At 60.8% G+C, this 47,795-nt stretch carries 49 protein-coding genes (1 of these 49 only partly in view); 22 read left to right on the forward strand and 27 right to left on the reverse strand.

Going from position 1 to position 47,795, the window contains the following annotated elements; translation table 11 throughout:
* From NMA58_RS32480 to NMA58_RS32525, 10 genes are all read right to left on the reverse strand, one after another.
* A protein-coding gene (locus NMA58_RS32480; RefSeq protein WP_434715106.1) for a pyridoxal phosphate-dependent aminotransferase crosses the window boundary here: on the reverse strand, nt 1–484 show its 5' end (the start). 719 nt of this gene lie to the left of the window's left edge; the window shows 484 of its 1,203 coding nt (coding positions 1–484); its start codon is at nt 482–484; the stop codon falls past the left edge of the window.
* 61 nt (nt 485–545) lie between these two features.
* The gene (locus NMA58_RS32485) at nt 546–1,313 is read right to left on the reverse strand and encodes a 5-oxoprolinase subunit PxpA (RefSeq protein WP_434715107.1); all 768 of its coding nucleotides are present in this window, start codon (nt 1,311–1,313) and stop codon (nt 546–548) included.
* Between the two features lie 25 nt (nt 1,314–1,338).
* Nucleotides 1,339–2,334: a biotin-dependent carboxyltransferase family protein gene (locus NMA58_RS32490; RefSeq protein WP_434715108.1), complete on the reverse strand. Its 996-nt coding sequence runs from the start codon at nt 2,332–2,334 to the stop codon at nt 1,339–1,341.
* Nucleotides 2,331–3,038 carry a 5-oxoprolinase subunit PxpB gene (gene pxpB / locus NMA58_RS32495; protein WP_430960925.1) on the reverse strand — a complete coding sequence of 236 codons (708 nt, stop codon included), beginning with the start codon at nt 3,036–3,038 and terminating at the stop codon, nt 2,331–2,333. Before pxpB ends, NMA58_RS32490 begins: the two co-directional genes overlap by 4 nt.
* Complete coding sequence (locus NMA58_RS32500; protein ID WP_434715109.1) at nt 3,035–3,457, reverse strand: acetyl-CoA carboxylase; 423 nt, start codon at nt 3,455–3,457, stop codon at nt 3,035–3,037. Before NMA58_RS32500 ends, pxpB begins: the two co-directional genes overlap by 4 nt.
* On the reverse strand, nt 3,454–4,848 hold the full coding sequence (gene accC, locus NMA58_RS32505) for an acetyl-CoA carboxylase biotin carboxylase subunit (RefSeq protein ID WP_434715110.1): 1,395 nt from the start codon (nt 4,846–4,848) through the stop codon (nt 3,454–3,456). Before accC ends, NMA58_RS32500 begins: the two co-directional genes overlap by 4 nt.
* Nucleotides 4,848–5,267: an acetyl-CoA carboxylase biotin carboxyl carrier protein gene (locus NMA58_RS32510; RefSeq protein WP_430960922.1), complete on the reverse strand. Its 420-nt coding sequence runs from the start codon at nt 5,265–5,267 to the stop codon at nt 4,848–4,850. Before NMA58_RS32510 ends, accC begins: the two co-directional genes overlap by 1 nt.
* 198 nt (nt 5,268–5,465) lie before the next feature.
* A complete protein-coding gene (locus NMA58_RS32515; protein WP_430960921.1) occupies nt 5,466–5,756 on the reverse strand; it encodes a type II toxin-antitoxin system RelE/ParE family toxin in 291 nt (96 codons plus the stop codon).
* The gene (locus NMA58_RS32520) at nt 5,744–6,022 is read right to left on the reverse strand and encodes a CopG family ribbon-helix-helix protein (RefSeq protein ID WP_064695094.1); all 279 of its coding nucleotides are present in this window, start codon (nt 6,020–6,022) and stop codon (nt 5,744–5,746) included. Before NMA58_RS32520 ends, NMA58_RS32515 begins: the two co-directional genes overlap by 13 nt.
* A 137-nt stretch (nt 6,023–6,159) precedes the next feature.
* Nucleotides 6,160–7,230, reverse strand: a complete 1,071-nt coding sequence (locus NMA58_RS32525) for a LacI family DNA-binding transcriptional regulator (RefSeq protein WP_434715111.1) — start codon at nt 7,228–7,230, stop codon at nt 6,160–6,162.
* A gap of 221 nt (nt 7,231–7,451) precedes the next feature.
* Here NMA58_RS32525 and NMA58_RS32530 point away from each other — a divergent pair, with 221 nt between their 5' ends.
* The 8 genes from NMA58_RS32530 (at nt 7,452) to NMA58_RS32565 (ending at nt 15,818) form a co-directional block, all read left to right on the forward strand.
* Nucleotides 7,452–8,405, forward strand: a complete 954-nt coding sequence (locus NMA58_RS32530) for a sugar phosphate isomerase/epimerase family protein (protein WP_434715112.1) — start codon at nt 7,452–7,454, stop codon at nt 8,403–8,405.
* 57 nt (nt 8,406–8,462) lie between these two features.
* Nucleotides 8,463–9,695 (forward strand): ABC transporter substrate-binding protein, encoded by a 1,233-nt coding sequence (locus tag NMA58_RS32535; protein WP_434715113.1) that lies wholly within the window; start codon nt 8,463–8,465, stop codon nt 9,693–9,695.
* 105 nt (nt 9,696–9,800) lie between these two features.
* Nucleotides 9,801–10,688, forward strand: coding sequence for a carbohydrate ABC transporter permease (locus NMA58_RS32540; RefSeq protein ID WP_434715114.1), 888 nt, complete (start codon nt 9,801–9,803; stop codon nt 10,686–10,688).
* On the forward strand, nt 10,688–11,572 hold the full coding sequence (locus tag NMA58_RS32545) for a carbohydrate ABC transporter permease (RefSeq protein WP_085780761.1): 885 nt from the start codon (nt 10,688–10,690) through the stop codon (nt 11,570–11,572). Before NMA58_RS32540 ends, NMA58_RS32545 begins: the two co-directional genes overlap by 1 nt.
* An 8-nt stretch (nt 11,573–11,580) precedes the next feature.
* Complete coding sequence (locus NMA58_RS32550) at nt 11,581–12,663, forward strand: ABC transporter ATP-binding protein (RefSeq protein WP_434715115.1); 1,083 nt, start codon at nt 11,581–11,583, stop codon at nt 12,661–12,663.
* Nucleotides 12,664–12,747: 84 nt separating this feature from the next.
* On the forward strand, nt 12,748–14,400 hold the full coding sequence (locus NMA58_RS32555; RefSeq protein ID WP_434715116.1) for a GMC oxidoreductase: 1,653 nt from the start codon (nt 12,748–12,750) through the stop codon (nt 14,398–14,400).
* Between the two features lie 154 nt (nt 14,401–14,554).
* On the forward strand, nt 14,555–15,469 hold the full coding sequence (ppk2, locus tag NMA58_RS32560) for a polyphosphate kinase 2 (protein WP_434715117.1): 915 nt from the start codon (nt 14,555–14,557) through the stop codon (nt 15,467–15,469).
* A 157-nt stretch (nt 15,470–15,626) separates the two neighbouring features.
* Nucleotides 15,627–15,818, forward strand: a complete 192-nt coding sequence (locus tag NMA58_RS32565; RefSeq protein WP_434715118.1) for a hypothetical protein — start codon at nt 15,627–15,629, stop codon at nt 15,816–15,818.
* 127 nt (nt 15,819–15,945) lie between these two features.
* On the opposite strand, the gene NMA58_RS32570 is transcribed toward NMA58_RS32565, so the two are convergent.
* A complete protein-coding gene (locus NMA58_RS32570; protein WP_434715119.1) occupies nt 15,946–16,821 on the reverse strand; it encodes an aldo/keto reductase family oxidoreductase in 876 nt (291 codons plus the stop codon).
* A 97-nt stretch (nt 16,822–16,918) separates the two neighbouring features.
* Between NMA58_RS32570 and NMA58_RS32575 the strand changes: the two genes are divergently transcribed.
* Entirely contained in the window at nt 16,919–17,830 is a 912-nt protein-coding gene (locus tag NMA58_RS32575) for a LysR substrate-binding domain-containing protein (RefSeq protein WP_434715120.1), read from the forward strand.
* Between the two features lie 45 nt (nt 17,831–17,875).
* Here NMA58_RS32575 and NMA58_RS32580 read toward each other — a convergent pair whose 3' ends face one another.
* From NMA58_RS32580 to rpsU, 4 genes are all read right to left on the reverse strand, one after another.
* On the reverse strand, nt 17,876–18,355 hold the full coding sequence (locus NMA58_RS32580) for a pyridoxamine 5'-phosphate oxidase family protein (RefSeq protein ID WP_285193953.1): 480 nt from the start codon (nt 18,353–18,355) through the stop codon (nt 17,876–17,878).
* A gap of 62 nt (nt 18,356–18,417) precedes the next feature.
* On the reverse strand, nt 18,418–18,987 hold the full coding sequence (locus NMA58_RS32585; protein WP_434715243.1) for an alpha-ketoglutarate-dependent dioxygenase AlkB: 570 nt from the start codon (nt 18,985–18,987) through the stop codon (nt 18,418–18,420).
* Nucleotides 18,988–19,006: 19 nt separating this feature from the next.
* Nucleotides 19,007–19,201, reverse strand: coding sequence for a hypothetical protein (locus NMA58_RS32590; protein ID WP_434715121.1), 195 nt, complete (start codon nt 19,199–19,201; stop codon nt 19,007–19,009).
* Nucleotides 19,202–19,247: 46 nt separating this feature from the next.
* Nucleotides 19,248–19,481 (reverse strand): 30S ribosomal protein S21, encoded by a 234-nt coding sequence (rpsU, locus tag NMA58_RS32595; protein WP_011427834.1) that lies wholly within the window; start codon nt 19,479–19,481, stop codon nt 19,248–19,250.
* 641 nt (nt 19,482–20,122) lie between these two features.
* Between rpsU and NMA58_RS32600 the strand changes: the two genes are divergently transcribed.
* From NMA58_RS32600 to NMA58_RS32620, 5 genes are all read left to right on the forward strand, one after another.
* Nucleotides 20,123–20,842, forward strand: a complete 720-nt coding sequence (locus NMA58_RS32600) for an Ig-like domain-containing protein (RefSeq protein ID WP_434715122.1) — start codon at nt 20,123–20,125, stop codon at nt 20,840–20,842.
* Nucleotides 20,843–20,997: 155 nt separating this feature from the next.
* On the forward strand, nt 20,998–21,186 hold the full coding sequence (locus tag NMA58_RS32605; RefSeq protein ID WP_434715123.1) for a hypothetical protein: 189 nt from the start codon (nt 20,998–21,000) through the stop codon (nt 21,184–21,186).
* 410 nt (nt 21,187–21,596) lie between these two features.
* Nucleotides 21,597–23,093, forward strand: coding sequence for a DUF4153 domain-containing protein (locus NMA58_RS32610; RefSeq protein WP_434715124.1), 1,497 nt, complete (start codon nt 21,597–21,599; stop codon nt 23,091–23,093).
* A 46-nt stretch (nt 23,094–23,139) separates the two neighbouring features.
* Nucleotides 23,140–23,844: a response regulator gene (locus tag NMA58_RS32615; RefSeq protein WP_430960909.1), complete on the forward strand. Its 705-nt coding sequence runs from the start codon at nt 23,140–23,142 to the stop codon at nt 23,842–23,844.
* Nucleotides 23,844–24,866, forward strand: coding sequence for a sensor histidine kinase (locus NMA58_RS32620; protein ID WP_434715125.1), 1,023 nt, complete (start codon nt 23,844–23,846; stop codon nt 24,864–24,866). The genes NMA58_RS32615 and NMA58_RS32620 overlap by 1 nt, the downstream gene beginning before the upstream one ends.
* 13 nt (nt 24,867–24,879) lie before the next feature.
* Here the strand turns inward: NMA58_RS32620 and NMA58_RS32625 are convergent, their stop codons facing one another.
* Nucleotides 24,880–25,518 (reverse strand): TetR/AcrR family transcriptional regulator, encoded by a 639-nt coding sequence (locus NMA58_RS32625; RefSeq protein ID WP_430960907.1) that lies wholly within the window; start codon nt 25,516–25,518, stop codon nt 24,880–24,882.
* A 278-nt stretch (nt 25,519–25,796) separates the two neighbouring features.
* On the opposite strand from NMA58_RS32625, the gene NMA58_RS32630 reads away from it, so the two are divergent.
* The 5 genes from NMA58_RS32630 (at nt 25,797) to NMA58_RS32650 (ending at nt 31,576) form a co-directional block, all read left to right on the forward strand.
* Entirely contained in the window at nt 25,797–26,360 is a 564-nt protein-coding gene (locus NMA58_RS32630; RefSeq protein WP_430960906.1) for a TRAP transporter small permease, read from the forward strand.
* Nucleotides 26,361–26,370: 10 nt separating this feature from the next.
* On the forward strand, nt 26,371–27,651 hold the full coding sequence (locus NMA58_RS32635; protein ID WP_430960905.1) for a TRAP transporter large permease subunit: 1,281 nt from the start codon (nt 26,371–26,373) through the stop codon (nt 27,649–27,651).
* Between the two features lie 71 nt (nt 27,652–27,722).
* Nucleotides 27,723–28,739, forward strand: coding sequence for a TRAP transporter substrate-binding protein (locus NMA58_RS32640; protein ID WP_434715126.1), 1,017 nt, complete (start codon nt 27,723–27,725; stop codon nt 28,737–28,739).
* Between the two features lie 63 nt (nt 28,740–28,802).
* Nucleotides 28,803–29,663 (forward strand): shikimate dehydrogenase, encoded by an 861-nt coding sequence (locus NMA58_RS32645; protein ID WP_434715127.1) that lies wholly within the window; start codon nt 28,803–28,805, stop codon nt 29,661–29,663.
* Between the two features lie 23 nt (nt 29,664–29,686).
* Nucleotides 29,687–31,576 carry a bifunctional sugar phosphate isomerase/epimerase/4-hydroxyphenylpyruvate dioxygenase family protein gene (locus NMA58_RS32650; protein WP_434715128.1) on the forward strand — a complete coding sequence of 630 codons (1,890 nt, stop codon included), beginning with the start codon at nt 29,687–29,689 and terminating at the stop codon, nt 31,574–31,576.
* Nucleotides 31,577–31,585: 9 nt separating this feature from the next.
* Here the strand turns inward: NMA58_RS32650 and NMA58_RS32655 are convergent, their stop codons facing one another.
* The 4 genes from NMA58_RS32655 to NMA58_RS32670 form a co-directional block, all read right to left on the reverse strand.
* Nucleotides 31,586–32,596 carry a LacI family DNA-binding transcriptional regulator gene (locus tag NMA58_RS32655; protein ID WP_430960935.1) on the reverse strand — a complete coding sequence of 337 codons (1,011 nt, stop codon included), beginning with the start codon at nt 32,594–32,596 and terminating at the stop codon, nt 31,586–31,588.
* A 124-nt stretch (nt 32,597–32,720) separates the two neighbouring features.
* Nucleotides 32,721–33,731 carry a zinc-dependent alcohol dehydrogenase family protein gene (locus NMA58_RS32660; protein WP_434715129.1) on the reverse strand — a complete coding sequence of 337 codons (1,011 nt, stop codon included), beginning with the start codon at nt 33,729–33,731 and terminating at the stop codon, nt 32,721–32,723.
* A gap of 38 nt (nt 33,732–33,769) precedes the next feature.
* On the reverse strand, nt 33,770–34,540 hold the full coding sequence (locus NMA58_RS32665) for an L-iditol 2-dehydrogenase (protein ID WP_434715130.1): 771 nt from the start codon (nt 34,538–34,540) through the stop codon (nt 33,770–33,772).
* Between the two features lie 148 nt (nt 34,541–34,688).
* Nucleotides 34,689–36,002, reverse strand: a complete 1,314-nt coding sequence (locus NMA58_RS32670; RefSeq protein ID WP_434715131.1) for an ABC transporter substrate-binding protein — start codon at nt 36,000–36,002, stop codon at nt 34,689–34,691.
* A gap of 299 nt (nt 36,003–36,301) precedes the next feature.
* Between NMA58_RS32670 and NMA58_RS32675 the strand changes: the two genes are divergently transcribed.
* Together NMA58_RS32675 and NMA58_RS32680 are read left to right on the forward strand one after the other, a co-directional pair.
* Nucleotides 36,302–37,285 carry a tagatose kinase gene (locus tag NMA58_RS32675; RefSeq protein WP_434715132.1) on the forward strand — a complete coding sequence of 328 codons (984 nt, stop codon included), beginning with the start codon at nt 36,302–36,304 and terminating at the stop codon, nt 37,283–37,285.
* A 3-nt stretch (nt 37,286–37,288) separates the two neighbouring features.
* Nucleotides 37,289–38,557 (forward strand): D-tagatose-bisphosphate aldolase, class II, non-catalytic subunit, encoded by a 1,269-nt coding sequence (locus NMA58_RS32680; protein ID WP_434715133.1) that lies wholly within the window; start codon nt 37,289–37,291, stop codon nt 38,555–38,557.
* A gap of 66 nt (nt 38,558–38,623) precedes the next feature.
* On the opposite strand, the gene NMA58_RS32685 is transcribed toward NMA58_RS32680, so the two are convergent.
* From NMA58_RS32685 to otsB, 7 genes are all read right to left on the reverse strand, one after another.
* Nucleotides 38,624–39,388 (reverse strand): SDR family NAD(P)-dependent oxidoreductase, encoded by a 765-nt coding sequence (locus tag NMA58_RS32685; RefSeq protein ID WP_434715134.1) that lies wholly within the window; start codon nt 39,386–39,388, stop codon nt 38,624–38,626.
* A 42-nt stretch (nt 39,389–39,430) separates the two neighbouring features.
* Nucleotides 39,431–40,159: an SDR family oxidoreductase gene (locus tag NMA58_RS32690; protein WP_097599066.1), complete on the reverse strand. Its 729-nt coding sequence runs from the start codon at nt 40,157–40,159 to the stop codon at nt 39,431–39,433.
* Between the two features lie 24 nt (nt 40,160–40,183).
* Nucleotides 40,184–41,443 (reverse strand): sugar ABC transporter permease, encoded by a 1,260-nt coding sequence (locus NMA58_RS32695; RefSeq protein WP_430960074.1) that lies wholly within the window; start codon nt 41,441–41,443, stop codon nt 40,184–40,186.
* A complete protein-coding gene (locus NMA58_RS32700; protein ID WP_434715135.1) occupies nt 41,440–42,258 on the reverse strand; it encodes an ATP-binding cassette domain-containing protein in 819 nt (272 codons plus the stop codon). The genes NMA58_RS32695 and NMA58_RS32700 overlap by 4 nt, the downstream gene beginning before the upstream one ends.
* 64 nt (nt 42,259–42,322) lie before the next feature.
* Nucleotides 42,323–43,396: an ABC transporter substrate-binding protein gene (locus NMA58_RS32705; protein WP_434715136.1), complete on the reverse strand. Its 1,074-nt coding sequence runs from the start codon at nt 43,394–43,396 to the stop codon at nt 42,323–42,325.
* Nucleotides 43,397–43,603: 207 nt separating this feature from the next.
* Complete coding sequence (locus tag NMA58_RS32710; RefSeq protein WP_434715137.1) at nt 43,604–44,488, reverse strand: helix-turn-helix domain-containing protein; 885 nt, start codon at nt 44,486–44,488, stop codon at nt 43,604–43,606.
* Nucleotides 44,489–44,685: 197 nt separating this feature from the next.
* The gene (gene otsB, locus NMA58_RS32715; protein WP_176536285.1) at nt 44,686–45,465 is read right to left on the reverse strand and encodes a trehalose-phosphatase; all 780 of its coding nucleotides are present in this window, start codon (nt 45,463–45,465) and stop codon (nt 44,686–44,688) included.
* A gap of 122 nt (nt 45,466–45,587) precedes the next feature.
* Here otsB and NMA58_RS32720 point away from each other — a divergent pair, with 122 nt between their 5' ends.
* Nucleotides 45,588–46,673 (forward strand): ROK family protein, encoded by a 1,086-nt coding sequence (locus NMA58_RS32720; RefSeq protein ID WP_434715138.1) that lies wholly within the window; start codon nt 45,588–45,590, stop codon nt 46,671–46,673.
* The last annotated feature ends 1,122 nt before the right edge of the window (nt 46,674–47,795 follow it).

The raw sequence follows: 47,795 nt of genomic DNA on the forward strand, positions 1-47,795 counted from the left end.
TAATCGCCGCCTCCAGATCCTCCGGGCGCAGCTTGAAGCCGGTCTGCTCATGGCATGGAACGGCGACCGGGACGCCGCCGGCGAATTTGACGATGTCGGCATAGCTCACCCAGGAGGGTGTCGGAATGACGACCTCGTCGCCCGGATTGCAGGTTGCTAGCATCGCATTGAAGATCACCTGCTTGCCGCCGCCCGAGACGACGATCTGACTGGCGTCGTAGTCGAGATTGTTGTCGCGCTTGAACTTTCTAATGATCGCGGCCTTGAGCGCCGGCGTGCCGTCCATCGGCGGATATTTCGTATCCCCCGCCAGCGCTGCGGCATGCGCCGCTTCGATTGCGTGCGCCGGAGTGGGGAAATCTGGTTCGCCGGAGGAGAGGCTGACGACTTGGATGCCTTTGGCGGCGAGCTCTCTCGCGCGCTGAGTCATGGCGGCGGATGCTGAAATAGAGACGTTTTTCAGGCGGTCGGCTTTGATGGACATCGGAATGGTCCTTCGATGAGGGATTGGCCTTATGGATCGCCGGCAGGCGATCGGGATTATGTCATTCGGCGAGTTCGGCGGCGGGAGCGAGCGTGGCGCCGGTGGCTTCGATCTCGCCGCGCACGATGCCGGCAAGTTCGAGGGCGCCGGGCGTATCGCTGTGAACGAGAATGGAGCGCGCCGGCATGGCGATCACGGCTCCGTCGATCGTTCGGACAGTTCCGTCGAGCAGGAATTGCCGCACGCGCGCGCGCACTGCGGCTTCGTCCTTGATGACGGCGCCCGGCAGCGCGCGCGGGACGAGTTTGCCGTCGGCATCATAGGCACGGTCCGCGAGGAAAAGTGCCAGTGTCTTCAGGCGCGCACGTCTGGCCGCCAATTCGATCTCGCTGCCCGAAGTGACGAAGACCACGAGACTGGGATCGACGGTGGCGATCGCATCCATCATCAGGTCGGCGATAACAGGATCGCGGTTCACCATATTGCCCATCGCCGCATGGAAGCTGAGATGGGACACAGTGACCTGTTCGCTTCTGGCGATCGCCATCAGGGCGCCGAGCTGGTAGAGCATCTGCTGGCGGAGTTCGTCCGCCGAAAACGGTATTTCGCGCCGGCCGAAGCCGAACCGGTCGGGCAGACCGGGATGGGCGCCGATGCCGACGCCGTTCTGTTTGGCGAGCCGGACCATGCGCCCCATTGTGTCGGGATCGCCGCCGTGGAAGCCGCAGGCGATGTTGGCCGAGGAGACGATTTTCATCATCGCTTCGTCGTCGCACAGCCGGTAGGGGCCAAATCCTTCGCCCATGTCGGAATTCAGATCGATCTTCATGAGTTCCTCCTTTTGACGGTGTCTTCTAGGCCATCACCTGCAAAGCGCGCTTGACCATCCGGGACGTCTGTTTGACGTCATCGACATAGCGGGTGACGGCCTGTTCGACAGCGCGCGCTTCGGCGTGTGTCGAGCGAACAAAGCACAGGCGGGCACCAATGCGGGCCTGTCCCAGCCGCCAGAGATCGCATTCGATCACGCCGGCGATTTTCGGATATCCGCCGGCGGTGTTCGCATCGCTCATCTGCACGATCGGTTCGCCGCCGGGCGGCACCTGAATCACACCGGGAACGACACCGTGGGAGCGCATCTCGATCGATGCCACCGGCTTGATGGGTTCGCCTGACAAGCGGTAGCCGGTCCGGTCGCTTCGGGAGGAAATCCTCCATGTCTGGCTCCAGAAGGCTTCGCCGTCTTTGGTGAAAAGCTCATGCTCGCCTGCCGGCAGGGCGCGGATCGGCAATACGCCATCGACTAGGGCCGGAAAGACATCGCTGAGCGCTGTCGCCGGTTCGACGACGGCGAGCCCCGTGGCCGGCAGCATGGCAATCTCCGGGTCCTCGCCGACCACGATCCGATCGCCTTTCGCCAGTGGCCGGCCTGCATTGCCTCCAAAGCCGCCGCGGAGCGACGTGCTGCGCGAGCCCATGATAATAGGAACATCCAGCCCGCCGCCGAGTGCAACGTAAGAGCGTGCCAGACGCGGCGGCTGCCTCAACTCGAGAACCTGTCCGGGTTCGGCGATCTGGGCGCACCAGGCAAGCCGTTCCGATCCCTCGAGCTGAGGTTTGCCGTCGGCGCCGGTTACGGCAAAGACGGTGCGCCTCTGGAAACGCAGGCTGAACGGGAAGGTCTGCACCTCGATCACAGCCGCATTCTCGTCGTTGCCGACGAGAATATTGCCGATTCGGACCGCAAGCGGATCCATCGCGCCGCTCGCCGATACGCCGATATCGCGATAGCCGAAACGGCCGAGATCCTGCACCGTGTTGAAAGGGCCGCTTTCCAAGATCTCGATCATAGCTCGATCCTCGCCGGCAGGAACCGCACCGTATCTCCCGGCGCCATCATGGCCGGAGACGGCGAGGCAGGATCGAACATCTCAAGTGTCGCGAAGCCTATGGAATTCCAGCCGTTGGGGCCTGTCAGCATTGCGACGCCGGTCTGCATGCCGCCGATGGTCACGCAGCCCTTCGCCATCTTCAGCGAGGGCACGGTCTTCCGTGGCATGTAGATGCGTGGGTCGAGGCCATGCAGATAGCCGAAGCCGGGAGCGCTTCCCAAAGCGAAAACGCGGTAGGTCGCTTGATGATGGATGCGCACCACCTCGCGATCGGTCAGGCCCGAGAGATCGCAAAGGGCCGGAAGATCCGTCGCATATTCGCCGCCGTAATGGACGGGGATCTCGATGGTCTTGCCATCGAGATCGATGCTCTCAGCATTCGCCCAGGCCTCCAGCAGCCGCGCGACCACCGCATCGGGGTCCTCGGGCGTCTCCTTGAAAATCACCAGCAGGTTGGTCATCCCCGGAATGTCTTCCGCAAGGTCGGTCCAGCCTTTCACGGTCCGGGAGAGAGCCCAGATCCGCCGCTGCGCGGCAAGGTCGAATTCACCGGGCGCCTCGAGCAGAAAGGCCCTGGCGCCGATCGAGGAAACCCGTGCCCGGCTCTTGGTGGCCGGAACGATCTCGCGTTGCGATGCGTGCCTGGTCGTCGTGACGATCATGATGAGAACCTGATTTCGAACAGAGGGTCGCCGTAACCAACCAGCGCGCCCGGTGCGGCGAGCAGTCTGGTCAGAACACCAGAACGGCCGGCGCGAAGGGGAAGCAGCACGTCCCCTACCCTGATGAAGCCGAGGATATCGGCGACGGACAGGGATCGCGGCAGATCTTGCGGCAAGGCGGCGGCGGGATGGTCGACGCAGAAGCGGCCTGCCATCGGCGCCTTGACGACCGCCTGCGCGGAGCCCGGCGCGCGCGGCGTCGCTTCCGTCGCGCTGATCCGCGCCTCCCCCTCCCCTGAAATGACGATGCGAAGCTGTGCGCCCGGACGGGAGATTTCCAGCCCGCCCACTCCGGCGGCCGTCAGCGCTTCGGTAAGCAGCGCGATGGTCGCCGGATCGCTGAAATCGATCGCGCTCATGCCGCCGCCCTCCGCAGCTTCAGCCATTGTTCGAGATAGTGAATGTCAGTCTCGCCACGCGCGAAAGCATGGTCTTCGAACAAAGCGCGCAGGAAGGGAATATTGGTGGCGATCCCCTCGATCTCGGTGCCGGCAAGCGCGTCGCACATTCTTGCCATGGCTTGCGCCCGCGTCGGCGCATGCACGATCAGTTTCGCGATCAGCGAGTCGTAATAGGGCGAGACCTTGTAGCCGGCGTGGATATGCGTATCGACGCGGATACCTGAACCCTCAGGCAAGGCCAGATGGGTGATGACACCTGCCGACGGCAGGAAGGTGTCGGGATCTTCGGCGTTAATACGGCATTCGAAAGAATGGCCTTCGCAGATCACCTCACTTTGGATGAGATTCAGAACCTCACCCTGGGCCGCCTTTATCTGCGCCTGGACGATATCGACCCGGCTCGTCAGCTCGGTGACGGGATGCTCGACCTGAAGCCGCGTGTTCATTTCGATGAAATAGAAGGCGCCGTCCTCATAGAGGAATTCGAAGGTTCCGACGCCCCGGTAGCCGATCTGCCGGCAGGCCTCGACGCAGGCCATGCCGACCGGCTGGATGATATCCGACGCGATACCGGGCGCCGGCGCCTCCTCCACCACCTTCTGATGGCGGCGCTGCATTGAGCAATCTCGATGCCCCAGCCACACGGCATTCCCGTGGTCGTCGCAAAGAACCTGTATCTCGATATGGCGCGGCTGCTGGAGGAACTTCTCCATATAGAGCGAGGGTGAGCCGAAAGCCTTTCGGGCTTCTTCCCGCGTCAGCGCGATCGCTTCCTGCAACTGGCCGGCCTCCGGCACCACACGCATGCCGCGGCCGCCGCCGCCGCCTGACGCCTTGATGATGACGGGATATCCGATCTCCAGCGCTATTCGCTCGACCGATGTGGGATCGTCGGGCAGCGCGGTATCCGGGCCGGGAACGCAGGGCACGCCGGCTGCCATCATCGCCCGCTTCGCCGCGATCTTGTCGCCCATGGTCGCGATCGACGAAGCGGTCGGCCCGATGAAGACCAGCCCGGCCTTTTCGACGGCGTCCGCGAATGCCGCATTTTCCGACAGAAACCCGTAACCGGGATGGATGGCGCCCGCACCGGTCAGGCGCGCCGCGAGGAGAATGGCATCCTGATTGAGGTAGCTTTTCGCCGCACTCGACGGGCCGATGCAGAGAAAGCTGTCAGCGGTGCTGCCGTAGGGTGCCTCCCTGTCAGCCTCCGAGCAGATGGCGACCGTCGTAACGCCGAGCTCGCGACAGGCACGCTGGATCCGTGCTGCGATCTCGCCGCGATTGGCGATGAGGACGGAATCGAAGCGGCGCCCTGAGGCAGCTGATTGTTCAGGTGTTTCCGACATCAGGCAATCTCCGCCAGCAGGTCGCCGGTCTCGACCTCGCCGCCGTCTATTTCGGTCAGGCGCATGATGCGCCCGGCCCGCGGTGCGGTGATCGTGTTGAAGACCTTCATCGCCTCGATGATGAAGAGTGTCTGCCCCTCCTCCACCGCGTCTCCGATCGCGACAAATGGCGGTTCCCCGGGCGCCGGGGCCTTGTGCAGAACGCCGAAAACAGGCGCCGTCACCGCATAGGACGGTTGCTCGACGCCCAAGGGCGCACCGGCGATTGGTCTCGGCTTTTGCTCGGGTTCGGCGACAGCCTCCTGCCCCGCCGCCGTTCGGAAAATCCGAACCGTCACGTCCTTTTCCGTCACGGTCAGCTCGGTAATATTAGATCGTCCGACAAAGTCGATCAGCGTCTTGATCTTCGAGAGGTCCATGTGCGTGCTCGGAACTTCAAAATCCCACCGCGCATAGCCGAAGTTTCAGATCGCCCGGTGTTGTGATTTCGTAGCACGACGGGCGGAGCGATGGGGTCAGACGAAGTTTTGATGGAGCGCAGTCTGTACCCTATGGGACATCCCGCCCGTTGGTTGTGAATTCCCCCAACGACAGGTGCGGGACCCTCGAAATCCTGGTCAGAACCCTGCTTCCTTCTGATGCCGCACGGCGAGGATCGTCAAAATGTCGCCATCCATACGATAACGAGCGACGTACCCGCTATCTCCGAAATCGATGAGCCATTCCCGGTATTGCTCGGGCATATCCTCGATGAGGCGTCCTATATGGGGATGCGCACCGAGGACGCTCACGCCTTTGAGAATAGTTTCGCCTGCCCGCTTGGCGACTGATGGCTTTTTCGGTCGCAAGAATTCCCGAAGCCGCTCAAGATCGCGGATTGCGGCCGGGGAGAAGATCACTTGTGGCATTCGGGTGCGGGCAACTCGTCGTCAGTTCCCCAAGTCGAAAGCCATTTTTCGACCTCGGCGCCGGTGACATGCAGTCCCGTCGCTTCAAATTCATTCCAGGCACCAAGCGTCTCCTGTCGCAGCGCCTCGCGCTTCTCCTCGCGCTCGACGTATTGCGCAATCGCTTCACGCATGATCCAGTGGGACGAACGGCGGCGAGCCTCGGCCAGTTGTTGGACGCGGCCCTTCAACTCATCATCGAGCTTGAGCGAGGTTGGCGATGCCATAAGGTGTCCTTAGCTACAGGTAATACCTGACGCTAACTTAGGCTTCCCTGCGGTATTTGTCTACGAATGAATTTACCCATCGCGCAGCACCTATTCTTACGGTCATGTGCTTCTGTGCGCGGTTGGTTCCGGCATCGTCAATCCTTCGCAGGGGCAATGCTCTCCCGCAGGATAAGCTCGCTGCGGATGACGGTGCGCATCGTTGCCGCATCCTGCCTCTGGCCGATGGCGCCGAGCAGGAGTTCCACGGCCGCGCGTCCCATTTCTTCCACGGGCTGTTTGATCGTCGAGAGCGGCGGCGAACAGAATTCGCAGACCGGGGAGCCGTCGAAGGAAACGACGGATACGTGCTCTGGAATAACAAGGCCTTTGCGCTGAATAGTGCTCATGAACGAGATTGCCATGTCATCGCTCGTTGCGATGACAGCCGTCGGCCTGACGGCGAGCTTCATGAAATCATCGGCTGCGCGAATGCCGATCTCGAAGCCATGCTGGTATTCGAGGTCGCCGCCAGATCTCGACACGGCTTCCTCGGAAAGTCCCTCTGTGCGTAGAGCCTCAATGACCCCGGCGTAGCGCTCGACGTCGTGGTCGTTTCCCTCGGGGCCGGCTATATAGAGGAAGCGCCGATGACCCGAACGGATCAATTCCATCGTCGCGTCACGGATTGCCTCCCGGTCGTTGGTGACGACGCTCGGCAAACCGGCATCACTCATGTCGAACAACATCGAGACGATCGGCAGGCCTGCCCCCGCAGGCGAACGTCCTTCGATCTCCGGAAGTTTCGACGAGAAGATAATGGCTCCCCGAACCGTGCCGCTGAAGGCAAGATCAAGTATGTGCCGTTCGGAAGCTTCCTCGCGATCGAGATTGGCGATCATCAAGTTATACCCCCTTTGGATCAGGGATTTATTGATGCTTTGCAGGACCTGCGGGATGATCTGCGAGGCGCCGTAATAAGGCGAACCCGGCAAAATGATCATGATGGTATTGGATTTTCCGACCCTGAGGCCGCGCGCCATCGCGTTCGGCGTGTAGCCGAGTTGCCTGGCGGCCGCATTGATCTTGGCGCGGGTCTTCTCGTTGACCCGTCCGGGATTGGCAAGCGCCCGGCTGACCGTCGATATCGCGACACCGGCGAGCCGCGCAACGTCGGCCATCAACGCGCCAGACGGCTCTTCTCCCGCCACATCCTTGTTTTTATTCACTTTTAATTCCGTCTCCCGGATGCTTCGATTTGCAATTCTAAGGCAGGTGACGGTTTATAGCAAACGTTTGCCAAAAATCGCTTGCTTAAAAAACCAGCTTGGCTATCATCTGAGCGTGGCAAACGATTGCCATTTCTTAATGCTTTGAAAACGCATGATTAATTGAATGCGGAGCCACTGTTTCGCATGCAGATGGGTCGTGCCTTGAGAATGGATAGCTTATGGCCACTGGCGATAGACTACGCTTCGGCGTCGATCTCGTGACGTTCTTCCATCCCGGCTTCTGGGGCGTCGGCAGCCATGATGCGATCGTCCACCATGCACGCGCCGCGCCGCGCGCCTTTTGGGACAAGATCCTCGACAGTGTCCAGGCCTCCGGCGTCACCGGCGTCGAGTTGACCTTCTCTCCCTTCAACTGGCAGGACGCGATCAAGACCTATGGTTCGATCGATGGCTTTGTTGCCGAACTGGCAAGGCGTGGCCTGACGCTTTGCAGCGGCTTCTTTGCCGAGCTCGAGGCAGCGGGAGACTTTACCGATCCTGAAGCCCAGCGCGCGCTGATCGACAAGGCGGAACGATATGCCGATTTCCTGAAAGCCTGCGGCAGCGACATCATGGTGATCGGCGCGCCCCTGCGCCAGACGCTCGGCGCCCAACCGGTGCAGCTCCATGATTTCGACCGCGCCAAGACGATCGCCGATTTCTTGAACCGACTCGGCGCGACCCTTTATGCCAAGGGCGTGCGGCTTGCGCTGCACACGGAGGCGCATTCGGTCTTTGCCGCGGCGCGAGACGTCGACCTGATGATGCTGCTGACCGATCCGGCCTATGTGCATATGTGCCCCGACACGGCCCATATCATCGTTGCCGGCTCCGACCCCGTCCAGCTCGTCGATCGCCATCACGAGCGGATGATCATCGCTCACTGGAAGGATGCGGTCGGTCCGATGCCTGCCGACACCCCAATCGACAAGCACATCCACGAACGCCACCAGCCCTATTTCTGCGGCTTCGGCCTCGGACGGGTCGACTGGCCGGCCTGGATCCGGCTGCTGCGCGACCGCGCCTATGAAGGCTGGGCGATCCTCGAACTCGATGCCGCGCCGGATCCCGTCCGCGACATCGTCAACGGGCTCACGCTCGTCCGGCAGGCACTCCTGCCGATCTATCGCTGATATTATTCCGAAGACGATAAACGCCCCGCCAAGAGGGCATTTTCAAGAGGTGGAACAATGAAGACCATGATGAAGCTTTTCCTTGCCGGCGTTGCTTTCGCCGGTCTCGTCGCCGCGGCGCATGCCGAGGACAAGCCGACGATCGAGATCATGTCGTCCTGGACGTCGGGCGGCGAAGCCGCGGCCCTTAACGTCATCAGAAGCGAATTCGAAAAGCGCGGGGGCGTCTGGAAGGATTCCTCGATCGCCGGTTTCGGCGCGGCCGATGCCGCCTTCCAGAACCGCATCGTTGCCGGTGACGCGCCGGGCGCCAAGCAGGGCGTCATCGGTCTTGCCGCCGCCGATTTCGTCAGCCAGGGGCTGTTCAATCCGATCGACGACGTGGCCGCCGCCGGCAAATGGGCTGATTCCCTGCCGAAATCGATCCATGATCTCATTTCCTATGACGGCAAGGTCTATCTCGCTCCAACAGGTGCTCATGGCGAAAGCTGGGTCTTCTATTCCAAGGAAGCCTTCGGCAAGGCTGGTATTGGGCAGGAACCGAAGAGCTGGGACGAGTTTTTCGCCGATCTCGACAAGCTCAAGGCCGCCGGCATCATCCCGGTCGCCTGGGGCGGCCAGCCCTGGCAGCAGACCAAGGTCTTCAACATGATCCTGCTCTCGCAGGTCGGGACCGACGGCTTCCTGAAGATCTATGCCGACAAGGACAAGAGCGAGGCATCCGTCGAGGGCGTGAAGAAGACGCTCGCAATCCTCGGCAAGCTGCGCGGCTATGTCGATGCGGGTGCGGCCGGCCGCAACTGGAACGACGCAACCGCCATGCTGATCACCGACAAGGCCGGCGTGCAGTTCATGGGCGATTGGGCCAAGGGCGAATTCACCGTCGCCGGCCAGGAGCCGGGCAAGGATTATGGCTGCATGATCGCTCCTGAATCCAAAGGTATGGTCTACATCGCCGATGCCCTCTGGTTCCCGAAGACCGGCAACGCCCAGACCGACAAGGCGCAGAAGCTTCTCGCCGAGGTCGTCATGGACCCGACCGTCCAGGTCGAATTCGCCCTCAAGAAGGGCTCGGTTCCGATGCGCTCCGATGTCGACAAGTCGAAACTCGATGCCTGCGCCCAAAAGGGTCTCGAACTGATGAGCGCCGGCGCCATCGTGCCGGATCAGGCGATCGTGCTCACGCCCCAGCAGGTCGGCGCGCTCGACGACTTCGTCGACGAATATTGGAGCGGCGGTTCGAACGACGCGGGGACCGCTGCCGAAAACTTCTTCGCCATCTTCGAGTAGGATCGTGCCCGTGGTGTCGGGCCGACCCCGATGGCCACGGCTGCCGGCCGCTGCGTGCTACGCGGCGGCGGGTGTTCCGCTTTCCATCCGTCAAAGAGCTGGCCGATGTCCGTCAAACGCAAGCGTAATCTTTCCGCGACCATCGCCCTCTTGCCGACATGGTTCGCCGCGGTCGTGGTCTTCATCGGCACCATGGCCTGGTCGATCCGGCTGTCCTTCACCAACTCCACACTCTTTCCGTCCTCGACCTATGTCGGCTTTGCACAGTATGCGAAGCTCTTCGCTTCCGCCAAATGGCTCGCCTCGCTGCAAAACGTCTTGATCTTCGGCGTCCTCTATGTGGCCGGCTGTCTGGTGCTCGGCTTCTTGCTGGCCGCAGCACTGGACCGCAAGATCCGCTTTGAAAGCGCCTTCAGGACGATCTTCCTCTATCCCTACGCCATGTCCTTCGTGGTGACGGGGCTGATCTGGCAATGGATGCTCAATCCGACACTCGGCATTCAGGCGAGTGTGCGTTCGCTTGGCTGGGAAAGCTTCGTCCTCGACTGGGTGGTCAATCGCGACACGGCGCTCTATGCGCTGGTGCTCGCCGGCGTCTGGCAGGGCGCGGGGCTCGTCATGGTGATCGCCCTTGCCGGCATACGTGGCATCGAGGCCGAGCAATGGAAGGCGGCGCGCATCGACGGCATTCCCGTCTGGCGCATCTATGTCTCCATCATTCTGCCCCAGCTCGGGCCGGCGCTCGCCGCTGCCGGCATGCTGCTCGCCATGGGCGTGATCAAGACCTACGACATCGTCGTCGCCATGACCAATGGCGGCCCCGGCAATGCCACCGAGGTGCCGGCAAAATTCATCATGGACAATCTGTTCGGGCGCCAGAATCTCGGCCTCGCCACAGCAGGCGCGACGGTGCTCGTCCTCGGCGTCGTCATCGCAGTCGCGCCGTTCCGTTACGCGATGCACATGCGCAACCAGGCAAAGGGAGGGGCGTGATGAACCAGCCTCACCCGAACGGGCCGAAGCCGGCACGGATCACGGCGGGACGCATCGGCCTTTATACCTTCTTGGTCGGCGCTGCGCTTTTCTTCCTTCTGCCGCTCTATACGATGGTCGTCACTTCGCTGAAGTCCATGGACGAAATCCGACTCGGGCAGATCTTTGCCCTGCCCGCCACGCTCGATTTCTCTGCCTGGGTGACCGCCTGGTCGGGGGCCTGCATGGGAACCGTCTGCGTCGGCATTCGTAGCGGCTTCTGGAATTCGGTGGCGATCACCGTTCCATCCGTCGCGCTCTCGGTCTTCATCGGCGCAGTCAACGGCTATGCGCTGTCGCTCTGGCGGCCGCGTGGGGCAAATGCGCTCTTCGGCCTGCTCATGGCCGGTGGTCTGATCCCCTATCAGATCTTCCTCTATCCGATGGTTCGCGCCATGGCGAATATCGGTCTCTATAATTCGCTCGCCGGCATCATTCTCGTCCATGTCATCTTCGGACTGCCGCTGGTGACGCTGCTTTTCCGCAACTATTTCGTCAGCGTGCCGGAGGAGCTCTGCAAGGCCGCGCGCGTCGACGGCGCCGGATTCTGGCGCATCTTCTTCGAGATCATGCTGCCGATCGCCGTGCCGATGGTGGTCGTGGTTTCGATGCTGCAATTCACCGGCATCTGGAACGACTTCCTGCTTGGCCTCGTCTTCGCCGGCCGGGACAACCTGCCGATGACCGTGCAGCTCAACAACATCGTCAACACCACGATGGGCGAGCGCACCTATAACGTGAACATGGCGGCGACGATCCTCACCGCCATCGTTCCGCTCGCCATCTATTTCCTGTCCGGCCGCTGGTTCGTGCGCGGCATCGCCGCCGGCGCAGTCAAGGGGTAACGTATTCCATGCAATCTGCCGTCTCCGTCAAGGATCTGAAGATCGCCTATGGCGACCATACAGTGATCGAGAAGATGTCGATCAATATCGCGCCGCGCGAATTCCTGGTGCTGCTCGGCCCTTCCGGCTGCGGCAAGTCCACGCTTCTGAACGCCATCGCCGGGTTGCAGGACATTACTGCAGGCGAAATCTGGATCTCGGGCAAGAATGTCAGCTGGGAGGAGCCGAAGGACCGTGGCATCGGCATGGTCTTCCAGTCCTACGCACTCTACCCGCGCATGTCGGTCCGCAAGAACCTCTCCTTCGGGCTTCGCGTCGCAGGCCTGCCAAAGGCCGAGATCGAGGCACGCGTCGCCCGCACGGCCGCGCTCCTCCATCTCGACACATTGCTCGACCGGCGTCCTGCCGAGCTGTCCGGCGGCCAGCGCCAGCGCGTCGCCATCGGCCGGGCACTGGTGCGAGAAGTGGATGTGTTCCTCTTCGACGAGCCGCTGTCGAATCTCGACGCCAAGCTGCGCAACGAATTGCGCGTCGAGATCAAGAAGCTGCATCAAAGCCTCGGCAATACCATGATTTACGTGACCCACGATCAGGTCGAGGCCCTGACGCTCGCCGACCGCATCGCCATCATGCGCGACGGCGTGATCCAGCAGCTCGCTTCGCCGGCCGAGATCTACCGCCGTCCGGCCAATCTCTTCGTCGCCGGCTTCATCGGTGCTCCGGCGATGAATTTCGTCGAGGGCCGGATCGAGCGCGGCGGCGGAGCACCCGTCTTCAGAAGCAACGGCCTAGCCGTCGACCTCACCGACTATGCCTTCCGCACGGCTGCCGTGGAAGGACCTGTTACGTTGGGCTTTCGCCCTGAGCACCTTGTGCTCGACGGGGCGGCAAGCGGGCTTCCCACCATTGCTGGCCGTGTTTCCGTCGTCGAGCCGATGGGTTCGGATGCCGTCGTCTGGTTCGACTGGGCGGAGCACAGTCTCTCCCTTCGTTTCATGGGCGACGTCGACTTCAAGCCCGGCGATGCCATGGCTCCGGGCCTTGATATCACCAAGGCGTCACTCTTCGCTGCCGATGGATCGCGGCTTTGACGCGCCATTCCTTTGCTTTCCCGCAATTTCGGATGTGCTTTGCGCTGCATTGAGGAATTGCTCCAGGACAGGATTTGAAAAGACATGTCTGAGATCGTTTATGATGCGCTGGTGATCGGCTCCGGCGCGGCGGGTTCCTTCGCGATCAAAGAGCTGACGGCCAAGGGCCTGTCGGTGCTGCTGCTCGAGGCTGGGCCGGCCGTCGGCCCCAGGGATTTCGACCCGGCACGCAAGAAGGCGCCGGCAAGCAGCATCAATATATGGGAGCGTGCGCGCGCCACCCTGAAGGGCCAGCCGATCCAGGCGCGGGCGGCCTTCTTTACCGAGCGCTTCAGCCACTTCTTCGTCAACGATCGCAAGAACCCCTATACGACGCCGAAGAACCAGCCCTTTCTCTGGATCCGCGGCCGCCAGGGCGGCGGGCGCCTGCACAGTTTCGGCCGCGTGCTGCTGCGCTGGACCGACGATGATTTCAAGATCCGATCGCGCACCGGAAAGGGCGTGGACTGGCCGATCTCCTATGACGAGCTTGCGCCCTTCTATGACGAAGTCGAAGCCTATCTCGAGCTCTACGGCAACAAGGACGATGTGCCGACCTTGCCAGACGGCGTCTATGCGAAGCCGGCAAGCCTCACGCCCGCCGAGCAGATATTCAAGCAGGCTGTAGAAAGCCGCTGGCCGGACCGGCGCGTCATCTCCTGGCGCTATATAGCGCCGGACGCCGAACGCATGCCGCGACCGCTGCGGGACGCAAAGGCGACCGGCCGGCTGACCGTCCGTTATGACGCCGTCGTGCGTCGCATCACCACCGACGAAAAAACCGGCCGCGCCACCGGTGCGGAATTCATCGATCGCAACACGGGCAAGGTTTCGACGGCTCGCGCCGCGACAATCGTGCTTGCGGCCTCGCCGATCGAGAGCGTGCGGCTGCTGCTGAACTCGGTATCGGCAAGACATCCTGACGGGCTCGGAAACAGCTCGGGCGCGCTCGGGCGCTATTTCATGGATCAGCTTCCATGCCTTGCCTTTGGCTCCTTTCCCAAGGCGAAGGGTTGGGCCGTTGACGATTCCGCTCCTGTCGATCCCTTCTACAATCCGTCGGGTGGCATCTTCATCCCGCGTTTCGACGAGGGTGACGCCGCCCGCGGCGATTTCGACTATCAGGGCAGCATCGGCAGGGCGCCGGTTTCAGAGGAGGCCGATGCGCGTCTCGCCTTCTTCGGCTTCGGCCGCATGCTGCCCTATGCCGACAATCGCATCACGCTCGATGGCAAGCGCAAGGACGCCTGGAATATTCCGGTGCCACACATTCGCTGCGTCATGCAGGAGGAGGAGCGGCGGCTGCTCCGCCGGCAGGAGGAGACGTTGATCGCCATGGTCAAAGAGGTCGGCGGCGATCTTGAATTCATCGGATCGCCCACCGGCCTCAAGGAGATGGGCAGAGGCGCCTTTCCCGACGCCGATGCCTTCAGCCGCTTCATGTTCCGCACATGGTTCCGCAAGACCATGTGCATGGGCGCAGCAATTCATGAAACCGGCGGTGCGCGCATGGGCGAAAGCCCGGAAGCTTCAGTGCTCAATCCCTACAATCAACTGTGGGATGCTCCGAACCTCATCGTCACCGACGCCAGCGCCTTTCCGGGCAGCGGCATCGCTGGCACGACGCTCACCGTCATGGCGCTGACGATCCGCGCTTGCCGCAACCTTGTCGACCATTACCGAACGGGGCTGCTCTAGGCACGCCTCCATCTCGTGTAGGCGGCGTCTAAAAAGTTCGCCGGCATGTGGAGTGGCGAAAGAGGCGAACAAGTGAACGAGCTGTGGGTTATCCAACCGTCACACTAACTTTGCAGTGACATGCTCCTGTCAACTGAGCAGGAAGGGAAAGCCCATGTCTAAAACACATCAGGACCAGCTCAGCCGGATAAAGGCCGAAATCGCCGACAGCTTCGATGAGGAGCTGGAAATGCAGCTGGAGGAAGACCGGCTGGACGATCTAGTCGTCGAAGGAATGACCGAACCGGCGGAGCAGACGCTCGATCGGAAGATCTATTTCCGCGAGCTGTTCCGGCTGCAGCATGAGCTGGTACGGCTGCAAGATTGGGTCCAGTACAAGCAATTGAAAGTGGTCGTGCTTTTCGAAGGCCGGGATTCGGCCGGCAAGGGTGGCGCGATCAAGCGCGTAACCCAAAGGCTCAACCCGCGCGTCTGCCGCACAGTGGCACTGCCTGCGCCGACCGAACGGGAGCGCCATCAATGGTATTTCCAGCGTTATGTCCCGCATCTTCCCACCGCCGGCGAGATCGTGCTCTTCGACCGCAGCTGGTACAATCGCGCCGGCGTCGAGCGCGTGATGGGCTTCTGCACTCCTGACGAACTCGAGGAGTTCTTCCGCTCGGTGCCCGAATTCGAACGGATGCTCGTCCGATCCGGCATCGTGCTGATCAAATACTGGTTCTCGATCACCGACGAGGAACAGGAATTCCGCTTCAAGATGCGCATCCACGATCCGCTGAAGCAGTGGAAGCTTTCGCCGATGGACATGGAAAGCCGCATCCACTGGGAGGAATATACCAAGGCCAAGGAAGAAATGCTGGCGCGCACACACACCAAGGAGGCGCCCTGGTGGGTGGTGCAGGCCGTCGACAAGAAGCGGGCGCGGCTGAACTGCATCGCCCATCTTCTTGATCAGATTCCCTATGAGGACGTGCCGAAGCCCGAGATCGAATTGCCGGATCGCATTCGTCATGCCGACTACATCAGGGCGCCGGTTCCGGCTGATATGTATGTGCCTGAGCGCTATTGAAAGCATAGCCGCAACAAGTCGGCTGCCGAAGCGTTGAAACCGAGACCGCATGGTCACTGGACCGTGCGGTCAACGCGTGTTTCCCAACGGCTGCATCGTGAAGTATAAAGACTGAGCGTCCTTCGGCCGATAATAAGGAGATGACGGGAGGTTGGTCATGACCGGCTTTTGGAGATTAATCGTTCAGGAGGTTGTGCTCTCGGCGATTCTGGCGGCCGGCAGTGTTATCGGCCTTCCCAAGCTTGCCGATCCGAACGCCAGTGCCAATTATCCTTTGGCAATCGTGGTTTTTCTGGCGATGTCAGCGGCCTTGGTGACTTATGAGCTTCTGACACGGAAGCCATCCTGATGCTCTCGTTTACCGGCCGGTTGGCGCAGCCAACAAGGTGCGGCCGACCGACAGATTGCGCCAGCACGTCCGGCAAGCTCGTTACGCAGCGCTAGAACACGGCCTAACGATTGCACCGCCGCGGCCGTCAGGCCGCGATGTCAGCCATATGGTTCAGCTCCTCGTCGGCATCATCCGGCAGCACCAATCCGGCAGCAGCGAGATTCTCCCTGAGATGTGCGAGCGACGACGTGCCGGGGATCAACAGGATATTGGCTGCGCGGCGCAACAGCCAGGCGAGCGCCACCTGCATCGGCGTGGCGCTCAGGCGTGCGCCGACATTGGAGAGTGTGGACGATTGCAGCGGCGTGAAGCCGCCAAGCGGGAAGAACGGCACATAGGCGGTGCCCTGACGGGCGAGTTCGTCGATGAGCGGGTCGTCGTTCCGATGCGCCAGATTGTACTGGTTTTGCACACAGACGATCTCGGTGATCCCGCGGCCTTCGGCGACCTGTTTCGATGTGGCGTTGCTTAAACCTATGTGACGGATCAGACCCTGCCGCTGGAGATCAGCCAGAACCGTCAGGGGTGCTTCTATCGAGCCTTCGGCCGGGCTATGCAGGTCAAATGCGATCCGGAGGTTGACGACATCAAGCACCTCGAGGCCGAGGTTGCGAAGATTGTCGTGAACCGCCTGCGTCAGTTCCTGGCGCGAGAAGGCCGGAATCCAGGACCCGTCCGCGCCGCGCCGCGCGCCGACCTTGGTGACGATGACGAGATCGTCGCCATAGGGATGGAGCGCTTCACGGATGATCTGGTTGGTTACGTGCGGGCCGTAGAAATCGCTGGTATCGATATGGTTCACACCGCTCGCGACCGCCTCGCGCAGCACCGCCAGGGCGGCGTCATGATCCCTGGGCGGACCGAACACGCCGGGGCCGGCGAGCTGCATGGCGCCATAACCCAGTCGGCTCACTTTGCGGTCGCCGATATTGAATGTGCCGGATTGATGAATGATGGACATGGTCGCGCTCCTTTCAACAGATGAGATCAAACTTACTCCTTGGCGGAGCGTCTGATAATTGAGTACAATCCGCACAGCCCGTGCGGAGTGGCGAACAGTGAGAGCAGATCTGAGTGACCTAAACGCCTTTGTTGCAGTGGCGCGGGCGGGTGGTTTTCGCGAGGCAGCGCGTGCCAGTGGCAGCAGCGCCTCCTTCTTGAGCGAAGCGGTGCGTCGCCTGGAGGCTGCTCTCGACGTCAGGCTCCTCAATCGCACGACGCGCAGCGTCGTTACGACCGAAGCGGGCAAGGGTCTGCTGGAGCGGCTCGGCCCTGCTTTGACGGAGGTGGAGGCCGCGCTCGACGTGGTCAACCGATTTCGCGACAGGCCGGCTGGCTCGCTGCGGCTCAATGTGCCGGTCAGCGCTGCGCGGCTGGTGCTGCCTGCCATCATCCCGCCATTCCTCGCCGCCTATCCCGACATTCGCCTGGAGATCGTCGCCGAGGAGAGCTTTGTCGACGTGCTCGCTGCCGGGTGCGACGCCGGCATCCGTTATGACGAGCGGCTGGAGCAGGATATGATCGCGATTCCGATTGGTCCGCGCCACCAGCGCTTTGCCACTGCAGCATCGCCTGCTTATCTCGACCACCACGGGCGGCCGCAACATCCGAGTGAACTCCTTGATCACGCCTGCTTGTTGGGCCGTTTTGCCAGCGGTGCGCTGACGACCCCATGGGAATATGAGCGGGACGGCGAGGTGGTGCGGGTCGAACCGACCGGCCCGTTAATCGTTAGGGTCGGTGGGGCGAGCGATCTTTCCGTCGACGCGGCGATAGCGGGCACAGGAATCGTCTGCATTTTCGAAGACTGGCTGCGCCCGCATCTTGACAGCGGCGTTCTCGAGCCCATCCTCGAGCCGTGGTGGCAGCGCTTTTCCGGGCCGTTTCTCTATTATCCCGGCCGGCGTCTGGTGCCTGCGCCGCTCAGGGCATTCATCGATTTTGTCAAGGCGTCGGCCAACCGGGCTTGACGTCGGTTGACGGAGCGGCATGCCTTCGGCCTCCGCGCCTATGTGTCAGAGTGTGACCTCGGCATTGTCGCCCATATCCGGTTTGCTGTTTGTGACCGCTGCGGCAGCCATTTTGATATAGCTGATGATGGTGCCGGGGCTGTCCCAATATTCAGCCGAAGACGGGGTAACCTTGAGGATGCGGATGGAGGGATCGTCGGGATTGTCCCACCATGCCTTTGCCGGCGTTGCCCACAATTCACGGATCTTCTCGCGATCGTTCTGCACCTCGGCCGTCCCCGACACGGAAAGATATTTCTGCGCCTTGGTGTCGGCAAAGGCCAGGCAGACGTTCGGCCAGCGGGCGACCTCGTCGTCCTTGTTACTGGCGAGATCAGTCAGAAAATAGACCGCGTTTTCAAGCTGCGCGCTATAGGCGGACATCGGCCGGGCGCGCAGATTGTCGCCGTTGCGGGTCGTCAACATGCAGAAGCCTATTCGGTCGATCAATTCCCATACCCGCGTCGCGTCATCCTGCTCGGCCATCGTCATCTCCATTTGTGCGAAAGACGGAGTAACCATCTGCTGGAGCCGATGTTCCCGAGGTTTTAGGTGGCCAACTCCCGGAAGGTGATCGAATAACGCAGCCGATCGACAGGGGGGATGGAATGCTCCCAGAGCGTTCTTGAGGCGCCGGCCATGAGATAGGCGGAGCCGGGTTCAAGCAGGAGCGATCGCCGCTGCCACTTGTCGCCGTTCCGGCGCCTCAGCCTGAAGGTGCAGGACGAAAGCAGGGAGATGCCGACGACCCGGCCGAACACGGATTTATCCTTGTGCCAGCCGATCGGCGCGCCGGGTGCGTATTCCGTCACGAGAGTATGTTCGAGCGCCTCCGGCACAATTTCCGCGAAGCGTGCGGCGATCTCGCGAATGGGGAGCAACCATGACGGTATCGCCTCTGCTTTTCTCATGCGTTGACTCTCGAAGTCGTATCTCCAGCCGAAGGAGACGGTCCTGCGTTTGCCTTCGAACCCATGGAAGTCGAAGGCTTTGAACGGCAGGACAGGTATTTCTTCGAGAGCCGAGCGCTGCAGATCGGCAGGCACAATATCCCGCGAATATTGGAAACCCTCGGGGAAACCGTCGTCTGCCCCGCCAAAGAGATCCTTCTGTGCCATCATGGTCACCGCTCGTTCCTCAATGCACGCTCGGAGTTTCCATGACCATCGCGAAATCCTCTGCGACCAATTCGCTGACTGCTATGAGGATTTCCTCCCGTGAAAAGCCCGACGTCACTGCGCGCTGGATCAATTCCTGCAAATCCGGCTCCACGACATCGCGGCAATCTGCGAGGCGTTCCTCCGAAATGGTGAGGCTATTCAATTCGTCCATTGTCTATCCTTTCGGGAAATGTCACCGCTGAGACCGGGGCAGGATTCTAACGCGCGGCGGTCCGCTTGCGCCCGACCAGCAGTCCTTCGCGCTGCATCTTCTTGCGTGCAGCCTTTCGCTGCCGGCTGATCGCCTGCGCTTTTTCCCGGACGCGGCGTTCGGACGGTTTCTCATAGGCGCGCCGTTCCTTCATTTCGCGGAACAGCCCTTCGCGCTGCATTTTCTTCTTCAAGGCCCTGAGGGCCTGATCGACATTGTTGTCTCTGACGAGTACCTGCATGTCGAATTCTCCTTGTTGCATGTGTCGATCGTCTTTCAGCCGAACTGCGCGGCGATCGGCGCCTGTATTCGGGCGGCTAAAGATGCTGAAATGCCTTTGAGGCTCCGGCAAGTTGGCAACATGCCGTCCTTTTGCGCTTGCCGGCCTACGACCGCAATCGCAGTCGCTGTGTTTCGTCGTTCAAAAAGAAATCCTCTGCCGGCCGCGGCCGAATTGATCGTTTGTTGCTGGGATTTCCCATAGCGCGCCCGGATGACGCATACCGCCGATCCTTTGCGTTCGTTGACGAGGCGGCACTGCTCGAGTGACCGACGGGATCGGGTTCGGCGCTAAAAATAGGTGTCGGCGATGGGGATTGCAATGGTGTGCAGGCACCATAAAGCAGCACCAGAAAAACGCCGCCGTAACCTAGTCGCCGCGGAAGTTCCTTCAAGTTTACCGCGTGTAAATTGTTCCAAATTGCTTCAAATTTGATTGAAGCGGCGTACGTAATGGTCGTTTTATGAAGCGGAGACACACGTTATAGGTGAATTTTAACCTTCCGTTAAATAACCCATTGACTTGAAGTATTAATAAGTTGTTAAAGAAGCCGCTCTCAAAGGTCAAATTGGACCGTTGATATACAATTTTAGGAGAAACTAATGGCTTCGCCGATTCACGCAACTGATGATAGTGCAACATTTCAAGAAACCGACGTAATTTCCGGAAATCTGCTTTCCAACGATTCGTCCGACAACGGACACTTGTTCCTGCGCGCCTTTGACGGCGCCAGTGTTGGCGCCAAGAGCGGCATGAGCCAGATCACCGAAATCCAGGGTGATTACGGCACGTTCTTCGTCAAGCCGGACGGCAGCTATACCTATGTTCTGAGCGATGCTGCCAAGATAGGCTTCACCAACGGTGAAACGCTGACCGAGCGGGTCACCTACAAGATTTCCGACGGCAGCGGTCATACCGATGTTGGCGTGTTCTCCCTGAACATACAGGGCGTTACCCAGGTAAAGCCGATCGCTGTTGACGATACCTACAGCTTCACCGAAGGCAGCGTCATCGGCGGCAACGTTCTCGACAACGACATTGCCGGCGACAACGGCAAGCTGTTTCTCCGTCAGTTCCTGAGCACGAAGGTGGACTCCAAGGCAGATGCCGTAACCGACGTTCAGGGCACCTACGGCATGTTCCACGTCAAGGCCGACGGCTCGTTCACCTATGATCTGACGAGTGATCTGAACGATGGGCAGACCTACACGGAAGTTCTCCGCTATTACAAGATCTCCGACGGGGAAGGCCACACGGACACTGCCCTGGTGACGCTCAACATCCTCGGCACGGACGCTCATCCCGACGGCGTCGGTGTTTGATCTGCAGCAATAGATCAGTGAGACAAGATGCCCGCCGCGCAATCGGCGGGCTTTTTTCTATGCGCCGTTCCTCAAAGATTGGCAGACATAACCCTTTTTAGCTAGTTCTTATAAAAGATCGGCAGACGTAGTCTCGATGTTCGGAGGACACGCCCTTGACCGAACACATCGAACCCAAGCAAATCGAAACGGACGATCTGACGAAAGTCTGGTCCGTAACCGAGTTCTGCGCTCGTCATCGGATAGATGGCGAGGAGCAAGTCTTGTTGCTCAAACTCTTTGGACCATTCGCGACAGCCTGCGAGTTGCTCCATAATGCCAGGCGTGCGCCTCGATACCGATGAGGTCCGCGCTCGCGACCGGCGACATCCCCCGCTTCCTTAGTTGATTTCGACTGGGCATCCCCGTGAACCGGCAGAAGCATCACCCGATCGGGTGACGTTCGTTGTCGCACTTCCGAGGGATTGGTGAATTCTCATCCGCCGTCATGCCCGCTGTGAGCTGGAGCGACCCTCCATGACCTCCCGGATCGGACAATCTCCTGAATTGCTCCTCACTCTTTGCACAAAATCTGCAATCCGGCGCGGCATCTTCCCGTCATGAGCAAAAACGACATTCCACTGCGCCTCACATCATTCCCCTTGCCGGATCGCCTTCGCAAGGACGGGTGGTGGCTGACCGAGGTTTCTGTCGAGGCAAGGTTGGGAAGTACGCTCATCGTGATCGAAAATCGGCATCCGCGAGAGGAGCACCAATGGACACAGCCGACATCCTGACACAACCGATGCCCATCAGGCGCGGCAGCGGCCGGGTCGCCACGCTGCTTGCGCTTGTGGCGCTTGCCGACTTTTTGATCTTTGGCCACGCGCCCGGGATAAATCTTTTCCTCTTTGCCGTCGCCGTTTGCGCAGGCATTCTGTTCGCGTCTCGGAAAACGCCGTCGCCAGCGAAAGCGGCGCTGCTGGTAGGCTTTCTGGTCCTGGCTTCGGCGCCCCTGCTGGAATCGTCTTCACTCACGGGCCTTGCCTTTTGCATCGGTGGGCTCATGTCGGTCGCTCTCGTCAGCGCCGAGCTGATGCCTCGTCGGCTAGCAGCCCTGCCCCGAGTCTTTCTTCGGTTCGCTCTCGTCATTCCTTTGCGGCTTGTCGAGAGCATCAAGAAATATCTTGCGACGCCGGGCAGACGCCTCTCCCTTGTCAGCGTTCGTCGGGGCATCGGTCTCTGGATCATGCCTGTCGTTCTCGCAGCGGTCTTCGTGTCTCTCTTTGCTGCTGCCAACCCGCTTATCGAGATCGCGCTGCGGAGCATCGATTTCGGCCTTCTGCTGCAGTTCCTCGATCCCTGGCGGATCGGCTTCTGGTTGTTAACCGCCATCGTGATTTGGGCGATGCTGCGGCCGCGCCTGAAGCGTCGCGTTGCGCGGTCGCAGGCCGGCAGGGCCTTCATGATAGTGCCCGCCAGAAATGCACTGCTCGGCCACGCCTCGCTGCTGCGGTCGCTCGTCCTGTTCAATGCCGTCTTTGCGGTTCAGACGCTCCTCGATCTCGTGTATCTCTGGGGCGGCGCGGATCTGCCCGATCACATGAGCCATGCTGAATATGCACATCGCGGCGCCTATCCCCTGATTGCGACCGCGCTTCTGGCCGCCGGCTTTGTCCTCGTTGCTATGCGGCGCGGCGGACCCGGCGATTATAGTCCGCTCATCCGCGGCCTCGTTCATGCCTGGATCGCCCAGAACGTCCTTCTCTGCCTGTCATCGATGCTGCGGCTTGGCCTTTATGTCGAAGCCTATTCGCTGACCGAACTGCGTGTCGCTGCCGGCCTTTGGATGGGGCTCGTCGCCATCGGCCTCGTGCTCATCCTGCTGCGCATTCTGCTCAACCGATCCAACCAGTGGCTGATCGCCGCTAACCTCGCCTCTCTCGCGACGGTTCTCTACATCAGCGCCTTCATCGATTTCCCAGCGTTCATCGCCCGCTTCAATATAATCCATAGCCAGGAAATCAGCCAGCAAGGCCTGCCGCTCGACCTTGCCTATCTCTCCTCGCTTGGTCCTTCCGTCATTCCGGCGCTCGATCTTTACCTCGGCATGCTGCCGGACCACATGGTCGACAAGAGGAATCAGGCGCTATCGATCCGATACGACCTCGTCAGGGATTTCGAACAGCACCCGCGCGATTGGCGTAGCTGGACTTTCCGGGTGGCCCGACTGGAGGCCTATCTTTTGGCCCCTGCAGCCATTGCAAGATAGAGCAAGAACGATAACAACAGGCACGACAACCAGTACAGGACCGGTGATGACGCCCCGCATTCTCGTCGTCGATGACGAGCCTCATATCCGCGATGTGATTTGCTTTGCCCTTGAACGCGCCGACTTGGCATCGATGGCGGCCCGCAACGGCACCGAGGCGATGGCGGCCTTCCGCCGCGGCAACATCGATCTGATCATTCTCGACATCGGTATGCCCGGTATGGACGGTCTGGAAGTCTGCCGTCAGATCCGCACGACCTCAGGATTGCCGATCCTGTTTCTGTCGGCGCGCGACGAGGAGATTGACAGGATATTGGGGCTCGAAATCGGCGGGGACGACTATGTGACGAAGCCTTTCAGCCCGCGTGAACTGGTGGCGCGGGTGAAGGCGATCCTGAAGCGCAGTGGCAATGAAGCGGGGCCTGACAGACGCCACGCCACGCTCGTCGCCGGCGAGCTCAGCCTGGATCGCGCCGGCAGGACCGTTATGTTCGGCAAGAGCGCTGTTGCGATGACGGCTCTCGAATTCGCCATCTTGGACGCATTACTGTCACGGCCCAGTATGGTCTTCAGCCGCGAGCAATTGATGGAGGCGGCCTACGGCGCCGGCACCTATGTCGCCGATCGCACGATCGACAGCCATATCCGCAACATCAGGGCCAAATTCGCTGCCGCCGGCGGCTCCGGACTCATCGCAACCGTTCACGGCATCGGCTTCAAGCTCGGCGGTGACATTGGGAGGAAGGCCTGATGCCGGCGCCGAAAGTCAGGGTGAAATGGCGGCCGCCGCTGGCGCTGATCGTCTACGCGGTGCTTCTCACGGTGATGGCGCTGCTTGCTCTGATTGTCATCTGGTTTCGCGCCACGGAGGCGAGCGCGAACCGGATGGAGCCGGTGGAGATCATCGCGCTCGTTGTCGTCCTCGTGCTGACGCTCGCCGTCGCCTATGTGCTGACGCGCACCATCACCGGCCCCATCGACGCCCTGATCGCCCTGACGGATGAGATCGCCCGCGGCGGCAAGGCAGCAATCCGTCCGCTTGAAAGCTATGGGACGCGGGAGATCGCCGTGTTGTCGCAGAGTTTCCTCGATCTGGCGGGAAAACTGGTCGACCGCACCGAATATGTCCGCTCCTTTGCCGCCCATGTGTCCCACGAATTGAAATCGCCGCTGACGGCCATTCGGGGCGCGGCGGAGTTGTTGCGTGATGATGATGCCGAGAGGCCGATGACGAAGGCGCAACGCCTGCACTTTTTGGACAACATCGCCGCTGACGCTGTCCGTCTCGACGCGTTGCTGCAGCGGCTGAGGGAACTTGCACAGGCGGAAATGCCGATGACCGGGGGCGGAAGCAGCATTGCAAGCGTCATGGCCCTACTGCGCCAGCGATTTCCTGCCCTAGATATCTTAGGCGCAGGCGATACGGAGGCATTGATTGCCCTTCCAGAGGAGGCTGCAATCATCGTCTTCGCCAACCTTGCCGACAACGCCCTTCAGCACGGCGCAGCGCTACTTGAATTCACAGTGTCTGCCGACGCCCGAACAGCACTCATTCTCGTCCGTGACGATGGTAGCGGTATTTCCGAGGCAAACCGCGATCGCATCTTTCAGCCGTTCTTCTCGACCCGCCGCGAAGAGGGCGGCACCGGCATGGGCCTCGGCATCGTCCATACCATGCTGAGCTCCCACGGCGGCACGATCCGCGTTCGGCAGACGACCGGCGTCGGCGCTGAATTTGAAATTGCGATACCCTTGCTTTCCCAGCGCGGCTGAGGAGATCGCGCCGTCAGCTTTTCAGATAGCTGACGACGGCATCGGCGATCATTCCGCGATGGCGTTCGATGGTGTCACCGTCGGAGAGATTGCGCCGGAAGATCGTGCCGAAAGTATAGCGGTTCGAGACGCGGAAGAAACAGAAGGCGCTGATCATCATATGGATGTCGATCGGGTCGGCCTTCCTCTGGAAGACGCCCTGGTCGAAGCCGCGCTCCAATATGCCGGCAATGGTTTCGATGACGGAGACGTTGAGATCGCGGATAGCCTCGGAGCGAAGCATATGGGCGGCATGATGGATGTTCTCGATGCTGACGAGGCGGACGAAATCGGGATTGGCCTCGTCGTGATCGAAGGTCGTTGAAATCAGTGTCCGCAACGCCTCTTCCGGCTCGAGATTGGACAGATGCAGATCGGATTCCAGCGAGCGTATCTTGCGGTAGGACTGCTCGAGCACGGCAAGATAGAGCCCTTCCTTGCTGCCGAAATAATAATAGATCATCCGCTTCGAGGTGCGCGTCTTCTCGGCGATGGAGTCGACGCGGGCGCCGGCAAGCCCATGGGTAGAGAATTCCTCGGTTGCAACGAGGAGAATATCTTCCTTCGTCTGCTGTGGATCGTTCTTCCGCCCGTTTTCGCCCCGTTCCGTCATGAGCCTGATTACCGCACTTTCTAATCTATTGGTTTGTTTCTCGAATTCCGGCTTTCGGCTTCACTGAAGCAAGTGTCTTCTGGACCCGTCTCCGCCAGTCTTATTCACGTTGCAGGCATGTTTCAATAGATGCCGCTTGACATACGAACTAGTTAGTACATTTTGGAGAAGCGAACAGTGGAGGAATTGATCGCGACGCTAATATTTGGTCACGACGTGCATTCGCGGGTCTGACGACGGTCGGCCGGCAAGGGCAAGGCTACGCTTGGGAGGAGCGAATGACCCGTATCATCGAATATTATTTCTTCGCGCTGAAGGTGACGATCGCGCTGCTACTGGCAGGTATGGTCCTGCTGGTTTTCGGCAATGTCGTACTTCGTTACGCTTTCAACCAGGGCATCACCTCTTCGGAAGAACTGTCGCGCATTTTTTTCATATGGCTGACTTTCCTCGGCGCCGTCGTGGCGATGCGCGAGCATGCCCATCTCGGCGTCGACTCCCTCATCATCCGCCTCCCGAAACCGCTCGCGAAGCTTGCAGTGCTCCTCGGTTATGGAATGATGCTGGTCGCCACTTGGCTGATGATCAGCGGCAGCTGGGCCCAGACGCTGATCAACCTTCACGTCTCGGCCCCGGCGACCGGCATTTCGATGGGCGTTTTCTACGGCGCGGGGCTCGCCTTTGGCGTGCCGGCCTTTTTCATCCTTCTCTGGGACGCTTTTGCCATCGTGACCGACCGCATCGATGTGACGACCGCCGGGCTTGTGCGCGACAGCGAGGAAGAGGCGGCACTTGAAGATCCCGCGCAGACGGCCTTCCCCGTTCTCAAGCCGAAGCACTGAGGAGCGCGTCATGACTGTCACGATCTTCCTCGGCGCCCTTCTCGGTCCGATGGCGCTCGGCGTTCCGATCGCCTTTGCCCTCATCATCACAGGTGTGGCGCTGATGATGTATCTCGGCATGTTCGATGCGCAGATCGTCGCGCAGAACGTGCTGAACGGCGCCGACAGCTTTCCGCTGATGGCCGTGCCCTTTTTCCTTCTCGCCGGGGAGGTGATGAACACGGGCGGTCTTTCGCGCCGTATCGTCAATCTCGCCATGGCCATGGTCGGCCATATCAGGGGCGGCCTCGGCTTCGTCGCCATCTTCGCGGCCTGCGTGCTGTCGAGCCTCTCCGGCTCGGCTGTCGCCGATGCGGCCGCACTTGGCGCCCTGCTCTTCCCGATGATGCTGAAATCGGGCCATGATCCTGCTCGCGCCGGCGGCCTGCTTGCTTCGGCCTCGATCATCGGCCCGATCATCCCGCCCTCTATCGGCTTCATCCTTTATGGCGTCATCGGCGGCGTCTCGATCACCAAGCTGTTCCTGGCGGGCATTTTCCCCGGCCTGATGATCGGCGCGGCGCTTTGCGTCACCTGGCTGATCGTGGCGCGCAAGGAGCAGTTCGCTCTGCCGCCGAAGCAGAGCGGTGCGGTGCGGATGAGGGCATTCGCCGAAAGCATCTGGGCGCTGATGCTTCCCGTTATCATCATCGTTGGCCTGAAATTCGGCGTGTTCACGCCGACCGAAGCCGGCGTCGTCGCGGCGGTCTATTCGCTCTTCGTGTCGATGGTCGTCTATCGCGAGCTGCCGCCGTCGCGGCTGTTCGAAGTCTTCGTTGCCGCCGCGAAAATCACCTCGGTGGTGATGTTTCTGGTGGCCTGCGCCGCCGTCTCGGCCTGGCTGATCACCGTCGCCGACGTACCCGGCGAACTTGCGTCGCTCGTCGAACCGCTGATGGACAATCAGACACTGCTGCTGCTTGCCATCATGGTGCTTATCGTCGTCGTCGGTACCGCAATGGACATGACGCCGACGATCCTGGTCATGACGCCGGTGCTGATGCCCATCATCAAGCAGGCGGGGATCGATCCTGTCTATTTCGGCGTGCTGTTCATCATCAATAATTCGATCGGGCTGATAACGCCGCCAGTCGGCACGGTTCTCAACGTCATCTGCGGCGTGTCGAAGCTTTCGATGGAGGATCTGATGAAGGGCGTCATCCCCTTCATGTTCGCCGAACTGCTCGTTCTTTTTCTGCTCGTCCTTTTCCCCGCGCTGGTGACCGCCCCGGTTGCCTGGTTCGGGCACTGATTTCGCCGCTGACGGCGATGGAATTTCAACGCGGCCGGAGGGAGATGCCGGTCCTATCCTGGGAGGAAAACATGCTGAACAGATTGACGAAACTGGCGCTGGGACTGGCTCTGCCGATTGCGCTTCTGGCAAGCGGCCCTGCCGTGGCAGAAATCCGCGAGCACAGCCTCAAATTCGCCGCCGCCAATAATAAGGGCCATCCCCAGGTCATGGGCATGGAGAAGTTCGCCGAGCTGGTGAAGGAAAAGAGCGGCGGCAAGATCGAGGTCAAGCTGTTTCCGGGCGGCGTGCTCGGCGGCGACGTCCAGACGGTGTCGGCGCTGCAGGGCGGCGTCATCGAGATGACGGTGCTCAACGCCGGTATTCTCGCAAGCAACGTCAAGCAGTTCGGCGCGGTCGACCTGCCCTTCCTCTTCAACAGCGGCGAAGAGGCCGACAAGGTGATGGACGGCGCGTTCGGCACCGACCTGATGAAGCTCCTGCCCAATACCGGCCTCGTCGGTCTCGGCTATTGGGAACTCGGCTTCCGCAATCTCACCAACAACCGTCATCCCGTCACCAAGCTCGAGGATATTAAAGGCCTGAAGATCCGCACGATCCAGTCGCCGATCCCGATCGAGCTCTTTAACAGCCTCGGCGCCAATGCGGTGCCGCTGCCCTATACGGAACTCTATACAGCGCTTGAGACCGGCACCGTCGACGGTCAGGAGAACCCGGCCGCCAACATCATCAACGCCAAGTTCTTCGAAGTGCAGAAGTACATGACGGTCACCCGTCACCAGTACAATCCGCAGATCGTTCTCATCAGCAAGAAGTTCTGGGATGGCCTGAACGATGAGGAAAAGGCGGTCTTCCAGTCGGCGGCGACGGAAGCCCGCGACTATCAGCGCAAGGTGTCCAGGGAGAAGGATGCCAACGCGATCGCGGAAATCAAGAAGACCGGCATGGAAGTCGTCGAGCTCAGCCCGGAAGAAACGCAGAAGATGCGCGACGCCGTCAAGCCGCTGATCGACAAGTTCACCGCTCAGATCGGCGCGGAAACCGTCACGCAGCTCTTCAAGGAGCTCGACACGGTTCGCGGCAAGTAAGCGAATCAGGGCTCGCAGCGATCCTGCGGGCCTTTACCATCATGAGAGAAACGGAACTGACGTATGGCCGAGACACTGCTGAAACCGTTGAAGGCCGGGCTGATCGGCTCCGGTATCCAGGCTTCGCTGACGCCTGCCATGCATATGGAGGAAGGTGCGGCCCAGGGGCTGGACTACGATTATGAGCTGATTGATCTCGTCAAGCTGAATGCCTCGCCTGCCGATCTTTCGCGGCTGGTCGCGGATGCCGAAGAGCGTGGTCTGGCCGGCCTCAACATCACCCATCCCTGCAAGCAGCTCGTCATTGCCCTGCTCGACGAGCTGTCGCCGGAAGCCAGGGCGCTCGGCGCCGTCAACACCGTGGTCCTCAAGGACAGCAGGCGCTTTGGGCATAATACAGACTGGTGGGGCTTCGCCGAAAGCTTCCGGCGCGGGCTGCCGCAAGTCGATCTTTCCTCGGCCGTGCAGCTCGGAGCAGGCGGAGCGGGTGTCGCAACCGCCTATGCGATCCTGACGCTCGGCCTGAAGAGGCTGACGGTATTCGATCGCGAGCATGAGCGTGCCATCGATCTGGCGGAAACGATGTCCGCGCTCTTTCCCAGTGCGTCGATCGCCGCCGGCAGCGATCTTGCTGTCGCGATGAAGGCGGCTTCCGGCTTGATCCATGCGACGCCGACCGGCATGGCCAAATATCCCGGCACGCCGCTTCCGCCCGAACTTCTGGAAAGGCGGCATTGGGTTGCCGAAATCGTGTACTTCCCCCTGGAGACCGAGCTATTGTTGCAGGCGAGGCAGCGTGGCTGCCGGACGCTCGATGGCGGCGGCATGGCGGTCTTTCAGGCGGTTGGCGCCTTTCGTCTGATCACCGGCAAGGAGCCTGACGCCGGTCGCATGCTCGCGCATTTCAAGACCATGACGTCTTAACGCTACCCGCAAGGACCACTGCGATGAAGACATCGATTGCGACTGTTTCGCTGAGCGGCGACCTCCGTGACAAGCTGGAGGCGATCGCCAAGGCCGGCTTCGACGGGGTGGAGATATTCGAGAACGACTTCCTGATCTTCGACGAAAGCCCGAAGGAGGTCGGCCGGATCGTGCACGATCTCGGCATGGAGATCACGCTCTTTCAGCCGTTCCGCGATTTCGAAGGCATGCCCGAGCCGCTGCGCAGCCGCACCTTCGATCGGGCCGAGCGCAAGTTCGACCTCATGCAGGAAATGGGTACCGACCTCGTCCTCGTCTGTTCGAATGTTTCGCCGGCTTCGCTCGGTGGTCTGGACCGGGCGGCGGCCGATTTTCATGAACTCGGCGAGCGCGCCGCGAAACGCGGTCTGCGCGTCGGCTACGAAGCGCTTGCCTGGGGCCGCCACATTCATGATCACCGCGACGCCTGGGAAATCGTCCGGCGGGCCGATCATCCGAATGTCGGCTTGATCCTCGACAGCTTTCACACGCTGTCGAGGAAGATCGACGTCAACTCGATCCGGTCGATCCCGAAGGAAAAGATCTTCATCATTCAGCTTGCCGACGCGCCGTCGATCGACATGGACCTGCTCTATTGGAGCAGGCACTTCCGCAACATGCCTGGTGAAGGCGACCTGCCGGTACTTGATTTCATGAAGGCTGTGGCGGCGACCGGCTATGACGGCTATCTCTCGCTGGAGATCTTCAACGACCAGTTCCGCGGCGGTTCGCCGAACGCGATTGCTGTCGACGGTCGTCGTTCGCTGATCTATCTCGGAGACCAGGTGAAGCGGCAGCAGCCGGAAAGCGCCCTGCCGGTGCCCGCCATGCCGCCACGCGCTTTCGTCGAGGGCATCGCCTTCATCGAGTTCACTGCCGATGAAGACGAGGCGCCGGAACTGGAAGCGCTGTTTGCGAGCCTCGGTTTCCGCAAGGCGGCCAAACACAAGACCAAGCGGGTAACGGTCTTCCGCCAGGGTGCCATTAATCTCGTCGTCAATACCGAGCGGAAAGGTTTTGCCAGCGCCTCCTATGCCGTGCACGGCACTTCGGCCTACGCCGCCGGGCTTATGGTCGACGATGCCAAGGCGGCCTTGCAACGCGCGATGGCGCTCGGCGCCGAACGCTTCGAACAATCGCTCGATGCCGGCGAGATCGAGATGCCGGCGGTGCGTGGTGTCGGTGGCGGCGTCCTCTATTTCCTTGACCGCAAATCCGAGCTTGGCCGCATCTGGGAGATCGAATTCGATGCGATCGAGGATGATGTCGCTCCGCAGCCGGCGGGACTGCAATCGATCGATCATATGGCGCAGACGATGAAATACGAGGCGCTGCTGACCTGGCTGCTGTTCTACACCTCGCTCCTCGAGGCTGAGAAGACGCCGATGGTTGATATCGTTGATCCCTCCGGCATCGTCCGCAGCCAGGTGGTGGAAAATCGGGAAGGTTCTTTGCGCATCACCATGAACGGCGCGGAAAACCGCAACACTCTGGCCGGCCGCTTCATCGCCGAAACCTTCGGCTCCGGCATTCAACATCTCGCCTTCAGGACCGACGACATTTTTGCGACCGCCGCCGCGCTTGCCGCAAACGGTTTCGTCCCGCTGGCTATTTCGCCAAACTATTATGACGATCTCGAAGCCCGCTTCGGGCTCGACGCCGAATTCGCCGATCGCCTCAAGGCCAACAACATCCTCTACGACCGCGATGATTATGGCGAGTATTTCCAGCTCTACAGCCCGACCTATGGCGAGGGTCTGTTCTTCGAGATCGTCGAGCGGCGCAGTTATCGCGGCTATGGCGCTGCGAACGCCATCTTCAGGATTGCCGCGCTGAGGAAACATTTGAGGCCGCCGGGACTACCCCGCGCCTGAGAGACGATCTCAGGCTGAAGCTCGCAGCATCAGTTCGGCATTGAGAAGAATGCGGCCCGCCGGTGCGGCGGGCCCCTCCCCTTCGCCGAGCCGTTCGAGCAGCAGTTCGATCGCCAGCCTGCCGATCTCGTTATAGTTCTGCGCAACTGTCGTTATCGGCGGACAGGCGTATCGGGAAAGAGGATGGTCGTCATGTCCCGCCACGCGCAGGTCACAATTGGGGCCGTGGCCAACCTTGAGGCCCTGCTGGAAGGCGGCGGCGATGACGCCGAAAGCGACGCGGTCGTTGGCGCAGAGCACGGTTCGCGTCGGGAAGCCCCGGCCAGACGTCAGGATGCGGGTTGCCTCCTCGAAGCCGAAACGCTCGAAATCCCAGCTCTTGCTATCCGCAAGCTCGACAATGCTCGGTGCCATGCGGAATTGCTCCATCGCCTCCAGGTACGCCGTCTGGCGTGTCAGGGCGTTGGTGTTGACATGCGGCATGCCGAAGTAGCAGGGCGGCTCGCCCGAGCGGCAGAGATAGTCGACGATCAGGCTGAAACTCTGGCGATTGTTGGTGCCGACGAAAGAGGACGTCTCATCGAGCGGCGAGTCCACATAGATGAGGGGCACGCTGCGGCCGAGCTCGTCGAGCGTCGCATGATGCGACTCGACGCCGAGCGGAGCGATGATCGCGCCGGCGACATTCATCGATTTCAGCGTCTTGATCGCCCGGTCTTCCATCTCGGCCTTGCCGTCCGACGACAGGACGAAGGCGAGGAAGCCCGTCTCGTTGGCGATCAGTTCGATGCGGCGGGTGAGCGCCATATAGAAGGGGTCGGTGGAATTGGGAATGATGACGCCGAGGATGTTACTGCGCCGGCGGTTGAGATTGACGGCGAATATATTCGGCCGAAATCCCGATTTTTTCAGCGCCTGCTCGATCGTCTCCCGGGTCTTTTGACGCACGGACATCGGATCGCTGAAATATTTGGAGACGGTGGGACGCGACAGGCCGACGAACTCGGAAAAGTCCTCCATGGTTTTGATTGTCTTTCCCACCATCTGATCTCCTGACACGGCACCTCTGACCGTTTCTAGATGACTCATCGCTCAACGAAAAGCGCTCCCCCCGACGGAACGGGATAACGGCAATAGTTCGGACCTAGTCAGCTGAAAACTGCACTTTCATCGTTGCCGGATCAGCGGATTTCTTGGTGATGAAAGGCAGCACTTCGCCGAGCGGCAGACGATGGGAAACCAGTGCAGCCATCGCGCCTTTGTCCCTTCGGAGGATGTCGAGGGCCTCAGGGATGTTGCGGTTTAGCGAATGGGAGCCGGAGAAATGGATCTGGCGTCGAAAAAGCTCGAAGGGCGAAATGGAAATGCGCTGGTCCGGTGCGCAGACCCCGAAGACAAGAACCGTACCGCCATCAGTGACGAAGTCGATCATGCCTTCGACGACCCGAGCGATGCCGGTCGCATCGGCGACGAAATCGAAGGCCCGGCGGAGGCCTGGAAGTGCCGCGGATCCTGAGACGGCCGTCTCCAGCCCCAGCTTTTCCGCAAGGGCAAGCCGCCCCTCATTGCTATCGGCGACCGTTACCGATGGAACGCCCTTGGCTTTCAGGGACAGCGCCAGCAGCAGCCCGATCGGCCCGGCGCCGAAGACCAATGCGTTTTCCGATCCCGCGGGACCGGCTTGGAGGCCGGCGCTGCCAAGGCCGTTTAAAACGCAGGCGAGCGGTTCGGCGAGCGCGGCGAGGTAGAAGTCGAGGTCGCCGATCTCATACAGATGGTCGGTCCTGACCAGGCTGTATTCGGCAAAACCGCCATTCTCCGTAACGCCATAGGCTTTCAGGTCGCGGCAGAGATTGGTCAGTCCCTTGCGGCAGGCCCGGCACTCTCCGCAGGGAAGATTGGGATCGACGACGACACGCGCCCCAACGACAAGACCGGAGACATCGCCCGCGACCGCCTCGACTACGCCGGCATATTCATGGCAGGGAACCAGAGGGAAGCGACCCTCGCCGTAACGGCCATGGAGGACGTCGATATCGGTATGGCAGAGGCCGGCCGCGCGCACGCGCACCAGCGCATGGCCGGGCCTCAGTTCCGGCAGCGGCAGCGCCGCGGTGACCGCGACGCCCTTTTCGGTATAACAAATGGATTCCATCTCGCTGGCTCCTGGATTGCCTGGCTGCGGGAGAGCGATCAACTCATCCAGTTGCCGCCGTCGACATTGTAGGTCTGGGCGAGAATATAATCGCTATCGGCAGAGGCGAGGAAGACGGCCAGACCCTTGATGTCGTCGGGTGTGGCGAAACGGCCGATCGGAACGGATTTGGCAACCGCGGCCTTCTTCTCGCCCGGCTTCAAGCCCTCCCACTTGGCGAAATGGGCATCGACGACATCCCAATGTTCACCGTCGACAACGCCCGGTGCGATCGCATTGACGTTGATGCCGTGTTTCACCAGTGCGAGCGCCGCAGACTGCGTCGCCGAGATGATGGCGGCCTTTGAAGCGCAATAGAGAAGCACCAAGGCTTCGCCGCGACGGCCGGCCTGGCTTGCCATGTTGACGATCTTACCGCCCCTGCCCCGCTTGATCATGACGTTCGAGACTGCCTTCATCATGAACAGCGGTCCCTTTAGGTTGATCGAGAAGACCCGGTCATAACTTTCCTCGGTGATGTCGTTGACCGGTGCCATGTCGAAGATGGCGGCATTGTTGATCAGAATGTCGATGCCGCCGAACTCGGCATCGATCGTATTGACGACGGCATCGATCGCAGCAAGATCTGTAACGTCAAGCTGCATTGCCTTGGCTGCGGGGCCGATCGCAGCGGCGGATCTCGTCGCCCGTTCGATGTCAATATCGGCGATGACGACTTTGGCTCCCTCCTTGACGAAGGCTTCGGCGAAGCCCAGTCCGATGCCGCGTGCCCCGCCGGTAATCAAGGCGATCTTGTCTTTCAGTCTCATGTCTGTCTCCATTCAGCCGGCGTAGAGCCGGAAGATCCACGCGGCGGCCGTCCTGTCTGTTATCGGCTCCGGCAGCCAGAAGGTTCCGGCAGCAGCGCTGCCGGAAACTCTCCGGGAGGAACTCGCGGCAGCGCCTGCGAGCACGAACTCACTTCGGGTAGCCTGCCTTTTTCATGTCGCGCTCGACCTGCTTCTGGGCGTTGTCGAGAGCGGCATCGACGGATTGCTGGCCGGACATTGCCGCACCGATCTGTTGACCGACGATGGTGCCGATGCCCTGGAATTCCGGAATGGCGACGAATTGCACGCCGGTATAAGGAACAGGATCCTTGGTCGGCTTTGCCGGGTCGGCCGAAAGGATTGCCTTCAACACGGTATCGGCAAAGGGGGCCGCCTTCTGATATTCGGCCAGGGCGTAAGTGGATTTGCGTGTACCGGGCGGCACGGCGACCCAGCCTTCCTTCTCACCCACCATCTTTACGTAGTCCTTGGAGGTCGCCCATTTCAGGAAGGATTTAGCCGCATCAAGTTTGGTCGAGGTGGCTGGAATCGCCAGGTTCCAGGACCATGACCAGCTTGAACCGTTGGCGGTGATGGCGACAGGAGCGCGGGTGAAGGCGATCTTGTCGGCGACCTTGCTCTGCTTCGGGTCATAAACGCGGCCGGCAGCCGAGGTCGCATCGATCCACATTGCGCAATGGCCGGTCGAAAACAGCGCCTGGTTTTCGTTAAAACCATTACCGATCGCGCCAGGAGGACCGTATTTGGTCATCAACTCGGCATAGTCCGTAATTGCCTTCTTCCAGGGCTCGGAATTGATCTGCGGTTTCCAATCCATGTCGAACCAGCGCCCGCCATAGGAGTTGATCATTGTGCCGAGGAACGCCATGTTCTCGCCCCAGCCAGGCTTGCCGCGCAGGCAGATGCCGTATTGTTCCTCGGACTTGTCGGTCAGCTTGGCCGCATATTCCTTGATCTGATCGTAGGTTGGCTCATCCGGCATCTTGATGCCCGCGGCGTCAAAGAGATCCTTGCGATAGAGCGTGAACGAACTTTCCGTATAGAAGGGCACGGCATAGAGCTTGCCGTCGACGGTCAGGCCTGTCTTGATCGGGGCGAGCAGGTCGTCATAGTCGTAGTCGTCGCCGAGGTCGCCAACGGGTGCGAGCCAGCCCTGCTTGCCCCAGATCGGCGCTTCGTAACCGCCGATCGTGATGATGTCGTACTGGCCGCTCTTCGTCGCAATATCGGTGGTGACCTTCTGGCGCAGGACATTTTCCTCCAGAACCACCCAGTTCACCTTGTTGCCGGTCTGCTTTTCCCACTCAGGCGACAATTTCTGCATGATGATCATATCGCCATTATTCACGGTGGCGATCGTCAGTTCCTCGGCGTCCGCCATTCCGGCGGCCAGCGCGAGGCATGCTATGGATGCAGAAAGGATGCAAATGATATTGCTCATGGTTTCCTCCTCCACGGATGTCACGCATAATATTACATGCGTAAACTTTGTATCCGCTTCTCCAGATCTGTTGTCAAGCGCGTTCCGCTCGCTTAATCTTCTGCTGGATAGAAGCAACAGACGTGCAAGTTCAGCGGCGTTGCGTCATTTTGCAATGCACTGGAAACAAAAAATAAGTTTCTGCGGTGCAACACAAATATTACCGTACGTAAATTAATTCTTGACGAACATGGAACGGCGCGATACGGCCGGATGGCGCGGAAGCGCAGGCATTGATCGGCCCGCTGAAGGAGATGCAGATGCCGTCACGTCCCAAGGCACTTGCGCCAGAGGCGCTCGGACCGACGATCACAATTGGCGAAATTCTGGTGGAGATCATGGCGGCCACGGTCGGAGCCGGCTTCCTCGAGCCGCAATCGCTAACCGGGCCCTATCCGAGTGGCGCGCCGGCCATTTTCATCGATCAGGTCGCGCGCATGGGTGGTGCCGGCGGCATCATCGCCAGCGTCGGCAAGGATGATTTCGGTCGGCTGAACATCGAACGTCTGCGACGGGACGGCGTCGACGTCTCCGCCGTCGCCGTTAAAGAGGACTGGCCGACCGGCAGCGCATTTGTCCGCTATCGATCCGACGGGGCCCGCGATTTCGTCTTCAATATCGGCAGGTCCGCTGCCGGTCAGATCGCTTTGACGCCTGCGGCCGAGGCGCTCGTCGAGCGCGCCGGCCATGTGCACGTTATGGGAACGGCTCTTTCCATTCCCGGCGCCCGCGAGGTGATCCTCTACGCTATCGAGACGGTGCGCGCCCGCGGCGGGTCAGTTTCCCTGGATCCCAATCTCCGTAAGGAGTTGCTGACGGATCATGGCGTCCTGGAAAGTTTCGACAAGGTGCTGGCCGCGGCTGATCTGTTGCTGCCCTCAGGCGACGAGCTTTTCACAGCCGCTGGAGTGAGCGACGAGGCCGCGGCCGTCGCAAGGTTGCTGGAAAGCGGTATCGGTGAAATCGTCCTGAAGCGGGGCGAACAGGGCGCGTCCTTCTTCGGCCGCGATCTCGCGCGCGTCGATTGCGCCGCTTTTGCGGTCGACGAGATCGATCCGACCGGCGCCGGGGATTGCTTCGGCGCAGCCTACCTCACCTGTCGCCGTAAGGGCATGACCCCGGAGGCAGCCCTCCTCCATGCCAATGCAGCCGGCGCCCGCAATGTGACCCGTCTCGGCCCGATGGAAGGCGTTTCCACCCTTGCCGAACTGACGGCCTTCATCACTGAGACCCCGAGGAGATAGACGATGGATCGGATTTTGACCCGTCTTGCAACTGCGCGGCGCGAAGGCACCCCCTTCGGCATTACCTCCGTCTGCTCCGCGCATCCCCTCGTCCTCAGGGCCGCCATCCGGCGGGCGGTGCGCCACGGCGGGCCGGTGCTGATCGAGGCGACCTGCAATCAAGTCAACCATCTCGGCGGCTATACCGGGATGACACCGGAAGACTTTATCCGCTCTGCCGAGCGCGTTGCTACCGAGGAAGGGCTCGACCGTTCACAGATGATCTTCGGCGGTGATCATCTCGGTCCCAATCCATGGCGCAGGGAAAGGCCGGAAGCAGCGTTCGAGAAGGCTGAGGCCATGGTCGAGGCTTATGTCAAAGCGGGGTTCGGCAAGATCCATCTTGACACTTCGATGGGCTGCGCCGGCGAGCCCACCGCACTCGACGACCGGACGATCGCCGAGCGCGCCGCAAGACTGGCGCAGGTCAGCGAAAGGACCGCGAAGGCGGTCGGCGGGCCGCTGCCGCTCTATATTCTCGGCACGGAGGTTCCGGTGCCGGGCGGCGCCGATCATGCTCTCGAAGAACTCCGGCCCACCGCGCCGGAGGCCGCCCGCTCGACGATCGCCATTCATCGCGAGATCTTTTCGCGGGCAGGATTGGAAGACGCCTTTTCTCGCGTCATCGCCTTCGTCGTCCAGCCGGGCGTCGAATTCGGCAGTGAAAACGTCATCGGCTACAGGCCAGAGCTTGCGACTGAATTGACCGCACTTCTCGACGAGGAACCGCAATTCGTCTTCGAGGCTCATTCTACGGATTATCAGACGCGCGATGCGCTGACGCGGCTGGTCCAAGACGGCTTCCCGATCCTGAAGGTCGGCCCCGGCCTGACCTTTGCTTTGCGTGAGGCCGCCTATGCGCTCGATATGATCGCCTCGGAGATGGTAGCCGGTTACGGCAACAGGCCGCTTGCGGCCGCGATGGAGGCACTGATGCTGGCAGCACCCGGCGACTGGCAGGTCCATTATCACGGCGACGAGACGGCTTTGCGTCTGCAACGGCACTACAGCTACAGCGATCGTATCCGCTATTACTGGAACAGACCCGAGGCCGAAAAGGCGTTCGAGAGACTGCTCGGCGCACTGCGCGGAAAGACGATCCCGGAGACGCTGCGGCACCAGTATCTGCCGCAGCTTTCGGCGGCCGAAGCCGGGGATCCCGAGACTATTTTGATTACCGCGGTCGACCGTGTGCTGGCTGATTACCAGAGGGCCTGCGGCACGGCGCCCTGAACTTTTCCGAGCAAAAAGAGGACGCCTGGCTGCCGGGCGGAGAACCCGCCCGCCCCTCTCCAACGCTTACCGCGTCGTATAGCCGCCATCGATAACAAGCACCTCGCCGGTGATATAACTTGCCGCCGCCGAGCACAGAAAGAGGGCCGCACCCGCCACCTCTTCCGGCTGCCCGACGCGGCCCATCGGCGTCATGCTGCGCCAGGTCGGGAACCAGTCGGGATTGGCGATGCCGCCGCGCGACATGTCGGTCTCGATATAGCCGGGCGCAATGGCATTGACGCGGATGTTCTCGGCGGCGACCTCGCTTGCCAAGCTCTTCGTCATCATGTGGACCGCCGCCTTTGAGGCGTTATAAGCGACCTGGTTCTGCGGAATGTTGGATACGATGCCGGAGATCGAGCCGATATTGAGGATAACGCCGCCGCCCTGGTGCCGCATCGGTGCAAGTGCTGCGCGGCAGGCGCGGAAGACGGCATCGACATTGACAGTCATGATCTCGCGCCAGATGGCATCGGAGAATTCCCCGCTGTCGCCATGAATGGCGATACCGGCATTGTTGACGAGGATATCAAGCCGGCCCGCCCGGGAGAGGGTCTCAGTGACGAGCGCATCGGCGGCATTATCTTTGATCATGTCGGCGGCGACGAAATCGCAATCGACGCCGGCCCTGGCCAGCCGCTCGTCCGCCGCCGCGTTGCGGTTTCTTCCGCTCATGAAGATCTTGGCGCCCGCCTCCCCCAGTGCTTCGGCGATCGCCAGGCCGATGCCGCGCGTGCCGCCCGTCACCAGCGCCACCTGTCCGTCAAGGCGAAATCTGTCGAAGATCATGGCCGTTTCCTTTCTCTGGCTACTAGGGGGCCGGCGCACCGCTCAGATGTCGGTGCTCTGCGGTAGAATGACGAGGTCACGGATGGTGACGTTGCGTGGGCGCGTGAGCATGAAGAGCACCGCTTCGGCCACTTCTTTGGGCTCCATCAAGCCACCGGCGGCGAGTGCCTCGTCGAGCTTCTCCTGCGGCCAATCGCTGAGAAGGGCGGTCACGACAGGGCCGGGTGCTACGGCGCCGACCCGCAAGCCGTGCTTGGCGACCTGTCGCCTGAGGGTATGGACGAAGGCCTGGACCGCATGTTTGGAAGCCGTATAGATCGGCTCCCAGACCACCGGGATCATCCCGGCGACCGAACTCGTCAGAATGACATCGCCGGTCTTGCGTTCGACCATATGCGGCAGGACGGCGTGCACCGAACGGAAGGCAGCGTTGATGTTCAGGTTGAGCATGCGATCCCAGGCGTCGGGGTCGCCGTCAAGCACTTCGCCGCCGATGTAGGAGCCGGCATTGGCGTGGAAAATGTCCAGCTGGCCCGCCTTCTGCAGAATAGCAGGCATCATTTGCCCCACGCTTTTGGGATCTAGAAGATCGACGACCAGGGGAATAGCCTGTTCGCCGAGCTTCAAGCAGACATCTCTCAATGCTTCTTCGTTGCGGTCGATCAGCGCGACCCGCGCGCCTGATGCAAGCATGGTCCTGGCGCACTCCAGGCCAATACCCGACGCGGCCCCGGTAACAGCCGCGACTTTTCCAGACAGATCCTGTCCCATTTTCTTCCTCTGCTTTCCTGTTGATTAGGCCCGGCCGTGCGAAATGCGCGATCGGCGTGCCAGCGAGTCGACGATGACGGCTACGGCAAGAACGGCCCCCGTGATCATGTAACGAAGCGATGACGACAGATCGAGGAGCGTCAGACCGCTCGCGATCGACTGAATGACGATGATGCCGAGAAGGGCCGAATAGGCACTGCCGCGTCCGCCGAACAGGCTGGTGCCGCCGATGACCGCCGCGGCGATGGCGTTGAGATTGACGTCGCCCGTGCCGGCCTGCTGACTGGCCGTCGCCAGTCGCGCCGCCGAAAGCACGCCGCCGGTCGCGGCCAGCAGGGCGCACATGACGAAGGCGCTCGCATAAATGCGCGATACATTGATGCCTGACCGGCGGGCAGCCTCCCTGTTGCCGCCGACGGCATGCATGGAGCGCCCCCACTTCGTGCGCGTAAGCGCATAGTTCATCGCTGCGACGAGGCCGACGAAAAGGCCGAACATCCAGGGAATTCCGCGCGACTGGTTGAGATAGAAGGCTACCGCTTCCAGGGCAACAGTGATCACGACGGCGCGCAGAAGCAGTCCGCTGACGGATTTCGACGACAGCCCGGCGGCCCGCCGCCGCGCCGCGGTGCGGTAGCTGGAGAAAAAATACGCAATGCCGGCAAGCGCAATGAGCGTATAGGAGACCGGATCCGGCATGACCATTATCTGCCCGAAATTCACGAGCCACGAGCCATAGGTCAGATTGATCGAGCCGGTCGCTCCGAGAATATAGAGCTGCAGCCCGAGAACGGCGAGCAGTCCCGACAGGGTAGAGACGAAGCTCGGCATGCCGAAGCGGTTGAAGAGGAAGGCGTAAAGTGATCCGATCAAGGCGCCGACCGCCATGGCGGCAAGAATGGCCAGTACCACCGGCCAGCCCTGGTTGATCCAGAAGACGCCGACGAGCGCCGAGGCGAAGCCGCTGACTGAACCGACGGACAGATCGATTTCGCCGACCATCAGGATGCAGACGATGCCGAGCGAGATGACGCCGACCGTCGAGCAATCGAACAGCATGTTGACGAGATTGGCACTGGAGAGAAACACCGGATTGAGCGCCTGGAACACCGTCCAGATGATCACCAAGCCGATGATGACAGGCAGCGAGCCGAGGTCACCGGAGCGGATACGATCCCAGAAGGCGCGGACCCACCCGGCAAGGCTATCGTCATGGCGTACTCTTTCGTCACGCCGATCGAGGAGAACAGGTGCTGCCGGTTCGTTCTCAATGGTCTTCATCATGGTCTGCCCTCCTCGTTCTCTCGGCTTTGCGCCTTGCGACGCATGGCGCGGCGGGAGACGGAGTTGTTGGATGCGCCGGTAATCGCGCTGACGAGCTCTTCGTTGGATGCGTCGGGCATGAAGGTGCCGTTGTTGCGGCCGAGCCGAAGGACGACGATACGGTCGGCGACGGCCCGCACATCCTCCATGTTATGGCTGATCATGATAACGCCAAGGCCGCGATCGCGCACGCGCTCGATCAGGTCGAGCACCTCGGCCGTCTGGGCAACGCCGAGTGCTGCCGTGGGTTCGTCGAGCATGATCAGTTTCGGTTCGAGCAACAGCGACCGGGCGATTGCCACGGTCTGGCGCTGGCCCCCGGAAAGCGAGGCGACGGGCTCGCGCACGCTTGGGATTCGCGCCGAAAGTTCGTTCAGCAGCTTCCAGGCGCGGATCTCCATCGCGACCTCGTCGAGTTGGAAAGGATTGATCTCCTTTCCGAGAAAGATATTGGCGACGACGTCGAGATTTTCGCAAAGCGCCAGATCCTGGAACACGGTCGCAATGCCCAGATTGAGCGCAGCGCTGGGGCTCGATAAATCTGCCTGTTGGCCCTCGAACAGGATGGTGCCCGAGGTCGGCTGGTGGACGCCGGCCAGAATCTTGACCAGTGTCGATTTGCCGGCGCCATTGTCGCCCACCAGCGCCACGACCTCGCCGGCATGCACGTCGAGTTCGATGTCGGTCAGCGCCGATACCGCTCCGAAATTCTTCGAAACTCCGCGCAGGCTGAGGACGGGCTGGCGCGAGTCGAAAGTGTATGAGGTGTCAGACATCGCCTGGCCTTTCCGAAAAGCGAAGTGGAAGCGCGACCGATGGCGGCCGCGCTTCCCTGGCGGATTACTTGATAATGCCGAGCTTCTTGCAGCCGTCGGCGTAACGGCCGGTGCAGAGCTCCTCGGCGGTGTTGATCTTCTTGTCGATGATCTCGGCCTTCAAATTCTCGGCAGTGACGACGGCCGGCACGAAAAGCTGGGCCGGCGTATCATAGAGCGTCATCTCGGCCTTGATTGTCTCGCCTGCCAAGAGCTTCACGGCGACATCGGCAGCGGCGGCGGCGACGATTTCGCTCGGCTTGGAGATCGTGTTGTACTGATCCCCTGATATGATGAGCTGCAGCGCCGCGATCGTCGCGTCGTTGCCGGTCACCGGCGGCACGGGATCGACGCCGGCGGCTTTGAAGGCAGCGATGGCGCCGCCGCCGGTGCCGTCATTAGCAGCGACGACGCCGACGATCTGCTTGCCGAAGCGGGTGATCTGTCCGGCGGCCCATTGCTGCGCATTCGCCGGCTGCCAGTTCGGCGTATCGAATTCGGCAAGCGTCTTGTACCCACCGCTCGCCAGACCCTCGTGAATGCCGTCCTTGATCAGGCCGGCAGCAGCATCGGTCGGCGAACCGTTGATCTGCAGAATACCGCCGCTGTCCGTTGGCACGTTCTTCGCCTTCAGATGCTTGACGAGCGATTCCGCAATCGCCTTGCCGATCGCCTTGTTGTCGAAGGAGACATAGAAATCGGCCTTGCCGGTCGGAATCGGGCGGTCATAGGCAATGACCTTGACGCCCTGGCTTTGGGCGAGCTGGACAAGAGATGCGGCCGCCGCCGAATCCACCGGATCCAGCACGATAACCTTGGCACCCTGGGTGATGGCCGAATTGAATTGTTGCTGCTGTTTGGCAATATCGGCATCGGCATTCTGATAGATGACCTTGCACGACGCGCAAAGCTTCTTCATTTCGGCGACGAAGCCCGGATGGTCGTGCTCTTCATAACGGGTCGAGCCTTGGTCGGGCATGAGGAACGCGACGGTCGCATCCGCAACCGCGCTTTGTGCAATGGCGGAAGTCCCGCCGAGTAAGGACAACATAAGTGCCGCGGCGCCTGCCGCTTTTGTTGAAAATTTCGTCATTTCCATCTCCTCCCATTGGAAAAAATCGTGTAGTCGGTGATTGCAGTTTCTGCTGTGCCGTTCGGCTGAACGAGCGGCGTGCCTGCCCCGGCGGTTTGCTGTTTCTGAGGACAAGCGTCTCCTCTCGCGAGCCGCTCCTCGCGCGCTCACGTTTAAGCCTGCGTCAGTTTTCGTTCCTCCTCCTTTTCCTCCTATTGCCTTCTTCGGCCGACCTTATGCCGCCTTCGCCACGTTGATATTGTCACCCAACAATCGCCGGAAGCGGGACGGCGTCATGCCTTTTTCCGCGAGAAACTGGCGGTTGAAGTTGGACAGATTGTTGAAGCCGACCTCGAAGCAGATGTCTGTGATCGACGCATGGTCGTCGCTCATCAGGATCTGGCAGGCGAGATTGATGCGTAGGCGTTTCACATATTGCACGAGCGACATGCCCGTATGCCGGCGGAAGGCGCGTGAGAAGGCGCCTGTGGACTGTCCGGCGATCGCAGCGAGATCGGTTTCGTCGAAGGATTTCGTCAGATTTTCTCTGATATAAGCGAGCGCCTTGTTGATGCCGGCCGACATATAGCCCGAGGGATCGGGCAGATAGCTGGGGCTTGCGAGAAGCTGGGCATCCTGCGCCCGGCTGAGCAGCCCGACGATCATCATGAAAAGCTCGATACGGCGTACGCCCTGAGCCTGCTGCACCTCGTTCACCAGAGGCGCCACCTGCCGGCTGGTCTCAGTGCCGAAGAGCACGCCCCGGCGGGACGCTTCGAGGACCGGCTCGAAGGGACCGAGCTCGGGCAGCACCTTCATCGTGTCGCTGATAAAATTCTCGCTGAACTGGATGAGCTGGCATCGAAGCGGAATGCTCGATCCCTTCGGGACGTCGCTGATCCAGTTGTGAGGAAGATTGGGGCCAGCCAGCACCAGATTGCCCGGTTCGAACTCGCCGATGAAATCGCCGACGAAATAGCGTCCTGTTGTCGCCACGACGAGATGCAGTTCATATTCCGGATGAAAATGCCAGCGAACGGTGTGATAGGGATAGCCATGCGCCTTCGCTGCGAAGGATTCGCCCGGTCTGATCTGAACGACTTCCAAGTCAGGTTCCATCGTTTCCTCCTCCCGGGCGGTTCTACGTCCGCCTGCCAAATTCCCTTTTGGCTTTATTATTAAGACGAGTGTAGTGGGCTCGCTTCGTGCCCGCCACCACGATTCCAGGCCAAAACCGATACTTTTTTGATGATTAACGCTACGCAGGCGGCGCAAAGACGACGGCAATCTGCCTTTGGGGTCGTCCGAGACTGATCTCAGGCGGCCAGGGCGGCAATCACATTTCTGACCAGCGCAGCCGAAGACAGCCGGCTCGTGGCGCAGCTCGGGGCGCCGATGGCCCCGACGCGAATGGAAACCCCGCCGCGCGCATTGGCGATCGCAAACATCGACTCGTCCGTCAAATCATCGCCGATGGTGATGGGAACGCGGTTCTTGAAGGGATCGGACTGGAAAAAGCGTTCCAGCGCGTCGCCCTTGCTCGACCGTGCCGGTCGCAGCTCGAACACCCTTTTACCGAGCTGCAACGCCCAGTTCGGCCCGGCCAGCTCGGCATAGTGATGCATGCGCTCCTCGAGCACTTTTTCATATTCGGGCGCCAGTCGGTAGTGCGCGGCGACGGCGGCGCCTTTATCCTCTATCAGAACTCCTGGATAATGTTCGGCTTCGGCGGTCAATGCATGTTTCAGCGCCTGGAACTCGGGCGTCGGCTCGACGGTATGCATTCCGGCGGCGCTCCTGATCTCGGCGCCGTGCAGACCTGCCGTTGGAAATGCAAAGGGTTTGAACAGCTCGTCTGCATAGGCAAGCGAGCGCCCAGTGACCAGTGCCAAGGCGCCGCCGAGCTTGTTCGAAAGGCGATGAAGGTGTCCGGGCAAGTCCTCTGGGACCTCAATCGCGTCCGGCGTAGGCGCAAGATTGAGCAGCGTTCCGTCAATGTCGAGAAACATCGCCCAGTGCTCCGGTTCCCCCAGCACCAATGAAAGCATTTCCTGCGTAGTGGTGTCGTCCTGCACGGCATTCTCCAAACTCTGCAATCATTGAAGCTAGGTCGCCCGCCGGCAAGGACAAGATGACGTAGCCGGCACGGGAACATCCAAAGGCGGGTCAGCGTTTAATCTCGCCCCCGTTCGAGCACTCGTGCCGTAAAGGTAAATTGATGGCCAAAAGCAGTTCCAAGAATAGCGAGGAGATCACCGCGCCGTTGGCGCATGGCGCGACTGTTTTGCCGCTGGTGACGATCGACGACTACAACAATGAACTGCGTGACAAGAACGGCTTCGTTGGCGACAACGCCAACAAGAAGACCTTTCAGCAGAAGCTCGACGATTGGAGAAAACACGTCCGCAAATTCGGAGATGACCCGATCGGCAAGGTTGCGACAGCAAAGCTTTCCAAGAAAAAGATCGAGTCTCTGCTGAAAGGGGACGATATGGAGGCCGCCGCACTGGTCCTGGGGGCGGTGGAGGACTTCGCGAAGGACTTTGCCGAGGTCATCGGCAAGTTCCTCAAGGACGAGCGCTGGTTCAAGACGGAGCGCATCGTCGTCGGCGGCGGCTTCAGGCAAAGCCGCTTCGGGGAGCTGGCAATCGCCAGGACCATGGTTCTTCTCAAGGCGGCGGGCATCAATATCGAGGTCACCCCAATCGTCCACCATCCCGACGAGGCGGGACTGATCGGCTCCGTCCACCTCATGCCGCCCTGGATGTTCAAGGGTTACAAAGCGATGCTCGCCGTGGATATCGGCGGCACGAATGTCCGTGCCGGCGTCGTTGAGTTCGGAAAGGAGAAAAGCCCCCATTTTGCAGATGCGGGCGTCTGGGAATCGACCATCTGGCGCCACGCCGACGACGAACCGAGCCGCAGTGCGACGGTGGAAAGAATGGCGGCGATGCTGCAGGAATTGATCGACAAGGCAGAAAAGGCCAATCTGAAGCCGGCTCCGATCATCGGCATCGGCTGTCCCGGCATCATCAAGGCAGACGGCTCGATCGAACGCGGCGGACAGAACCTGCCAGGCGGCAATTGGGAAAGCGACAACTTCAACCTTCCCGCAGCACTGATGAAGGCCATTCCCTCGATCGCCGATCACAGCACCTTCGTGATGATGCACAATGACGCCGTCGTGCAGGGCTTGTCGCAGATCCCTTTCGTGGAGGACGTGTCGAGATGGGCGGTGCTGACCATCGGCACGGGATTGGGCAATGCGCATTTTACCAATCGCGAGGGATTGAAAGCGCGATAACCCTGCCACGACGGGGAAGCTTTCGGCAAAGCAATGATCATGTCACCCCCCGCACAAGCATCGGCCGACGCCGCGTCGCCTTATGGTAAATAACAGGTAAACAACGAAGAATTTGGTAGACGGAAGCAAAGGCGCGCATAAGTTCCGCTAGGAAGAGTGCCGGTTTCAGCAGAGACAGGTCACGTGCGGGCTTGAACCCGATGATAGCCGTACCGATGTGATTCGCATAGCGCAGGGCAAACCTCACATTCATTGCGCTTAATGTCCGTCACGCCAGCTGTTCCTATCTGCAGCTGACTGCGAACTCGGTTGATTGGTTCATCGCGCCGACATTCGGCTGGCTCGCTCGTAGTAGATGTCGTGCAGGCATCACACTGCCGCGCCCAGCAGCGGCGGTCAACTCAATCGCGGACGCAAGTCGCGACTCTTGGCAATGCGTATGGCCCGAATAGAACCCGGTTCGGCGCGTCTGTCGAGCATGCCGCGCATCGTCGTTGTCGCAGGCGTATCTCGGGAGTAATGCCTGGTTTAGCCCCCTGCCCTTTTCTGCCACAACTGCAAAAGATGGTGATAACATCGGCGGGCGGTTCTCCGCGCGTTCAAATTGCGCTTATCTCCACGTCACGCAAGCTCATATGCAGACGAAAGATATAAGATGAACTTCAAGGGAATAAGCGCACCGATCAATGCAGGCCGTCTCGAACAAATGCTCGGCCTTGCCCCGTCACGCCGCGATCCGGAATCCCAAGATGCAAATGGCAAGGCTTCCCACGTCGAGCCCGTCCGCGGGTTGGAGGTCGAGAGCCTTTGCCGTCCGTCTGCCTATAAATAAGAACGCCATCTGCCTGATCCGGTCTGTACCAAGCGGCGGCGGTTACTCTACGTGAGTCGGCGAAGGCCTCGACGTCGGTCGAGACGTCCTAGCGATAGGGTCGGTGTCTTCGGCCGATGCGGTGTCGCCACCATTGTCAGCTGACAATCGCGCTAAGATTCCGGAATTCCACGCAATTTTTTCGAGGAATTCGGTTTGTTATATATTGGCTAACCAAAAAATCGCTTGACGGAATCGCCAGACTCACGATCATTTGCGCAAAATTGCCCGATTTATCAGGATTTGCGTGA

Source organism: Rhizobium sp. YTUHZ045 (assembly GCF_051124255.1).
In the GTDB taxonomy this organism is placed as follows: Bacteria; Pseudomonadota; Alphaproteobacteria; order Rhizobiales; family Rhizobiaceae; genus Rhizobium.

Bases quoted from the DNA above. Each gene is read 5' to 3' on its own strand.
- NMA58_RS32485 (WP_434715107.1), bottom strand. From the start codon at position 1,313: ATGAAGATCGATCTGAATTCCGACATGGGCGAAGGATTTGGCCCCTAC.
- NMA58_RS32490 (WP_434715108.1), bottom strand. From the start codon at position 2,334: ATGATCGAGATCTTGGAAAGCGGCCCTTTCAACACGGTGCAGGATCTC.
- pxpB (WP_430960925.1), bottom strand. From the start codon at position 3,038: ATGATCGTCACGACGACCAGGCACGCATCGCAACGCGAGATCGTTCCG.
- NMA58_RS32500 (WP_434715109.1), bottom strand. From the start codon at position 3,457: ATGAGCGCGATCGATTTCAGCGATCCGGCGACCATCGCGCTGCTTACC.
- accC (WP_434715110.1), bottom strand. From the start codon at position 4,848: ATGTCGGAAACACCTGAACAATCAGCTGCCTCAGGGCGCCGCTTCGAT.
- NMA58_RS32510 (WP_430960922.1), bottom strand. From the start codon at position 5,267: ATGGACCTCTCGAAGATCAAGACGCTGATCGACTTTGTCGGACGATCT.
- NMA58_RS32515 (WP_430960921.1), bottom strand. From the start codon at position 5,756: ATGCCACAAGTGATCTTCTCCCCGGCCGCAATCCGCGATCTTGAGCGG.
- NMA58_RS32520 (WP_064695094.1), bottom strand. From the start codon at position 6,022: ATGGCATCGCCAACCTCGCTCAAGCTCGATGATGAGTTGAAGGGCCGC.
- NMA58_RS32530 (WP_434715112.1), top strand. From the start codon at position 7,452: ATGGCCACTGGCGATAGACTACGCTTCGGCGTCGATCTCGTGACGTTC.
- NMA58_RS32535 (WP_434715113.1), top strand. From the start codon at position 8,463: ATGAAGACCATGATGAAGCTTTTCCTTGCCGGCGTTGCTTTCGCCGGT.
- NMA58_RS32540 (WP_434715114.1), top strand. From the start codon at position 9,801: ATGTCCGTCAAACGCAAGCGTAATCTTTCCGCGACCATCGCCCTCTTG.
- NMA58_RS32545 (WP_085780761.1), top strand. From the start codon at position 10,688: ATGAACCAGCCTCACCCGAACGGGCCGAAGCCGGCACGGATCACGGCG.
- NMA58_RS32550 (WP_434715115.1), top strand. From the start codon at position 11,581: ATGCAATCTGCCGTCTCCGTCAAGGATCTGAAGATCGCCTATGGCGAC.
- NMA58_RS32555 (WP_434715116.1), top strand. From the start codon at position 12,748: ATGTCTGAGATCGTTTATGATGCGCTGGTGATCGGCTCCGGCGCGGCG.
- ppk2 (WP_434715117.1), top strand. From the start codon at position 14,555: ATGTCTAAAACACATCAGGACCAGCTCAGCCGGATAAAGGCCGAAATC.
- NMA58_RS32565 (WP_434715118.1), top strand. From the start codon at position 15,627: ATGACCGGCTTTTGGAGATTAATCGTTCAGGAGGTTGTGCTCTCGGCG.
- NMA58_RS32570 (WP_434715119.1), bottom strand. From the start codon at position 16,821: ATGTCCATCATTCATCAATCCGGCACATTCAATATCGGCGACCGCAAA.
- NMA58_RS32580 (WP_285193953.1), bottom strand. From the start codon at position 18,355: ATGGCCGAGCAGGATGACGCGACGCGGGTATGGGAATTGATCGACCGA.
- NMA58_RS32585 (WP_434715243.1), bottom strand. From the start codon at position 18,987: ATGGCACAGAAGGATCTCTTTGGCGGGGCAGACGACGGTTTCCCCGAG.
- NMA58_RS32590 (WP_434715121.1), bottom strand. From the start codon at position 19,201: ATGGACGAATTGAATAGCCTCACCATTTCGGAGGAACGCCTCGCAGAT.
- rpsU (WP_011427834.1), bottom strand. From the start codon at position 19,481: ATGCAGGTACTCGTCAGAGACAACAATGTCGATCAGGCCCTCAGGGCC.
- NMA58_RS32600 (WP_434715122.1), top strand. From the start codon at position 20,123: ATGGCTTCGCCGATTCACGCAACTGATGATAGTGCAACATTTCAAGAA.
- NMA58_RS32610 (WP_434715124.1), top strand. From the start codon at position 21,597: ATGGACACAGCCGACATCCTGACACAACCGATGCCCATCAGGCGCGGC.
- NMA58_RS32615 (WP_430960909.1), top strand. From the start codon at position 23,140: ATGACGCCCCGCATTCTCGTCGTCGATGACGAGCCTCATATCCGCGAT.
- NMA58_RS32620 (WP_434715125.1), top strand. From the start codon at position 23,844: ATGCCGGCGCCGAAAGTCAGGGTGAAATGGCGGCCGCCGCTGGCGCTG.
- NMA58_RS32625 (WP_430960907.1), bottom strand. From the start codon at position 25,518: ATGACGGAACGGGGCGAAAACGGGCGGAAGAACGATCCACAGCAGACG.
- NMA58_RS32630 (WP_430960906.1), top strand. From the start codon at position 25,797: ATGACCCGTATCATCGAATATTATTTCTTCGCGCTGAAGGTGACGATC.
- NMA58_RS32635 (WP_430960905.1), top strand. From the start codon at position 26,371: ATGACTGTCACGATCTTCCTCGGCGCCCTTCTCGGTCCGATGGCGCTC.
- NMA58_RS32640 (WP_434715126.1), top strand. From the start codon at position 27,723: ATGCTGAACAGATTGACGAAACTGGCGCTGGGACTGGCTCTGCCGATT.
- NMA58_RS32645 (WP_434715127.1), top strand. From the start codon at position 28,803: ATGGCCGAGACACTGCTGAAACCGTTGAAGGCCGGGCTGATCGGCTCC.
- NMA58_RS32650 (WP_434715128.1), top strand. From the start codon at position 29,687: ATGAAGACATCGATTGCGACTGTTTCGCTGAGCGGCGACCTCCGTGAC.
- NMA58_RS32655 (WP_430960935.1), bottom strand. From the start codon at position 32,596: ATGGAGGACTTTTCCGAGTTCGTCGGCCTGTCGCGTCCCACCGTCTCC.
- NMA58_RS32660 (WP_434715129.1), bottom strand. From the start codon at position 33,731: ATGGAATCCATTTGTTATACCGAAAAGGGCGTCGCGGTCACCGCGGCG.
- NMA58_RS32665 (WP_434715130.1), bottom strand. From the start codon at position 34,540: ATGAGACTGAAAGACAAGATCGCCTTGATTACCGGCGGGGCACGCGGC.
- NMA58_RS32670 (WP_434715131.1), bottom strand. From the start codon at position 36,002: ATGAGCAATATCATTTGCATCCTTTCTGCATCCATAGCATGCCTCGCG.
- NMA58_RS32675 (WP_434715132.1), top strand. From the start codon at position 36,302: ATGCCGTCACGTCCCAAGGCACTTGCGCCAGAGGCGCTCGGACCGACG.
- NMA58_RS32680 (WP_434715133.1), top strand. From the start codon at position 37,289: ATGGATCGGATTTTGACCCGTCTTGCAACTGCGCGGCGCGAAGGCACC.
- NMA58_RS32685 (WP_434715134.1), bottom strand. From the start codon at position 39,388: ATGATCTTCGACAGATTTCGCCTTGACGGACAGGTGGCGCTGGTGACG.
- NMA58_RS32690 (WP_097599066.1), bottom strand. From the start codon at position 40,159: ATGGGACAGGATCTGTCTGGAAAAGTCGCGGCTGTTACCGGGGCCGCG.
- NMA58_RS32695 (WP_430960074.1), bottom strand. From the start codon at position 41,443: ATGATGAAGACCATTGAGAACGAACCGGCAGCACCTGTTCTCCTCGAT.
- NMA58_RS32700 (WP_434715135.1), bottom strand. From the start codon at position 42,258: ATGTCTGACACCTCATACACTTTCGACTCGCGCCAGCCCGTCCTCAGC.
- NMA58_RS32705 (WP_434715136.1), bottom strand. From the start codon at position 43,396: ATGGAAATGACGAAATTTTCAACAAAAGCGGCAGGCGCCGCGGCACTT.
- NMA58_RS32710 (WP_434715137.1), bottom strand. From the start codon at position 44,488: ATGGAACCTGACTTGGAAGTCGTTCAGATCAGACCGGGCGAATCCTTC.
- NMA58_RS32720 (WP_434715138.1), top strand. From the start codon at position 45,588: ATGGCCAAAAGCAGTTCCAAGAATAGCGAGGAGATCACCGCGCCGTTG.